Origin of the sequence: Loktanella sp. PT4BL, assembly GCF_003201935.1 — a bacterium.
GTDB lineage: Bacteria > Pseudomonadota > Alphaproteobacteria > Rhodobacterales > Rhodobacteraceae > Yoonia.
The window spans coordinates 56,541-113,347 of sequence record NZ_QJJL01000006.1; the positions used below are offsets into that span (position 1 = coordinate 56,541).

56 protein-coding genes (2 of these 56 cut by a window edge) are annotated in these 56,807 nt (G+C 59.2%); 21 read left to right on the forward strand and 35 right to left on the reverse strand.

Going from position 1 to position 56,807, the window contains the following annotated elements; all coding sequences use genetic code 11:
- The 5 genes from C7964_RS15880 to C7964_RS15900 all read left to right on the forward strand — a co-directional run.
- On the forward strand, positions 1-248 hold the end of the coding sequence (locus tag C7964_RS15880) for a geranylgeranyl diphosphate reductase (RefSeq protein ID WP_110280645.1). Its footprint begins 934 nt before the window's first position; only the last 248 of its 1,182 coding nucleotides appear in the window; its start codon lies beyond the left edge, outside the window; it ends in the stop codon at positions 246-248.
- Positions 245-778, forward strand: a complete 534-nt coding sequence (gene idi / locus C7964_RS15885; RefSeq protein ID WP_110280646.1) for an isopentenyl-diphosphate Delta-isomerase — start codon at positions 245-247, stop codon at positions 776-778. The genes C7964_RS15880 and idi overlap by 4 nt, the downstream gene beginning before the upstream one ends.
- 54 nt (positions 779-832) lie before the next feature.
- Positions 833-1,366 (forward strand): gamma-glutamylcyclotransferase, encoded by a 534-nt coding sequence (locus tag C7964_RS15890; protein WP_110280647.1) that lies wholly within the window; start codon positions 833-835, stop codon positions 1,364-1,366.
- Positions 1,367-1,517: 151 nt separating this feature from the next.
- A complete protein-coding gene (locus tag C7964_RS15895) occupies positions 1,518-2,603 on the forward strand; it encodes a biopolymer transporter ExbB (protein ID WP_110280735.1) in 1,086 nt (361 codons plus the stop codon).
- Between the two features lie 3 nt (positions 2,604-2,606).
- Positions 2,607-4,271, forward strand: a complete 1,665-nt coding sequence (locus C7964_RS15900; RefSeq protein WP_110280648.1) for a peptidoglycan -binding protein — start codon at positions 2,607-2,609, stop codon at positions 4,269-4,271.
- Here the strand turns inward: C7964_RS15900 and C7964_RS15905 are convergent.
- Together C7964_RS15905 and C7964_RS15910 are read right to left on the reverse strand one after the other, a co-directional pair.
- Positions 4,258-5,595, reverse strand: a complete 1,338-nt coding sequence (locus tag C7964_RS15905) for an ABC1 kinase family protein (RefSeq protein WP_110280649.1) — start codon at positions 5,593-5,595, stop codon at positions 4,258-4,260. The two genes, C7964_RS15900 and C7964_RS15905, sit on opposite strands and share 14 nt — an antisense overlap.
- A 35-nt stretch (positions 5,596-5,630) precedes the next feature.
- Positions 5,631-5,846, reverse strand: coding sequence for a DUF2805 domain-containing protein (locus C7964_RS15910; protein WP_110280736.1), 216 nt, complete (start codon positions 5,844-5,846; stop codon positions 5,631-5,633).
- 93 nt (positions 5,847-5,939) lie between these two features.
- On the opposite strand from C7964_RS15910, the gene C7964_RS15915 reads away from it, so the two are divergent.
- Positions 5,940-6,767: an isoprenylcysteine carboxylmethyltransferase family protein gene (locus C7964_RS15915; protein WP_110280737.1), complete on the forward strand. Its 828-nt coding sequence runs from the start codon at positions 5,940-5,942 to the stop codon at positions 6,765-6,767.
- Positions 6,768-6,819: 52 nt separating this feature from the next.
- On the opposite strand, the gene clpA is transcribed toward C7964_RS15915, so the two are convergent.
- Together clpA and gloB are read right to left on the reverse strand one after the other, a co-directional pair.
- Complete coding sequence (gene clpA / locus C7964_RS15920; protein WP_110280650.1) at positions 6,820-9,144, reverse strand: ATP-dependent Clp protease ATP-binding subunit ClpA; 2,325 nt, start codon at positions 9,142-9,144, stop codon at positions 6,820-6,822.
- 169 nt (positions 9,145-9,313) lie between these two features.
- Positions 9,314-10,087, reverse strand: a complete 774-nt coding sequence (gloB, locus tag C7964_RS15925) for a hydroxyacylglutathione hydrolase (protein ID WP_110280651.1) — start codon at positions 10,085-10,087, stop codon at positions 9,314-9,316.
- A 63-nt stretch (positions 10,088-10,150) separates the two neighbouring features.
- On the opposite strand from gloB, the gene C7964_RS15930 reads away from it, so the two are divergent.
- Complete coding sequence (locus tag C7964_RS15930) at positions 10,151-10,924, forward strand: class I SAM-dependent methyltransferase (RefSeq protein WP_110280652.1); 774 nt, start codon at positions 10,151-10,153, stop codon at positions 10,922-10,924.
- A gap of 11 nt (positions 10,925-10,935) precedes the next feature.
- On the opposite strand, the gene C7964_RS15935 is transcribed toward C7964_RS15930, so the two are convergent.
- Positions 10,936-11,463 (reverse strand): CAP domain-containing protein, encoded by a 528-nt coding sequence (locus C7964_RS15935; RefSeq protein ID WP_110280653.1) that lies wholly within the window; start codon positions 11,461-11,463, stop codon positions 10,936-10,938.
- 273 nt (positions 11,464-11,736) lie between these two features.
- Here C7964_RS15935 and C7964_RS15940 point away from each other — a divergent pair, with 273 nt between their 5' ends.
- Positions 11,737-13,101: a hypothetical protein gene (locus C7964_RS15940; RefSeq protein ID WP_110280654.1), complete on the forward strand. Its 1,365-nt coding sequence runs from the start codon at positions 11,737-11,739 to the stop codon at positions 13,099-13,101.
- Between the two features lie 55 nt (positions 13,102-13,156).
- Positions 13,157-14,257 (forward strand): THUMP domain-containing class I SAM-dependent RNA methyltransferase, encoded by a 1,101-nt coding sequence (locus C7964_RS15945; RefSeq protein WP_110280738.1) that lies wholly within the window; start codon positions 13,157-13,159, stop codon positions 14,255-14,257.
- A 50-nt stretch (positions 14,258-14,307) separates the two neighbouring features.
- On the opposite strand, the gene dxs is transcribed toward C7964_RS15945, so the two are convergent.
- The 14 genes from dxs to C7964_RS16010 all read right to left on the reverse strand — a co-directional run bounded on the left by dxs (position 14,308) and on the right by C7964_RS16010 (position 26,512).
- Positions 14,308-16,230, reverse strand: coding sequence for a 1-deoxy-D-xylulose-5-phosphate synthase (gene dxs, locus C7964_RS15950; RefSeq protein ID WP_110280739.1), 1,923 nt, complete (start codon positions 16,228-16,230; stop codon positions 14,308-14,310).
- 181 nt (positions 16,231-16,411) lie between these two features.
- Positions 16,412-16,648 carry an RC-LH1 core complex protein PufX gene (pufX, locus tag C7964_RS15955; protein ID WP_286164001.1) on the reverse strand — a complete coding sequence of 79 codons (237 nt, stop codon included), beginning with the start codon at positions 16,646-16,648 and terminating at the stop codon, positions 16,412-16,414.
- An 11-nt stretch (positions 16,649-16,659) separates the two neighbouring features.
- Positions 16,660-17,586, reverse strand: a complete 927-nt coding sequence (gene pufM, locus C7964_RS15960) for a photosynthetic reaction center subunit M (RefSeq protein WP_110280656.1) — start codon at positions 17,584-17,586, stop codon at positions 16,660-16,662.
- A gap of 12 nt (positions 17,587-17,598) precedes the next feature.
- The gene (gene pufL, locus C7964_RS15965) at positions 17,599-18,429 is read right to left on the reverse strand and encodes a photosynthetic reaction center subunit L (protein WP_110280657.1); all 831 of its coding nucleotides are present in this window, start codon (positions 18,427-18,429) and stop codon (positions 17,599-17,601) included.
- 124 nt (positions 18,430-18,553) lie between these two features.
- Positions 18,554-18,709, reverse strand: a complete 156-nt coding sequence (pufA, locus tag C7964_RS15970) for a light-harvesting antenna LH1, alpha subunit (RefSeq protein WP_019954421.1) — start codon at positions 18,707-18,709, stop codon at positions 18,554-18,556.
- Positions 18,710-18,721: 12 nt separating this feature from the next.
- Positions 18,722-18,877 carry a light-harvesting antenna LH1, beta subunit gene (pufB, locus tag C7964_RS15975; RefSeq protein WP_008231906.1) on the reverse strand — a complete coding sequence of 52 codons (156 nt, stop codon included), beginning with the start codon at positions 18,875-18,877 and terminating at the stop codon, positions 18,722-18,724.
- A gap of 147 nt (positions 18,878-19,024) precedes the next feature.
- A complete protein-coding gene (pufQ, locus tag C7964_RS15980; RefSeq protein WP_110280658.1) occupies positions 19,025-19,249 on the reverse strand; it encodes a cytochrome PufQ in 225 nt (74 codons plus the stop codon).
- Entirely contained in the window at positions 19,246-20,706 is a 1,461-nt protein-coding gene (bchZ, locus tag C7964_RS15985; RefSeq protein ID WP_110280659.1) for a chlorophyllide a reductase subunit Z, read from the reverse strand. The genes pufQ and bchZ overlap by 4 nt, the downstream gene beginning before the upstream one ends.
- A complete protein-coding gene (bchY, locus tag C7964_RS15990; protein ID WP_110280660.1) occupies positions 20,706-22,310 on the reverse strand; it encodes a chlorophyllide a reductase subunit Y in 1,605 nt (534 codons plus the stop codon). The genes bchZ and bchY overlap by 1 nt, the downstream gene beginning before the upstream one ends.
- Positions 22,300-22,446 carry a hypothetical protein gene (locus tag C7964_RS20020; RefSeq protein WP_181417212.1) on the reverse strand — a complete coding sequence of 49 codons (147 nt, stop codon included), beginning with the start codon at positions 22,444-22,446 and terminating at the stop codon, positions 22,300-22,302. The genes bchY and C7964_RS20020 overlap by 11 nt, the downstream gene beginning before the upstream one ends.
- Entirely contained in the window at positions 22,433-23,437 is a 1,005-nt protein-coding gene (locus C7964_RS15995) for a chlorophyllide a reductase iron protein subunit X (RefSeq protein WP_110280661.1), read from the reverse strand. The genes C7964_RS20020 and C7964_RS15995 overlap by 14 nt, the downstream gene beginning before the upstream one ends.
- The gene (gene bchC, locus C7964_RS16000; protein ID WP_110280740.1) at positions 23,434-24,372 is read right to left on the reverse strand and encodes a chlorophyll synthesis pathway protein BchC; all 939 of its coding nucleotides are present in this window, start codon (positions 24,370-24,372) and stop codon (positions 23,434-23,436) included. Before bchC ends, C7964_RS15995 begins: the two co-directional genes overlap by 4 nt.
- Before the next feature lie 110 nt (positions 24,373-24,482).
- On the reverse strand, positions 24,483-25,631 hold the full coding sequence (locus C7964_RS16005) for a methyltransferase (protein ID WP_110280662.1): 1,149 nt from the start codon (positions 25,629-25,631) through the stop codon (positions 24,483-24,485).
- Positions 25,631-26,512, reverse strand: a complete 882-nt coding sequence (locus tag C7964_RS16010; protein WP_110280663.1) for a polyprenyl synthetase family protein — start codon at positions 26,510-26,512, stop codon at positions 25,631-25,633. The genes C7964_RS16005 and C7964_RS16010 overlap by 1 nt, the downstream gene beginning before the upstream one ends.
- A gap of 84 nt (positions 26,513-26,596) precedes the next feature.
- Here C7964_RS16010 and crtD point away from each other — a divergent pair, with 84 nt between their 5' ends.
- A complete protein-coding gene (gene crtD / locus C7964_RS16015; RefSeq protein ID WP_110280664.1) occupies positions 26,597-28,150 on the forward strand; it encodes a 1-hydroxycarotenoid 3,4-desaturase CrtD in 1,554 nt (517 codons plus the stop codon).
- Between the two features lie 14 nt (positions 28,151-28,164).
- Positions 28,165-28,983, forward strand: a complete 819-nt coding sequence (crtC, locus tag C7964_RS16020) for a carotenoid 1,2-hydratase (protein ID WP_110280665.1) — start codon at positions 28,165-28,167, stop codon at positions 28,981-28,983.
- A gap of 70 nt (positions 28,984-29,053) precedes the next feature.
- Here crtC and C7964_RS16025 read toward each other — a convergent pair whose 3' ends face one another.
- Positions 29,054-30,235 carry a phytanoyl-CoA dioxygenase family protein gene (locus C7964_RS16025; protein WP_110280666.1) on the reverse strand — a complete coding sequence of 394 codons (1,182 nt, stop codon included), beginning with the start codon at positions 30,233-30,235 and terminating at the stop codon, positions 29,054-29,056.
- Between the two features lie 80 nt (positions 30,236-30,315).
- On the opposite strand from C7964_RS16025, the gene C7964_RS16030 reads away from it, so the two are divergent.
- On the forward strand, positions 30,316-31,350 hold the full coding sequence (locus C7964_RS16030) for a LacI family DNA-binding transcriptional regulator (protein ID WP_110280667.1): 1,035 nt from the start codon (positions 30,316-30,318) through the stop codon (positions 31,348-31,350).
- 55 nt (positions 31,351-31,405) lie between these two features.
- On the opposite strand, the gene C7964_RS16035 is transcribed toward C7964_RS16030, so the two are convergent.
- The 8 genes from C7964_RS16035 to C7964_RS16070 form a co-directional block, all read right to left on the reverse strand.
- Complete coding sequence (locus C7964_RS16035; RefSeq protein ID WP_110280668.1) at positions 31,406-32,041, reverse strand: ATP-binding cassette domain-containing protein; 636 nt, start codon at positions 32,039-32,041, stop codon at positions 31,406-31,408.
- On the reverse strand, positions 32,034-33,728 hold the full coding sequence (locus C7964_RS16040; RefSeq protein ID WP_110280669.1) for an ABC transporter permease: 1,695 nt from the start codon (positions 33,726-33,728) through the stop codon (positions 32,034-32,036). Before C7964_RS16040 ends, C7964_RS16035 begins: the two co-directional genes overlap by 8 nt.
- A 101-nt stretch (positions 33,729-33,829) precedes the next feature.
- Positions 33,830-35,029, reverse strand: coding sequence for an ABC transporter substrate-binding protein (locus tag C7964_RS16045; protein ID WP_110280670.1), 1,200 nt, complete (start codon positions 35,027-35,029; stop codon positions 33,830-33,832).
- 12 nt (positions 35,030-35,041) lie between these two features.
- The gene (locus C7964_RS16050) at positions 35,042-35,650 is read right to left on the reverse strand and encodes a CDP-alcohol phosphatidyltransferase family protein (RefSeq protein WP_110280671.1); all 609 of its coding nucleotides are present in this window, start codon (positions 35,648-35,650) and stop codon (positions 35,042-35,044) included.
- Positions 35,651-35,751: 101 nt separating this feature from the next.
- Positions 35,752-37,755, reverse strand: a complete 2,004-nt coding sequence (locus tag C7964_RS16055; protein WP_110280672.1) for a hydantoinase/oxoprolinase N-terminal domain-containing protein — start codon at positions 37,753-37,755, stop codon at positions 35,752-35,754.
- Between the two features lie 104 nt (positions 37,756-37,859).
- The gene (locus C7964_RS16060) at positions 37,860-39,644 is read right to left on the reverse strand and encodes a hypothetical protein (RefSeq protein WP_146214877.1); all 1,785 of its coding nucleotides are present in this window, start codon (positions 39,642-39,644) and stop codon (positions 37,860-37,862) included.
- Positions 39,645-39,758: 114 nt separating this feature from the next.
- Entirely contained in the window at positions 39,759-40,154 is a 396-nt protein-coding gene (locus C7964_RS16065) for a GtrA family protein (RefSeq protein WP_110280674.1), read from the reverse strand.
- Positions 40,155-40,159: 5 nt separating this feature from the next.
- Positions 40,160-41,116, reverse strand: coding sequence for a glycosyltransferase family 2 protein (locus C7964_RS16070; RefSeq protein WP_220000184.1), 957 nt, complete (start codon positions 41,114-41,116; stop codon positions 40,160-40,162).
- 126 nt (positions 41,117-41,242) lie between these two features.
- Between C7964_RS16070 and C7964_RS16075 the strand changes: the two genes are divergently transcribed.
- From C7964_RS16075 to C7964_RS16110, 8 genes are all read left to right on the forward strand, one after another.
- A complete protein-coding gene (locus C7964_RS16075; RefSeq protein ID WP_110280675.1) occupies positions 41,243-42,532 on the forward strand; it encodes an acetylornithine deacetylase/succinyl-diaminopimelate desuccinylase family protein in 1,290 nt (429 codons plus the stop codon).
- 95 nt (positions 42,533-42,627) lie between these two features.
- Positions 42,628-44,103 carry an ABC transporter substrate-binding protein gene (locus C7964_RS16080; RefSeq protein ID WP_110280676.1) on the forward strand — a complete coding sequence of 492 codons (1,476 nt, stop codon included), beginning with the start codon at positions 42,628-42,630 and terminating at the stop codon, positions 44,101-44,103.
- Positions 44,104-44,192: 89 nt separating this feature from the next.
- Positions 44,193-44,705 carry a GNAT family N-acetyltransferase gene (locus tag C7964_RS16085; RefSeq protein WP_110280677.1) on the forward strand — a complete coding sequence of 171 codons (513 nt, stop codon included), beginning with the start codon at positions 44,193-44,195 and terminating at the stop codon, positions 44,703-44,705.
- Positions 44,702-45,646, forward strand: coding sequence for an ABC transporter permease (locus C7964_RS16090; RefSeq protein WP_110280678.1), 945 nt, complete (start codon positions 44,702-44,704; stop codon positions 45,644-45,646). The genes C7964_RS16085 and C7964_RS16090 overlap by 4 nt, the downstream gene beginning before the upstream one ends.
- Positions 45,643-46,458, forward strand: coding sequence for an ABC transporter permease (locus C7964_RS16095; protein ID WP_110280679.1), 816 nt, complete (start codon positions 45,643-45,645; stop codon positions 46,456-46,458). Before C7964_RS16090 ends, C7964_RS16095 begins: the two co-directional genes overlap by 4 nt.
- Positions 46,455-48,041 carry an ABC transporter ATP-binding protein gene (locus tag C7964_RS16100; RefSeq protein ID WP_110280680.1) on the forward strand — a complete coding sequence of 529 codons (1,587 nt, stop codon included), beginning with the start codon at positions 46,455-46,457 and terminating at the stop codon, positions 48,039-48,041. The genes C7964_RS16095 and C7964_RS16100 overlap by 4 nt, the downstream gene beginning before the upstream one ends.
- 58 nt (positions 48,042-48,099) lie before the next feature.
- Positions 48,100-48,837, forward strand: a complete 738-nt coding sequence (locus C7964_RS16105; RefSeq protein ID WP_110280742.1) for an SDR family oxidoreductase — start codon at positions 48,100-48,102, stop codon at positions 48,835-48,837.
- The gene (locus C7964_RS16110; RefSeq protein WP_110280681.1) at positions 48,821-49,840 is read left to right on the forward strand and encodes a P1 family peptidase; all 1,020 of its coding nucleotides are present in this window, start codon (positions 48,821-48,823) and stop codon (positions 49,838-49,840) included. The genes C7964_RS16105 and C7964_RS16110 overlap by 17 nt, the downstream gene beginning before the upstream one ends.
- Here C7964_RS16110 and C7964_RS16115 read toward each other — a convergent pair.
- From C7964_RS16115 to C7964_RS16125, 3 genes are read right to left on the reverse strand one after another with little or no spacing between them, the layout of a single operon-like run.
- Positions 49,837-51,015, reverse strand: coding sequence for an NAD(P)/FAD-dependent oxidoreductase (locus C7964_RS16115; RefSeq protein WP_110280682.1), 1,179 nt, complete (start codon positions 51,013-51,015; stop codon positions 49,837-49,839). The genes C7964_RS16110 and C7964_RS16115 overlap by 4 nt on opposite strands.
- A gap of 60 nt (positions 51,016-51,075) precedes the next feature.
- Complete coding sequence (locus C7964_RS16120; RefSeq protein ID WP_286164004.1) at positions 51,076-51,678, reverse strand: ferric reductase; 603 nt, start codon at positions 51,676-51,678, stop codon at positions 51,076-51,078.
- 1 nt (position 51,679) lies between these two features.
- Entirely contained in the window at positions 51,680-52,168 is a 489-nt protein-coding gene (locus C7964_RS16125) for a peptidase associated/transthyretin-like domain-containing protein (protein ID WP_110280684.1), read from the reverse strand.
- Positions 52,169-52,470: 302 nt separating this feature from the next.
- On the opposite strand from C7964_RS16125, the gene C7964_RS16130 reads away from it, so the two are divergent.
- Positions 52,471-53,220, forward strand: a complete 750-nt coding sequence (locus C7964_RS16130) for a lysophospholipid acyltransferase family protein (RefSeq protein ID WP_110280685.1) — start codon at positions 52,471-52,473, stop codon at positions 53,218-53,220.
- Between the two features lie 265 nt (positions 53,221-53,485).
- Here C7964_RS16130 and C7964_RS16135 read toward each other — a convergent pair whose 3' ends face one another.
- The 4 genes in view from C7964_RS16135 to C7964_RS16150 are tightly spaced (at most 48 nt apart) and all read right to left on the reverse strand, a layout consistent with a single transcriptional unit that may run on beyond the window.
- On the reverse strand, positions 53,486-54,478 hold the full coding sequence (locus C7964_RS16135) for an ABC transporter substrate-binding protein (RefSeq protein ID WP_110280686.1): 993 nt from the start codon (positions 54,476-54,478) through the stop codon (positions 53,486-53,488).
- Between the two features lie 48 nt (positions 54,479-54,526).
- Entirely contained in the window at positions 54,527-55,378 is an 852-nt protein-coding gene (locus tag C7964_RS16140) for an ABC transporter permease (protein ID WP_110280687.1), read from the reverse strand.
- Entirely contained in the window at positions 55,375-56,295 is a 921-nt protein-coding gene (locus C7964_RS16145; protein ID WP_110280688.1) for an ABC transporter permease, read from the reverse strand. Before C7964_RS16145 ends, C7964_RS16140 begins: the two co-directional genes overlap by 4 nt.
- A 45-nt stretch (positions 56,296-56,340) precedes the next feature.
- Positions 56,341-56,807 carry the 3' portion of an ABC transporter ATP-binding protein gene (locus C7964_RS16150; RefSeq protein ID WP_502693573.1) on the reverse strand. 310 nt of this gene lie beyond the right edge of the window, so the window shows 467 of its 777 coding nt (coding positions 311-777); the start codon falls outside the window, past its right edge; the stop codon is at positions 56,341-56,343.

Here is a 56,807-nt window from a genome sequence, read left to right on the forward strand (position 1 = left end):
GCAAACTCTTCATGCGCGAACACAAACAGGTTTTCCGGGTTTTGGGCGCAATGCAAAACGCCTATTACCGCAGCGACGAACGGCGCGAGCGGTTTGTGTCCCTGTGTCATGATGTCGACGTGCAAAAGCTGACGTTTGAGGCTTATATGAACAAGAAACTGGTAAAGGCACGGCCCATGGCTCACTTGAAGATCGGCATCAAGAACCTCGCGCATCTGACGCGCCTTGTCTCTCCGCTGCGCACATGACGATCATGATCCCGGCCTGGGAAAACGGCAAACTGAAACCGGTCGAGAAACTGGATGCGCATGTGCGCGGGCTCAAACACAAGGCGGTCAGTGTCTTTGTGATCAACCGTGGCCGCGTCTTGATCCAGCAGCGCGCGATGGGCAAATACCACACCCCCGGCCTCTGGGCGAACACCTGCTGCACCCACCCCGAATGGGACGAAGACCCGACCGATTGCGCGATGCGGCGTCTGGACGAAGAATTGGGGATCAAGGGGCTTTATCCATCCCACCGCGACCAGATCGAGTATCGGGCCGATGTGGGTGGCGGGCTGATCGAACACGAGGTTGTCGAGGTCTTCGTCGCTGACGCCCCCAATAATCTGGTGGTCAAGCCCAACCCCGACGAGGTGATGGATACCCGCTGGGTCGATTTTTACGAACTCTCTGCCGATGTGGCGCGGCACCCTGCGCAATACACACCATGGCTGCGGATTTACCTGCAAGATCACACCGCTGCGATCTTTGGTGACCTGCTCCGCGCGGTCTAGTTCCGTTTCCTTCAAACCGGTGTTATGGGCGTATTCAAGGAAGGGACACGCACCATGGCACTTTGGGTTTTCGGATATGGTTCACTTTTGTGGAACCCCGGTTTTACACCGGTGCGTCAGGTCAAGGCGCGGCTGCCTGACTATCACCGCAGTTTTTGCATGCTCAGCATCCATCACCGCGGCACAGAAGACGACCCCGGTCTTGTGCTCGCGCTTGATGCGCAGACAGGCGGGCAATGTACCGGCGTGGCCTTTCAGGTGGCCGAGAACGAGACAGATACGGTTCTGGCGCAACTGCGTGAACGCGAATTAATCTCGTCCGCCTATTACGAAGAAACCGTCACCCTGATCGACGATCAAGGCGCACCATTGCAGGCGCTGACCTATGTGGTTGACCGCGATCATGTGCAGTACTGCCAGTTCGACCTTGAGAAACAGGCGCAGATGATTGCAGGTGCGGTCGGCGGACGCGGGCCGAACACGGAGTATCTGTTCAATACGGCCGACCACCTCGCGGAGCTCGGCATAAAGGACACCGACATGGACTGGTTGGTTGCGCGTGTGCGTGCTTTGACGGCAACAGACTGAAGGCCCGAATTTGTTTGGGTTTGTGTAAGTTCAGCCATATGGTGTTATGCGAGCGAAGCAGTCACACAATATGAGGCCCCCATCCGTGTCGGACAAACGGGAACCCAAATCGCAACCGCAGTTCACACTGCCCATTCGTCAGCTGCTTTTCATGCTGACTGTGATCGGGCTGGTCGGCGCGGGCTTTTACCTTGGGCTGGAGCAGATCACAGCGATCTACCAGTCAAACCCTTACCTGAACGGGGTCATTCTTGGCGTGTTTGTGCTGGGAATGCTGTCCTGCTTTAATCAGGTCTTTGTGTTGATGAATTCGGTCCGCTGGATCGAACGGTTTGCACGCGAACAAGGCGGGCATTCCTATAGCGCGGCACCCTCGCTTCTTGCGCCGCTTGCCACACTCTTGCGCTCACGCGGGGCGCGCACGCAGGTGTCCTCAACCTCTGGCCGGTCTATCCTTGATTCCGTCGCGCAGCGCATCGACGAAGATCGCGAAATCACACGTTATATTGGCAACGTACTGATTTTTCTTGGCCTTTTGGGCACATTCTATGGTCTGGCCACGACCGTGCCTGCACTTGTTGAAACCATCCGGTCGCTGAACCCCGGCGAAGGGGAAAGTGGTGCCGATATTTTTGCCCGCCTGCAATCAGGGCTTGAAGCACAACTGGGCGGCATGGGCACGGCTTTCTCAAGCTCGCTGCTCGGGCTTGCCGGATCTCTGATCGTGGGGCTTTTGGAGCTTTTTGCCGGCCATGGCCAAAACCGCTTCTACCGCGAACTCGAAGAGTGGCTGTCCACAATCACCCGCGTCGGGATTGATGGTGAAGAGGGGGCCCTTGGTGCCGACCTCAGTGCGATGGGTCCCTTTGTGGAACAATTGGGCGAGCTGATGGACACCATCCAGATGATGATGGGACAGACAGACGCCGACCGCGAAGAGAACGACAAGAAGTTCAACACGCTGGCAACCGCGATCGAAAAGATGGCGCAAAGCACCGCAGCCAATGCGACATCGGAAATGCTCGAACGTGTTGCCATTGGCCAAGAAGCGCTGATCCAGAAACTGGACGACAGCGGGATGGAAGGCATTGATGCCGAAAGCCGGATGCGCCTGCGGTCCATTGACGTGCAACTGCTCCGCATCCTCGAAGAGATGTCGGCGGGCCGGCAGGAAAGCGTCGGCGACCTGCGCAGCGAGATTGCTAATCTGGCAAGTGCGATCAGGGACAGAGGCTGATCCATGGCGTTGAGCCGCAGATCATCGAACCGCTTTCAGAACGCGATCTGGCCGGGTTTCGTGGATGCGATGACCGGGCTGTTGCTGGTCCTGATGTTCGTGTTGACGATCTTTATGGTGATCCAGTTCGTGCTGCGCCAACAGATCACCGGCCAGGAAACCGAGCTGGACGCGCTGAACAACGAGGTCGCGGCGCTGACAGCCACGCTGGGGCTTGCGCGCGATACCAACGCGTCGCTGACCGCTGATCTTGATGCCGCCAATGCCGAAGCCACGCGGCAGGCAGGGCGGATTGCCGCCCTGATCGCAGAACGGGACGCGCAGGATCAGGCACTGGCGCAGGCGCAAACCCAAATCACCCAATTCGAGGCACAGGTCGCGGGACTACTTAGCGAACGCCGCGACGCGCTTGCCAATATTGCAGGGCTGGAAGCCGAGCAGGCGCGATTGCTGACACAGCAAGAAGCGCTCAACCTCGCCCTTGCGCAGGCCCGCACTGAAATCGACGAGGGTGCAGAGGCCGCACGCCTTGCCGCCGCCCGCCGCGAAGCGTTGGAAGCGCTGATCGCCGATCTGGAAAGCGAGAATGACGCCAATACCGCGCGGATCACGGCGCTGGAGGCCGATCAACTGACCAGCGCCGCCGCCGCCGAAGCGCTGCGTGAGCGACTGGCAAATGCAGACAGCGAACTGACGGCGATGACCCTCAATCTTGAGCGGCAGCGTCAGGAAGCAGAGAACACGCTGACCCTGCTGGCCGCCGCACGCGCAGCACAGGCCGAACTTGATGCGCGGAACGCAACGCTGACCAGTGAGCTGGAAGAACTGCAGGGAGATCTTGGCGAAGAGGCAAGCGAAGCAGAACGGCAGGCGGCCCTTCTTGCCCTTGCCAATGAGGAACTTGCCGCGCAAGAGGCGCTGTCTGCCGAAAGCCAGCGTCAGGTGGCTTTGCTGAATGAACAGATCACCGAATTACGCACACAGGTGGGCAACCTGCAATCGCTGCTCAACCTCGCAGAAGAGGCCGACCGCGAGGCGCAAGTCCAGATCGAAACCTTGGGCGCACAGCTGAACACCGCGCTTGCCCGCGTTGTCTCAGAAGAACGGCGCAGACGCGCCCTGGAAGAGGCGGAACGCATCAGGCTCGAGGCCGAGGCCGCGCGCCTCGAGGAAGAGGCCGAAAGGTTGGCCGCCGAGGCCGAAAACCTGTCACGCTTCAAATCCGACTTCTTTGGCGAACTACGCCAGATCCTTGAGGGGCAGGACCGGATCCGTATCGAGGGTGATCGCTTTATCTTTGCGTCCGAGGTGCTTTTTGAGCCAGGCAGTGCCGATCTCTCGCCGGCAGGCGAAGCGGAAATTGCCAATATCGCGGATATTCTACGCAGCATCGCAGACGATATTCCCGAAGGCCTTGACTGGGTCATCCGTGTGGATGGCCATACCGACAATATCCCGCTGAACCCCGGCGCGCGCTTTGCCGATAACTGGGAGCTTAGTCAGGCGCGTGCGCTGTCGGTTGTGCGCTTTATGAGCAGCGATCTTGACATTGACCCGCGCCGTCTGGCCGCGAACGGGTTTGGCGAATATCAACCGCTGAACCCTGCCGACACACCAGAGGCCCGCGCCCAGAACCGCCGGATCGAGCTGAAGCTTACCGAGCGCTAGACGCGACGTAGCGTGCGAAATATCCCGACAGGTCCAACTGTGCGCCCAACTGGCTGGCCAATAGGAACATGCCCCCGAACTTGCGTTGCAACAACAAGACATCAATCGGCAAAGGCGGCGGGACAAACCCGTCTTCGGCCAGTGCTATCCCCGCGTTCTGCATCGCGCGCGGCAGGGTCTTGTCGGTGAAATCAAACGGTCTATCCACGCGTAAGGCGCTAAAAGCCATCTGCATCATGTCCATAATTGCCTTGCGGTGACGGTCGGCTGTATCGGACGCGATGAACCCGATCTCTTGTGCAATCCGCGCGAGCGCTACGTGATCGTCAATCAGGCCTGCGGCCAGCAACGCACGATATTGCGTCACGACCGTCGGGTTCAATTCACAGGTCGCGCCAAAATCCAGCAGGATGATCCGACCCGTCTGTGGATCGTAGCGATAATTGGCGAAATTCGGATCTGACTGCATCAGCCTTTCGTCAAACAACTCGCGCAAGGTCAGCCCGATCAGCGCATCCGCAATCCGGTGTCTTTCCGCCTCGGGCTGGGTGAAGGCCGCTTCAATCGGCACACTCTCCACATAGGACATCGCCAGGATCTGCGGCGTGCTCCATTCAGGAATAAACGCAGGCACGTCAAATGCCGGTGCGTCCGCCAGAAGCGCGCCAAACCGTGCCAGATACTGTCCTTCGCGGGTATAATCCGTTTCCTGATGAAGCTGCTTGCGCGCCTCTTCCAGATATGGCGCAAGCGCGAACCCCTTGGGGATCAACCCCGACATGCGCAGCAGCGCGCCGACATTTGCCACATCGCTGTCAATACTGTCCGCCACGCCGGGGTATTGCACCTTGATGGCAAGATCCCTGCCGTCTTTCAGCCGCGCGCGATGCACCTGTCCGATCGAGGCTGCCGCAATGGGCCGCACATCGAACTTTGCGAATTGGCTCAACCAGTTCTTGGGCCACTGCGTATCCAGAACCCGCCGCAACTGCGCGGGGGGCATGGTATGGGCATTGTCCCGCAGCCGCGCCATGATCTGCGCCATTTCCGGCGGCAGGAATTCGCCCGTATCCATCGACATAAGTTGCCCGATCTTCATTGCCGCACCGCGCATCTGGGCAAGCTTTTCGGTGATCCGCGTGATGTTCTGCGGGGTGATCAGCAAATCGCGCATTGCGGGCCGCTGGCCCTGCGCCAATTGCGCGATTCCGTTGAAAGCCATGTTACCGGCAACGCCGGCTGTCATCGCGCTCAAACGGCCAAACCGCGATACGCGGCTGGCTGGCACGGCAAGCGCGCGCACGTTGGGGTGTTTGTCACTCATCACGTGGAGGTAGGCGGGTCGCGCCACATTGCCAGCTATTTATAATGCGCCCGCCTGTCCGAAAAGTCGCGGACGCGTTTACGCCATGCGCGGTAACTGCCGGTTTTCAGGGTGTCGCGCATCAGGGTTTTGACGTCATTCTCGCCAATCCCGTATTCGCGGTGGATATCCGCAAAGCTGACGTGATCCGAAAGCGCCATCTGGATCACTTCGCTGACATGTTCGGGGGCAAGTTCAGGTTTCTTCGTCATGCCCTGCCACGTAGCGGGGCCGCGCATGAAAGCAAGCTGCGACCAATGACCCTCTACAGTCGCCTTCCATCGCGCCCGTCCTATCTGGGGAACATGGATCAGAACACCCCCTCTCCCTTCAAGCGGCTGCTCACCCTTTGTCTCGGTGTCTTGCGCCCGCCTGCAGGCCGCAAACGGATCGCGGTGGCGTTTCTATATGGCGTCGTCTGTCACGCGATTTTTGCAGCCGCGGTGATCGCGATGATCACGGCCATGTTTTTCGGGATGAGCGAAAGTCTGGGCCGTGTACCAGGCACTTGGGCGATTTTGGCCAACGCACTTTTGATCCTGCAGTTTCCACTGATGCATTCCCTGCTCCTCAGCGCGCGGGGGCGGCGGTTGCTTGGCTATCTCGCCCCCGCGGCCTACAGCGGCACGCTCTCAACCACGACTTATGCGATTGTGGCCTCCGTTCAGCTTCTGGCGCTCTTTGCGCTTTGGACACCCAGCGGCATTGTCTGGTGGCGCGCCGAAGGGACCGCATTCTATGTCATCTGCACCTTCTATGTGATCGCTTGGCTGCTGCTGATCAAAGCCAGCTATGACGCCGGGGCCGAGGTGCAATCAGGTGCCTTGGGGTGGATGTCCTTGGCGCAAAACATCAAACCCGTCTTCCCCGACATGCCTGTTACGGGTCTGTTCCGGATCATCCGACAGCCAATCTATGTGGCTTTTGCCCTGACGCTTTGGACTGTCCCTGTCTGGACACCCGACCAGTTGGCCCTTGCGATCAGTCTGACCGCATACTGCCTTGCCGCACCCCTCCTGAAAGAGCGGCGATTTGCCCAGCGCTACGGGGAAAGGTTCGCACGCTACCAAGCCACAGTGCCTTATGCGGTGCCAGCCCTGCGCAAGTTGCCAAAGCATACAGACCAGCCATGAAAAAACCCGCCGCGCAGTTTGCGCGGCGGGTGATTATCAATGCACCTGATGGTTAGTCTGCCGTCAGAAGCGGCGGCTTTTTGCTGCCACCTGTGATCCGGCCCGGCGACGGTTCTTCAAACGTCAGATCCAGCGCGCCTTTCTTGACACCAACCTTGACGACACCACCCTTGACCAGCTTGCCAAAGAGCAGCTCTTCGGCCAGCGGCTTTTTGATGTGTTCCTGAATGACACGGCCCAGCGGGCGCGCACCCATCTTTTCATCATAGCCCTTGTCGGCCAGCCATTCGGCGGCGGCCTTGGTCAGTTCGATGTGCACATTACGGTCGATCAGTTGTGCCTCAAGCTGCAGCACGAATTTCTCGACAACCTGCATGATCACCTCTTTCGGCAGTGCACCGAAGCTGATGATCGCATCCAGACGGTTGCGGAATTCCGGCGTAAATGTCCGCTCGATCGCGGCGGTATCCTCACCGGTCCGCGCTTCACGGCCAAAGCCCAGAGCATTCTTCGACATCTCGGCCGCACCTGCGTTCGAAGTCATGATGATGATAACGTTGCGGAAATCGGTTGTCCGGCCGTTGTGGTCGGTCAATTTCCCGTGGTCCATCACCTGCAACAGGATGTTGTAGACGTCAGGATGTGCCTTTTCCATCTCGTCGAGCAACAAGACACAATGCGGGTTCTGATCGACACCGTCAGTCAGCATACCACCCTGATCAAAACCGACGTAACCGGGAGGCGCACCGATCAAGCGTGAAACCGCGTGCTTCTCCATGTACTCGGACATGTCAAAGCGCAACAGTTCAACACCCAGTGTATCGGCCAGTTGCTTGGCCACTTCGGTTTTACCAACACCGGTTGGGCCGGCGAACAGGTAGTTACCAATCGGTTTCTCCGGTTCACGCAGACCTGCTCGTGCCAGTTTGATGGCGGAAGACAGGGCCTCGATCGCCTGATCCTGACCAAAGACAACGCGCTTGAGGGACTTTTCAAGATCCTTAAGCACCTCTGCATCGTCTTTCGAGACGTTCTTAGGCGGAATACGGGCAATCTTAGCCACGACTTCCTCGATCTCTTTGGCGCCAATCATCTTGCGACGCTTGGATTCCGCGACCAGATGCTGTGCGGCACCCGCTTCGTCGATCACGTCAATCGCCTTATCGGGCAATTTTCGGTCGTTGATATAACGCGCAGAAAGCTCCACCGCGGTTTTGATCGCGTCGGCGGTGTATTTGATGTGGTGGTGCTCTTCGAAGTAAGGCTTCAGACCCTGCAAAATCTTGATCGCGTCAGGAACCGAAGGCTCTGTCACGTCAATCTTCTGGAACCGGCGCGACAAGGCACGGTCCTTTTCAAAGTGCTGGCGGAATTCCTTATAGGTCGTGGACCCCATGCAGCGCAGCTTGCCCCCCTGCAAGGCAGGTTTCAGCAAGTTGGACGCATCCATAGCGCCGCCGGATGTGGCACCGGCACCGATCACTGTGTGGATTTCATCAATGAACAGCACCGCATCTTTATGCTCTTCCATCTCTGTCATCACAGCTTTCAGGCGTTCCTCGAAGTCACCGCGATAGCGTGTACCGGCCAACAACGCCCCCATATCGAGCGAATAGATGGTCGCCTTCGACAGCACTTCAGGCGTTTCGCCGTTCACGATCTTGAACGCGAGACCTTCGGCAATAGCGGTTTTACCCACGCCTGGATCACCCACCAGAAGCGGGTTGTTCTTGCGGCGGCGGCACAGCACCTGAATGCAGCGTTCAACCTCATGCGCGCGACCGATCAGCGGATCAACATCGCCTTTGGTCGCTTTGGCGTTCAGATCGACGCAGTACTTGGACAGCGCGCTTTCTTTTTCGTCGCCTTCGCCCGGCGCGATTGTTTCGCTTTCGTCGGTAGATCCTGTGACAGGGCGCGATTCACCGAAAGCGGGGTCTTTGGCCACGCCATGGGCGATAAAGTTCACCGCGTCATAGCGCGTCATATCCTGTTCCTGCAGGAAGTAGGCGGCATTGCTTTCACGCTCGGCAAAGATCGCGACCAGCACGTTAGCGCCGGTCACTTCGCTGCGGCCGGATGATTGCACATGGATTGCCGCACGTTGAATAACCCGCTGGAACGCAGCAGTCGGCACCGCCTCGGACCCTTCAACATCCGTGATCAAGGTTGAAAGATCATCCTCGATAAATCCTTCCAGATCCTTGCGCAGCTCATCAAGGTTAACCGAGCACGCACGCATCACGCGCGCCGCGTCAGGTTCGTCAATCAACGCAAGAAGCAGGTGTTCCAGCGTGGCAAGTTCATGCTTGTGTTCATTGGCCAGCGCAAGTGCGCCATGAATGGACTGCTCGAGTGTGGTCGAAAATGATGGCACGGCTTGTGCTCCTTCATATCGGGGGTTGGCGCGAACCAACCGTGGCCTCTTACCCTTAAGGTTTGGTTTTATTTGCCAACCTTCAAGGACTTTTTTCGCTTTTGGCATCACAATTCGTGTGATGCTTGGTTTTTGACCTGCTTTTCACCACGCGCTTGCAGCAGGATGGTTAAAACTTGTCTTTTTGCGCCCGTGCAAAGGTAAACACATCCAGATCAGACGCGTCGTTCATGCCAAGGGCGGCTTTGAATTCGGGAACATCAGCGCGCAAAAACGGGTTCGTGCGCTTCTCTTCGGTCAGCGTTGACGGGACAGTTGGTTTGCCAGCGGCGCGCGCCGCTTCGATCTCCTTGATACGAAAGATAAGGTCGGAATTCTCCGGGTCAAGGGACATCGCAAAACGCGCATTGGCGCTCGTGTACTCATGGCCGGAACAGACCAACGTATCATCAGGCAGCGCGCGCAGTTTTTGCATGCTGTCCCACATCTGCGCAGGCGTTCCTTCAAACAGGCGCCCACAGCCCAGCGCCATGAGGCTATCGGCGGTAAAGACCAGCCCCGCATCCGGCATATGAAAGGCAATATGGCCGATGGTATGGCCCGAGACATCCATAATGTGGGTCGGTTGCCCGCAGACCGTCACGGTGTCGCCATCCTCAACAGCCAGATCAAGGTCCGGCAAACGATGGGCATCAGCCTTGGCCCCGATCACGCGCGCACCTTCACGCAGTGCGGCAACGCCATCAATATGATCATTGTGGTGATGGGTGATCAAAATATCATTCAGGCGCCATCCCTGCGCGGCAAGTGCGGCCGCAATCGGCGCTGCCTCTGGCGCATCGACCAACGCGGTTTCGCCTGTGTCGTGGTTATGCACCAAAAAAGCATAATTATCCGTCCGGCATGGCACCACGACCAATTCAACCTCTGATCTCTTTGTCATGGCAATGTGCCTTTCTCTTGATATGCTACCCCCATAGCTTTGCCCAAGGAGTTGCAAACCGCAATGCATCTCGACGTTCTGGATCTGCGCAACTTTTATTACCGCAGCGCATTGGGGCGTGCGGCGCAAAAAGTGATCCGCGACGAACTCTGCGCGCTCTGGCCCGAGGCCAAGGGGCAGATGGTTGTGGGGTTCGGTTTCGCGGTGCCCTTGCTAAGGCCCTTCCTGAAAGATGCGCGGCGGGTGATCGGACTGATGCCGGGGCCACAAGGTGTGATGCCATGGCCACCCGATGGCAACAATGTCAGCGTGCTCTGTGAAGATACATCCTGGCCGATCGAGACAGGCCATGTCGACAAACTCGTCATGCTGCACGGGCTGGAAACCACCGAACAGCCCTCATTGCTGCTGGATGAGGCATGGCGCGTCCTTGGCCCGGGCGGGCGGGCCGTCTTTATTGTACCGAACCGCGCGGGGCTTTGGTCGCGCTCGGATGCCACACCCTTTGGCTATGGGCGCCCCTATTCCCTCAGCCAGCTGGAGGCCCAGCTCCGGCGGCACCAATTTGTGACCGAACGCACCATGTCCGCGCTCTACCAGCCGCCCTCGGCAAGCAAGCTCTGGCGCAAATCAGCCGGTTTTCTTGAAAAAGTAGGGCATAACCTACCGGTTGTGGCCGCAGGTGGCGTGTTGATCGTCGAGGTCAGCAAACAAATGGCCGCCCCCACACGGCCGGGATTGACCGAAGCGGTGCGCAAACCCTTCAGGGCCCTTGAAGGCATCACAAAACCCAAGCCGAAGCCGGAACCGTCAGCGTCACGGGTCATCGTCAGATAGCAAGGGAAAGATTACCGCTCACGCGCGAGCACGAGCACCCAATAAGGCCCCCGCGCGCTGTCTGCCTTCGCAAGTGCGAAGTCCTCGAACCGTGGATCGAGATTATTTGCCCTATGCCCGGAAGAATTCATCCATGCATCCAGCACGGCCTGCTCATCAACCTGACCGCGCGCGATATTCTCGCCGACACGGTTCCACTGATAGCCTGCATCGGTGACGCGTTGTCCAACGGTTGATCCGTCACTCCCCGTGTGGGAGAAAAAATTATTCGCAGCCATGTCATTTGCATGCCGGTTCGCCGCCACACCAAGGCGGCTATCATAGGTCAGCGCCCCTGCACCTGCCCCTGACCGCACACCATTGAGCATACTTGAAAATGTCTGGCTGGGGGCTGCGGACACGGCAACTTGCGGCAAATCCGCAATCGGGATAGGCGCCGCACCGCTGCTAGAACTTGTACTCAGGCTCGTCGTGCTGCCACCGGCACCGCCACATGCTGTAGCAAGGCATAACGCGGCTATCGCAAAAGTTCTTTTCATGAATCTTGTCCAAATCTTGTTTCAGAAAACAGCTATGGCACCATCCACTTTTCACTCAATCGAAACCTGCAAAGCACTGCTGGGTAAGCACAAATATGCCCGCGACAGCAAAAACTAGAGAGGAAGTCCGCCGAAAATGGGATGGAATTGTGGCAAAAATAAAGCGACGCGATAAGAGGCGGCGAAACAGGCTGACTTTCTGACTGTGATAGCGCATGAGAAAAGACATGGTGGAAGTCACGTTTGCCGACCAGCCGAAAGGGGGCGACCAGAATGCGGATCATAGCACGCCTCTGCGCCATAGCAGTTGCGACAACCCCAGCCTACGCCCAGTCAGCAAATAGTCTTCAAGAGCAGGCCGAAGCCGCCCTTGTCGCAGGCGCGCCCGCCACAACCCTGCGCCTTGCCCAAGAGATGCTATGCGCGCAACCGGACGATTTTGTTGCGCTCTACCTGCTGGCACTTGCCCAGTCGGACCTGAATGACCCGCAAAGCGCCGCAGCCTCTGGTGCAAGGGCCTATGCCGCCGCGACAAGCCAGGACACCCGCTTTGAAACTGCGCGCTTTGTGGCCGGCGCACATTTTCAGGCCGGTCACTATACCCGATCTGCATTCTGGTTGCGACGCGCGGCCAATCACGCATCCACCGAAGCCGATTTGCAATTCATCGCAGAGGCCTATGCCAATACGGTTGACACCAACCCGCTCTCGATCGCGGTCACCGCCGCAATTGCGCCCACCGATAATATCAACAACGGGTCAGAAGACGGTGTCCTGCGGCTGGAAGGGATCGACCTGACCTTCGTGCTGCCCGAAGACCGCCGCGCGCTTTCCGGTATCGGCTTTTCTGCCAGCACCGAGCTGCACTACAGGATTTCAGAGACCGCGAACCAGGTCACCACACTTAACGCAACGCTTGCGGGCGATACCTATCTGTTGTCAGACGACGCAAAGGCACTGCTTGCTGACTCTCCCGATCCCGAAGTGCAGGCAATTGATGGTCGCGATTTTGCGACAGTGACGGCCAGTGTGGGCATCGCGCGACAGCAAAACAACATCAGCCCCCTCGGTCCAGTCATCCTCGGGGCGGCCTTCGGGACCTATTGGGAGGGCAGCGAAAGGCTGCTCGACTTTCACGACCTCAGCCTCGAACAGACCGTTCCCCTTGGCAACACGAGCCGCCTTCGGCTTCGCGCGCTCCGGCGATGGCAGGCCGCTCGCACCCCGACGCTATACGATGCAAACATCTACGACCTGACCATCGCCTATGACCGGATGCTGGCAAACCGCGACCAGTTGCAACTTAGCCTGATATCACAGCGCAATGAGGCAGGACCGGAAAATTCTTTCGACGAATACCAGATCGGCATCGGCTATCTGCTGGCCGAGCCCGTTTTTGGTGCAAAATTCTCTACGTCTTTCAACATCGGGTTTCGCACATTCGAGGAATTCACAACCACACTCGACGGCCGGGAAGACCGCTTTTACCTCGCTTCGGCAACTGCGGTGTTCGAGGAGTACAGCTACTTTGGCTTCTCCCCCAGCGTCACGATCTCGGGCTCCCGTATAGACTCAACCGCCGAGGAAAACACGACATCAGCAGCACAGATCCTTTTCGGGGTCGCATCGCGGTTCTAGGGACAGGACCGATTGGCGTTTGCATCACCACAGCAAAGCCCAGTATGCACAGACCATGACAACACCCTTTGAAATCTTCATGGTCTGCACCCCCGGCTTTGAACAGACCCTCCTCGCCGAAGCGCTGGAGAACGGCTTTGCCAACGCGCAGATCACCGCAGGCGGGGTCACGATCACCGGCACATGGGAGGACGTCTGGCGCGCCAACCTTGTCATGCGCGGGGCCACGCGGATCTTGGCGCGCGTGGGAAGCTTTATGGCATTCCATCTTGCCCAACTCGACAAACGGGCGCGCAAATATCCATGGGGTGACGTGTTGCGTCAGGACGTCCCTGTACGGGTTGAGGTCAGCACTTCGAAGAAGTCGAAGATTTACCATGCAGGTGCCGCAACCCAGCGGATCGAGACCGCGCTGAAAGAGAGCCACGGCATGACAATCGCGGCAGACGCGCAGGTGGCAATCAAAGTCCGCATCGACGACAACCGCGTCACCATCAGCGTCGATACCTCTGGCGAGAGCCTCCACAAGCGCGGCCATAAAGAGGCGGTTGGGAAAGCCCCGATGCGCGAGACACTGGCCGCACTGATGCTGCGCGACTGCGGCTATGACGGCCGCGAACCGGTGCTCGACCCGATGTGCGGCTCGGGCACCTTCGTGATCGAAGCCGCCGAAATCGCCTGTGGCCTCTTCCCCGGCCGGACCCGCGACTTTGCCTTCCAGCAACTTGCAACCTACAAGGACGACAGCTGGCGTAAGGTGGGTGAAACCCGCGCGCCCACCCAGCATTTCCACGGCAGCGACCGTGACGCAGGCGCCATCCGCATGGCCACCGCCAATGCCGAAAGGGCCGGCGTGGCCGACCACATCACCTTCCAGAACCTCTCCGCCACCGACATCAAACGCCCCGAAGGCCCACCGGGTCTGATTATCTGCAACCCGCCCTATGGCGGACGGATCGGCAACCAGAACATGCTCTATGGTGTCTATGCAGGTCTCGGCGAGGCGATTAAACGCGAATTCACGGGCTGGCGGGTTGGCATGGTCACCAGCGAAGCAGGCCTCGCCAAAGCATCAGGCCTGCCTTTCAAACCCAAAGGGCCCGCCATTCCACACGGCGGCCTCAAGGTCTGGCTCTTCCAGACAGACGCACTCTAGCCCCTGTTATTACTGGCCCAAAAATATCCCCGCCGGAGGCACCTGCCCTCTCAGACAGTCACACCCTGACGTTTGACCTCAATCCCTGCTGCCTGCATCGCTGTCGCGGCAATATCCACCGCCGTCAGCCCTGCATCCGCATACATCGCATCAGGGGCCGCGTGATCAATATAGCGGTCAGGCAATGTCATCGTGCGCACCTGACAGCGCCCGTCCAGCAGGCCGTCATTGGCCAGATCATGCAGGACCATGGCACCAAAGCCACCCTTTGCGCCCTGTTCGACCGTGATCAGCGCCTTGTGATTGCGCAAGAGTTGCCGGATCAGCGCGCGGTCCAGCGGCTTGGCAAAACGCGCATCGGCAATCGTGGCCGTCGCACCTTGTGCAGCCAGCTTCTCGGCGGCCTTCTGACATTCGGCCAGATGCGCGCCAAAGCACAGGATCGCCACGTCAGATCCTTCCTGCACGATACGTCCCTTGCCGATCTCGATGATCTCACCGCGCTCTGGCAGCTCAAGCCCGGCACCTTCGCCCCGCGGATAGCGGAACGCAATCGGACCCTCATCATAGGCGGCGGCAGTGCGCACCATATGCATCAGTTCCAATTCGTCCCCTGCCGCCATCACAACCATATTGGGCAAAGCGGACATAAATCCGATATCGAAGGCCCCCGCATGGGTTGGCCCGTCAGCACCCACCAGTCCTGCACGGTCAATCGCAAAGCGGACCGGCAGGTTCTGCAGGGCCACATCATGCACCACCTGATCATAGCCACGCTGGAGGAATGTCGAATAGATCGCACAGAACGGTTTGAGCCCGCTTGCCGCCATGCCAGCTGCAAAGGTCACGCCGTGTTGTTCTGCGATCCCCACATCAAACACGCGGTTCTTAAACCGCGCACCCATGATATCGACGCCTGTCCCCGAGGGCATCGCGGCCGTCACCGCGACAATGCTCGGGTCCATCTGTGCTTCGGTCGCCAGCGCCGTGCCGAAAACCTTGGTATAGCTTGGCGCGTTGGGGCGCGATTTCGCCTGCGCGCCACTGACAACATCGAATTTCGACACACCATGCCCGCGATCCGCACTGGTTTCGGCGGGGGCATAGCCTTTGCCTTTCTTGGTGCAGACATGGATCAGAACAGGCCCAGTTGCACGGGTGCGCGCAGCGCGCAGCACCGGCAAAAGCTGGCGCATATCATGGCCGTCAATCGGGCCGACGTAGGAAAACCCCAGTTCTTCGAACAAGGTGCCGGACCCACCGGTCTGCATCCCTGTGACCAGATGGCGGGCACGGCGGGCGTGGTCGCGCAAGGGGCCGGGCAAGGCGGCCTCGAACCCTTCGGCCATCTTGTGCAGTTCTCCCATGGGCGAGGCATAAAGGCCGGACAGATATTTCGACATGGCACCCACAGGCGGGGCAATCGACATCTCGTTATCGTTGAGGATCACAAACAAACGGCGGCCTTCGGCGCCCGCGTTGTTCATCGCCTCATAGGCCATGCCCGCACTGATCGACCCGTCACCGATCACGGCAATTGCGTCACCTGTCGGCATCCCCATGTCACGGCCAACGGTGAAACCAAGGGCGGCAGAGATCGAGGTGCTGGAATGTGCCGCACCAAAAGGGTCATAGTCGCTCTCGGCGCGTTTGGTGAAACCCGACAGCCCGCCCTCTTGGCGCAGGGTGCGGATCCGGTCGCGGCGACCAGTGATCACTTTATGCGGGTAACACTGGTGTCCGACATCAAAGATCAGCTTGTCGCGCGGGGTGTCAAAGACAGCGTGGATCGCCACGGTCAATTCGACAACACCCAGCGAAGACCCAAGGTGCCCGCCCGTTTCCGACACGGCCGAAATGACCTCTGCGCGGACATCGTCGGCCAAATTGGCGAGAGCGGTATCATTCATGCGGCGCATGTCGGCAGGGCCGGAAACGCTATCGAGGAAGGGTGTTTGAGGACGGATGGTCATGACGGCACCTTTGTGGTAAATAAAAAAGCGCCGCAAAAGGGTTTCCCCGATTGCGACGCTAGTCTCCTGTAGCCAACAGGAAGGGAACTGGGGTCGAAACCCCAATATCGGGCCAGCCAGGGAGGGTAGCCCGATGGCGCTGGAACAGGCGGGGCGTCGCGCGCCGCCTGCTCCGATCTCGCTAGACTTGTGCGACCTCAGGGGCCGCTTCGATCACCAGAGATGACCGGTTGATGGGATCAGGCGTGTCGCGGCTTTCTTCGGGAAGGATGCGGCCAATAAAGGCCATCGCTGCAATCACAAACCAGATCGCGAGAACAAAGATCGCGGCGTAACCCGCCCCCTTGAGCATCAAGAGCGTAATATCGGCGGTCAGCCTGCTCTTTTCGCTCATTTCGAGGATGTTATCGTTTTTCATCATCTCTCTCCTTAGTTTACTGGCGCATAGCCGTGGACTTGCGCCCAGACGAACCAGTTATCAACAACCGTACCGGTCAACAGGATCCCGATACCGCCGGTCAGCGTTGTCAGGACTGCGAACCACCAAGCCCAGCGGTGGATACCTTCCATGGTGGCGTTAAAGCCCATGGTCCAGCGCCAGAAGAGGGCGGCACGCTCGGTCGCGGTACCGCGGTCCACGATCTGTTCGATCTCGCGCTCACCGCCAAAGCGGCTTACAGCAAGGATCGTCGCACCGTGCATGGCAAACAGCAGGGCAGACCCATAGAGGAACGCAATGCTCAGAGCGTGGAACGGATTGTAGAACAGGTTGCCATATGTGATCGAAAACAGGTTCGTCCAGTCCAGGTGCGAGAACACGCCGTAAGGCACCATCTCGGACCAGTCGCCCATCAGGATCGGACGGAACAGACCCAGCACCAGGAACAACCAGATCGCAGAGGCGAAGGCCCATGCCACATGCTTGCCCATGCCCAGAGCTTCGGCGCGCAGGTAGGTGCGTACCCACCATGTCAGCACCGAGATCAGCAGGAAGAAGGACGCGATCATGAAGTAACCGCCGTCATCCATTGGCGGCATGCCCAGCCCGTACCCCGGCGAGGGTGGATCAAGCGACAGCCAGAACAGATCCCGCAGGAAGATCGCAGGGTTGTAGTCAGCCTGCGCCCAGAACGACATGCCCACCATCAGGAACCAGATCAAACCGGTCGCCAGTGAGATGACCCCGAAGGACCCCAGATAGATCGGGCCCAACTGTGCATTGCCAAAGATGCCGGCAAGCTTGGAGAACCCCGTTGTGGTTCCGCGATCAATCGCGGTTCCGTCAGGTCCGGGGAGGCCCATTTCGGGCGGCCCCTGTACTTGAACCTGTGTGAAGATGTTTTGATATTCAGCCATTTTCATATCCTCCTACAGATCGACCCACCAAGGGAGCTCATAGTACCAGTCCCACCAGACGATCCATTCCTCGAACCAGATGGTGCCGGAAATCACGATACAAATCGCAGACCAGAAACCCGCATTCAGCGCCAGGAACAGACCGAGGCGGTGAATCCCCAATGGCCCGATCGAATAGCCGATCAGATCGCGGAAATACGTATCTTCATGATCAGGTGACTTGATCTCTTGGCCCTTGCCCGGGTTCACGGCCGACAACACCAGTGATCCGTGCAACGCAAGTGCGAGACAGGTGGTGAAGAAGAACGTGATCGCGATCATATGGACCGGATTGTAGTGGAAGTTCCCGTAGGTGTAGCCCACGTTGTTCACCCAATCGAGGTGGCTGAAGATGCCATATGGGAACGCATGCCCCCAAGCACCCAGCAGAACCGGACGGATCACAACAAGCGTAACATAGGCAAAGATCGCCACACCGAATGCAAAGGGCACGTGATAGCCAATGCCCAATTTGCGGCAGATCTCGACCTCACGCATCATCCAGCTGACAAAGGCACCAATGGCACAGATCGTGATGATCTGCCAAAGACCGCCATCAAGCAGTGGTGCGGCACCCAAACCGTATTCAAGCGGCGGTGGGTTGATCGAAATCAGCCACGGGTTCCATGTGGGGCCCTGGCTGGCCCCGTAAAATATCAGTATTGTCCCAAGGACGGCGAAAAAGAACGTCGTGACCCCGAAGAAGCCAACATAAAATGGCCCCACCCAAAAGTCGAACAGATCACCGCCTACCAATGTCCCGCCACGGACCCGGTATTTTCTCTCGAAGCTGAGCTGTGCCATCTTCCAATCTCCATTCTAGACAGGCCCTGCATCCGCGTTCCGGTGCGCCCTATCTTCATCAATGTCGGTGTTTGCTACGGGCGGAACCGGCCCGCCCGTAACGTGATTTAGTCAGCAAAGCTGATTACATTCCGCCGAAGGCGAGCTGGAACCAGTTTGTGCTTTCATTGCTCAACAGAACGAGGTGAATCATTGCTGCAAGCAGGAACAGGAATACGCCCTGGGCCACGAAAACGCGGCGTGGGTCGAATACCAACCAGATCTTATAGAACTGTGCCATTTGCTAATTCTCCTACCAGCTGAACCAAGGAAGCTTGATGTACGTCAGTACGTGAGCAACCACGGCAACGATCGTGAAGATCGTGAACCCGCTCATGTAAACTGCGTGCAGCTCCTGGGCCTGCTCGTCAGTGAGACCTGTGAAAGAAAGGTCAGATTTGTCAGCCATGTTTTGTCTCCAAAATTAAGTACTGACGCCGCGCACCCCCCGCGGCCGGGTTACGACAAAGGCTCATCCTTTGCCCCAATCCATCATCCCGGGGGGGAATGATGAACATCGGATGCCCGTTTTCGGACAAATGTCGTGCCATCAGGTTCATGCGCTGAAGATCTGTGGCGTAATAATGCGGGCCTGTGTCCAGGCCTTTGCGAAGGGGCCTTTCTCCGGGAGCTCCATCCGGCGCGCGGCAGACAACACCCATGTCAGGATGCAAAGCGGCAGCGTGGCCAGAAAGATCAGCCCGAAATAGGCATAGTATTCGCGCTTTGGCGGCGCTGACCGGGCCCGTGTGTGGGGCATGTCTGTTGTAAAATCGGTCATTTGCGTCCTCCAGTATTGGATTGAAGTGTTTCGACGGTCTCAAGAACGACCCGGTCATTGCCGGCGTCGAGGGCTGCGCGCTCGGCTGCGTCACGCAGCGTTTTGGCGGCAGAAATTCGTGTCAGGATCGGGTGGGTCGCCACGATCTCGTCGAGCTTGGCCTGTGCGTCGGCATCCCAGGGGAAATCGCGGCGCAGCGGTGTCAGCGTGGCATCGGTGGCATCCATGTCGCTGCCCAGCGGCAGGATATGGAACAGCGCGTCAAACAGACCGTTGCAGACCTCTTGCAGCAGATAGGTTGCGCCCGCGTACCCCATGAACGGCGTGCCGGTGGCACGGCGGATCGCAGCACCGGGGAAGCTGGCAGGGATAAACACCGGCGATGGGCCATGCCCCGCCTTCATCTCGGCCATATACATCTTCTCGTTGATTGATCCCAAAACGATCAGCGGGCGCTTGGTGTGGATCAGGTTGCGCACTTCTTCGTTGTTGGTTTTCTTGCCACGGCAACGGGCCACGGCAAAGGCACAGGGAAAGCCCAGATCACCTTCAAGGAAATGGCGCACGCCGCGGGCATAGGTTTCATTCGCAACAATTGCGAATTCGGCAGTGGCAAAGAAATCCTGCGTGACCGAACGCCACAAATCCCACACCGGTTTGATGGTCGAATGTTTCTCTTGCTCGATGAACGGCTCTGGGTCGAGGCCCGTCAATTCACCCAGCTTGCGCAGGAATTTCGTGGTGGAATCAATGCCGAACGGCGCTTGCAGGTATGGCTTGCCCAGCACCTCACAAAGGCCGCGCCCGAATTCGCGGTACATGGTGACGTTCACATCGGCGTTCACCAGATTGCGCATCTCGGCCACATGGGCACCGAGGGGCATCACCATATTGATCTCGGCACCAATGCCTTCGACCAGACGCCGGATTTCGGCCAGATCAGAGGGCATATTGAACGCGCCATACATCGGCCCAAGGATATTCACGCGCGGCCTCACACCTTCTTCGCGTTTTTTCTCAGGCGGCATCCGGCCTTTGGTCATGCCGAATTCCGTGAAAATCCACGTCATCGCACGGTCGGCACATTCCCATTGGTCTTCATCAATGGTGCGCGGCAAAAAGCGTTGAATGTTGGTGCCCTGCGGCGTCACACCGCCACCGATCATCTCGGCAATGGACCCGGTCACAACAACCGCAGGCAGTGCGGGGTCAAGCGTCTTCCAGGCCCGCTTCATCGCGTCCTCGGTGCCCTCACCCATCTCGCTTTCGCCCAGACCGGTGACGACAATCGGCAATTCATGCGGCGGCAGGCCATCGGTGTAATGCAACACGGATGTCACTGGCAGGTTCTCACAACCCACTGGCCCGTCGATAACTACCTGCAAACCTTTGACGGCACAGAAGGCGTAGACGGCACCCCAGTAACCACCCGCACGATCATGATCGGTGACTAGCATCAAATCATCTCCTGCGCTTTGGCGGCACGCGCCATCTTATCGAGCTTCTTCTGATGCTGCGCACGGAAGTCAGGCCGCAAATTCGGCGCACCCTCCCAGACACCGGCGGTGTCGCCACTGCCCACGCCCTCGAAGAAGTCGCGCATCTTGTCCATTTTCTGTTTGCCCGCGATGGCCGCATTGACGACCTGCGCCAGGGAACCGGCCCCCGCAGGGCCCATCAGCGGACGGGCTGAAATCAGGTTGGTAAAGTAAAGCGACGGGATACCCGCCTCTTTGGCGTGCTGGACCACCGGTGTGGTGCCAATCGCCAGATCAGGTTTGATGGCATCGACAGCGGCCAGATCATCCTCAAGCGAAGCGCGATATTTGATTTTCACGCCTTTGGCAGCCAGCCATTCCGCATCGGGGCGCGACCATTCCGTCTTGGGGCAAGCCGTGCCGACGTATGGCACATCCGCGCCGCTTTCGATCAGCAAACGCGCCACCAGAAGCTCGGAGCCTTCATAACCCGACAGCGTCACCGTGCCATTGATCTGCGCGCCAGCCAGCGCACCCTTAATGGCGGGCAGGAACGCGTTCTGCGCCGCTGCAATCTGATCCGGGGCGACATTGTAAGCATCACCAATCGCCGCCAGCCAGGCGGCTGTGCCATCGTGACCCACAGGGGCCGAACCCACGATCTTGCGACCAGCCGCCTGAAATTCACGGATGGATGCCGTGTAGAACGGGTGGATCGCCGCCGCGACACCGCAATCAAGGGCGGCGTAAAGCTCGCGCCATTCACGGGTCGGAACCACAGGACCGGCGGCAAGGCCCATAGGGGCCAGCATCGCGCCAATCATCATGGGATCAGCGGGGAACATCTCGCCCAGCAAGGCCACATTCGGACGGTCGGATTTACCACCCACAGGGCGGGCAACAGGGCCTGCCTTAATCTCTTCGCGGGCATATTGCAGCATCGCACCGGCCAGCACATCCTTGGCCTCGGCGTGGGTCGGGATACCGAAACCGGGCACATCAATTCCCACGATCCGCACGCCATTAATCTCTTTGGGCAGCAACCGCAGCGGCACACCGGATGCGGTGGGCACGCAGAGGTTGGTTACCACGATGGCGTCATAGCGATCAGGATCAGCCATATCGTGGACACTCTCGCGGATGTCCTCGAACAGTTTACCCGTCACCAATGTCTCGGAATTGAACGGAACATAGCCGACAGACCGGCGCGCCCCGTAAAAATGCGAAACAAACGTGAGACCGTATACACAACAAGCCGAACCGGACAGAACCGTGGCCACACGCTTCATCCGAAGGCCTACACGCAAAGACCCGAACGCAGGGCACATGCTCTGCGGTTGATCGTGGGGTCCTTGCGGATAATCCTTCGCATATTGATCAAGGATCTCGGATTTGCCAGCGGCACGCGCGGCAGCTTCCATTGATCCGGCACTGGCGGTGCAACCGCCCTCAAGCGCTGTCGCCTGCTGGGACACATCCAGCGCTTCGGGCGAATCCGCACGTGCAACACCCTCGATGATCTGGACCTGTCCAGCCTCATCATAGCCAACTTCATAGCCTTGGGTGTTAGTGTCATGCGTCATATTTGACAGGCTCCTTGGCGGCAGGTGCGGTCGCCATGATATCGCGCAGAAGGCGTTTCATCTGTGCGGGGGTGGCGCGGGCAAGCATTTCTTGCACTTCGCGTTCAACGTTCTTGCGGGCGTCAGGCGTCGTCATAGATCACCTCCAGGCTCTCTTTCGGCTGGGCGTTCTTGCCGCGCATGTCCACATCGGTGGCGGGTACAAGTTGATAGTCGCCGCCGGTGTCCTTGGCGTCGAACAGTCCCAGCAGTCCATCTTGATCAAGCGGGTTGGGGCGCACAGGCGGGGCAATGCCCACAGCCTCGGCCAGACCTTCAAACATCGGACCCCATTCGCTTTGATGGGTGCCAACGATCTGATAGTTCGCGCTTTTCTTTCTCAGGTCATCGTTTTGCGGGATTGCAGCAAGGACAGGTATGCTAACAGCTTCGGCGAAAGCCTGCGCTTCTCCTGTGCCGTCATCTTTGTTGATGACAAGTCCAGCGACCCCAACGTTGCCACCCAGTTTTCGGAAGTATTCGACTGCCGAGCAGACATTGTTAGCAACATAAAGCGATTGGAGGTCATTTGAGGCAACCAAGATAACTTTCTGCGCCATATCGCGCGCGATGGGCAGGCCGAAGCCGCCGCAGACAACGTCGCCCAGGAAATCCAGCAGGACATAGTCAAAGTCCCAATCATGGAAGCCCAGCTTTTCAAGCAATTCAAACCCGTGAATAATCCCGCGCCCACCACAGCCACGGCCCACTTCCGGTCCGCCAAGCTCCATCGCGAAAACACCGCCGCGCTTGAAGCAGACATCACCAATGGCAACCTCTTCGCCAGCAAGCTTTTTCTTTGCGGAAGTCTCGATAATTGTGGGGCAGGCTTTGCCGCCAAACAGCAGGCTGGTGGTGTCTGATTTCGGATCACAGCCAATCAGAAGCACGCGCTTGCCCATCTCGGCCATCATATGGCTGAGGTTGGCCAACGTGAAAGATTTGCCGATCCCGCCTTTGCCATAGATCGCGATGATCTGGGTCTTTGATGTGGGTTCGCCCTGCGGGACCTCCAGCGTGGGTTCCTCATGCGCTTCATCGCGCAGGCGCTGGTCGAAATCCTTCAGGTTCGGAATTTCATCTTTCATGCGGTTCCCCAGTTCAAAATCATTTTCAGGCAGGCCGGATCAGTGAACGCCGTTTCATAGGCGGTGCCTGCGGCTTCTGCGGGCTGTTGGTGTGTGATCAGATCGGCCAGCTCCAACGTGCCCGCCTCGACCAAGGCTTTGGTAGCGGTCATATCGTCCGCCGCCCATTCGGCGCTGATGCGGAAACGGGCTTCCTTCATAAAGGCAGGCGGAAATGCGAATTGCAGAGGCGCGGTATAGAACCCTGCCAAGACGATTTCACCGCCTTTGGCGATGCGGCCGATCCAGTCGTTCAGCAGATCGCCGCGACCTGATGCATCGTAGACAGATTTGTAATCTCGGCGCGCGTCGGCTTCGGGCGTTGTCACCTCATACCCGCTGGCACCACCCATGCGGATCGGATCAACTTCCCAAACGGTTGGCGCAGGCGCACCGGACGCAATGGTCAATCGCGCCAGAAGACGGCCCAACACACCGTGACCGATAATCAGGTCTGGCACAGCCTTGTTTGGTCCCGCCATCGCATGGCGCGCCGTCGCAGCCAAAGCCAGCAACGCACCCGCAGCACCGAGACCCCGATCAATACGGGTCACGCGAGATGCTTTGGTGACCAGCGTTTGCGCCGCCGCACCGAACAGACCGAAGGCACCTTCATAGCAACTCGCGCCGGGCACGAAGACATGCTCACCCACGCGGTAGCCACTGTCAGCACCCGCCTCGATCACTTCGCCAGCGGCTTCATATCCGGGGATCAAAGGGTATCCCATGCCGGGGAACGGGGGCATCTCACCGGTCCAAAACAGTTTTTCCGTACCTGTCGAGATGCCGGAATGCCTGATCGCGACCACAATATCATCCGCCGCAGGAGGTACGATTCCCACCTGATCAAGCGCGAGCTTTCCCGGCGCTGATAGAATGACGGCCTTTGTTTCCAACGCTTTTCTCCCCAGTGTACAGCTTTGGAACATTCCAAATCACAACACTCTGTCCTGTCCTAGTTTAGCCTTACAGATCAAAGTGTCAATTTATTTAGACATGCAAAGTGTCAACTTTTCCTTACACCGGTCACAATGGATGTGATAAATGCGCGGCGCGGCTTTGGCGTTTGCACGTCGGCAAAGCCCGCCTGCTTCAACAGGGCCGCAATCTCCACCTGAGACCGCGCGCGTCCGGTGCGCATCGCCATGCAATAAACGGCAAAATAGGCATCCCCGGCGCGTTGGGGGCTATCTCCGCCGGTCATCGGTTCCGACACCAGTATTCGGCCACCTTCTGGCAGCGCATCATGGACCGCTTTCAGCAAGGCGATGACGGTTGCATCGGCGTGGTCATAAAGAACGCGGATCAGGCTGATGATATCGGCGCCCTGCGGCAAAGGATCATCACGAAAAGAGCCGGAAACGATCGTGGCGCGGTCACGCAGACCCGCCGCGTCAAAGCGCTCTGCCGCAGCAGGGGCCACGGCGGGAAGATCAAACAGCGTCAGGTGCAGATGCGGATGCGCCACACCAACAGCGGCCAGAAATGCCCCCGTACCACCACCCACATCGAGGATGCGCTTACCTTCGGAGAACCCGAACATTGCAAGCGTATCTTCGGCAACAAGCGCCTGACTATCCGCCATCAGTCGGGAATAGACTGCCGTTGTTTGAGGATCAGTCGCACCGCCAGCGCCGAACACATAGGGCCAGAAATCCGCCAGTTCGGTCGCGACCTCACCGCGGAAAAAGGCAACAGGATCAGCCAGATCGCGGTAGAGTACATCATGGTGGTCAATCATCCCGCGCAAGCCAGGCACGCCCGCCAGAGCCGCACCCCGCGTCGTCAGCGCATAGCGCCCGGAACGACGGCGCCTCAGAAGGCCAATGGCGACAGACGCGGAAAGCAGAACCGCAAGCCGGTCTTTTGGAACCGCCAGTTCATAGGCCAAAGCCTCGGCGCTCATCTCGTTGGCCAACAAAAGCCCGGCCATATCAAACCGCACAAAGGCCTGCAAAATCTGGCTATGGCAAAATCCCGCGACCAGATCGAACATCGCCTCACCTTCGGTTCGTACGATACGACGGGTCAGGGGAAAGCGGGCTGCCCACTTTTGAAATCCACGCGATGCAACCAAACGGGTCAATCGCCCCGCAGGCCGCAACGCCCCACGCGGCAACGCAGGCTTTTGCAGGGGTGCATCAACGTCTTTCATTATTCGCCGGGGACGGTAGATCTGCCACGCGCGCCAGCAGGCACCAGTTTATCGGCATAAGCGCGCACCATCTGCGCGAGGGCCGCTTCGCCGGGACAGGCAGGAATAGAGGAAATTGCGCCGCCCAGAATGTCGTCGAAACGCTTTACAGCACCCGCAACACCGTAAGCGGCCACCGCATTGGGCCGACCGTGCAGATCATCCTGACCGGCCGGTTTGCCCAGCGTATCCTCATCGCACAGCGCATCGCGCAAATCATCCGCGACCTGAAACGCCTCGCCGATGCGCGCACCCAGTTCTTCCCAAGGTTCGGCCTCTTGCCCCGCAGCCACAGCCCCCATCTGCGTCGCGGCAATGAACAAGGCACCGGTTTTGGCCTGATGGTAAGCGGACAAATCAATGTTATCTTCGCTTTCCCAGCCCTGGCCTGCGCAAATGCCAAAGGGCATCCCCGTGCGGGTGCCCAGAATATCAATCAACCGCAGAGCGCGCGCTGGCATATCGCCCGCAGCACGGGCCAGCACCTGAAACCCCATGATGATCAGGCTGTCACCCGCAAGCACCGCCAAAGGTTCGGAATAGGCACGATGCAGCGCCGGTTTGCCGCGCCGCATATCGGCATCGTCAAAGCAAGGCAGATCATCATGCACAAGGCTCGCGCAATGGATCACCTCAAGGGCCACCGCCGCCGCATTGGTCAACTCAGGGCGATCATCGCCGCAGGCCATCGCCACAGAGGTCAGGATTGTCGGCCTGATCCGCGCACCGCCGGGGGTGACCGCATATTCGAGCGCCGCCGCCAGTTTCGCCGGCGCAACACCACCCTGGCCTGCCTTGATGGCCGCTGCCATGGTCGCGTCAATCCGTTCCGAGATTCTCATGGACGTCTCCTTTGCAATCTATAGTGTCTATTTTAGTTTACATATGTCAATGTAAATCAAACGTAACAAAAGACTCAGGGCCGGATGAAAGCGGATTCCCCCAAAATTGTTGTTGTTGGCGCTGGAATCGGCGGATTGGCCGCTGCACTGCGGCTGGCCCATCAGGGTTGCGATGTCACTGTGCTGGATATGCACAGCGCGCCGGGCGGCAAAATGCGCACGGTGGCATCAGATGCAGGGCCGGTCGATGCAGGCCCGACTGTCCTGACAATGCGGCCCGTGTTCGAGGAGTTGTTCGCCGATGTCGGCGAAACGCTCGGCGATCACCTCACGCTTGAACCGCTGACCACACTCGCGCGTCATTATTGGGATGACGGCGCAATGCTCGATCTTGACGCCGATCCTGCGCAAAGCCTTGCCAATGTCACCGCCTCCTTCGGCGCCAAAGCAGGACAGGAATTTGCGACTTTCTCGGCGCGCGCCAAACGCCTGTTTGATGCTTTTGATGCGCCGATGATGCGCACGCCCGAACCCGACCAATGGGCGATCACGAAAACCGTGCTGCGCCAGCCCGGCCTGATCCCCGCCATGGCCCCCCACCGCACCTTGGCCGGATTGCTGCGGACTTCTTTCAGCGATCCCCGCCTTGCACAGCTTTTCGGCCGCTACGCCACCTATGTTGGCGGCTCACCCGATGCCTCACCGGCTATTCTGGCACTGATCTGGCAGGCCGAGGCACAAGGCGTCTGGTCCGTGAAGGGCGGGATGCATCAACTGGCGCAAACCATTGCCGGACTGGCGCAAGCACGCGGTGCCACCTTCCACTATAACACGCCCGCCACGCGGATCACGCGGCAGAACGGGCGGATCAATGGTGTGCAAACAGCCACAGGGCACTTTCCCGCAGATATGGTGCTGTTCAACGGCGATCCGCGCGCACTGGAAACCGGTCTTCTTGGCGACGGCGCGAAAGACGCGGTGCAGACACAACACACAACACCCCGCAGCCTCTCGGCCTTTGTCCACGCCTTTGCCGCAGTCCCCGAAGGTGTCGCGCTCAAACATCACACTGTGTTTTTCGGGCACGATCCCAAAGCCGAATTCAAGGCGCTCGCCAAAGGCGAAATGCCGACCGACGCCACACTCTATCTTTGCGCACAGGATCACGGGGCAGTCGCACCCGACGCCCTGCAACGGTTCGAGATCATCATGAACGGCCCGCCTGTGCCACGCGACCCTGAAAAGGAAAAACCCCCATGTCAGACACAGATTTTCAAGCGTTTCCGCGACTTCGGCCTGACGTTCAGCCCGACGCCGGGACCAGAGGCACTCACGACACCGCAGGGGTTCGACGCGCTGTTTCCAGCGAGCCTCGGTTCCCTTTACGGGCGGAGCCCGCACGGCATGATGGCGGCCTTCAAACGCCCGACAGCACGCACACCGGTGCCGGGGCTGTACCTTTGCGGGGGCGGGGCGCACCCGGGGGCGGGGGTGCCAATGGCGACACTCTCCGGAGCGCACGCGGCCGCGGCGATCATGGCGGACCATGCTTCCACCTTGATGTCCCCCCAAACGGCTACGCGTGGTGGTACATTGACGGGATCAGCACGGACGGGACAAAAGCGGTCTCTGTCATAGGATTTATCGGCTCGGTGTTTTCACCGTGGTACGCATGGTCGGGGCGCCGCGACCCAGCCAATCACTGCTGCATCAACGTTGCAACCTACGGGCCGGGCGGGCGGTTCACCATGACGGACCGCGGGCGCGCAGCCCTGCACACAACACCCGACACCTTTCAGGTAGGGCCTTCGTCGATGCATTGGACCGGCCGCGATCTGGTGATCGACATCAATGAGATCAGCAGCCCGCCCCTGATCAGCCGCGTGCGGGGGCAAATCACGATCACGCCCCATGCGATCACCCACGTCGAACTCCCCCTGACACCGGACGGCGCGCATATCTGGCGGCCCTTCGCGCCCTCGTCGGACATCAAGGTTGAGCTGGAAGCAAAAGGCTGGCAGTGGTCAGGCCACGGCTATTTCGACAGCAATTTCGGCACGCGGTCGCTGGAAGAGGATTTCAGTTTCTGGACATGGGGCCGCTATCCCACCAAAGCAGGCGCGACTTGCATCTACGACGCCGTACGCCGCGATGGCTCGACGCTCGACACCGCGATTGCCTTTGACAGTGACGGGCGCGCGAAAATCGTCGATGCGCCACCTAGGACACGCTTCAAACGCTCTCTCTGGCAGGTCATGCGCGAAACCCGCGCTGATCCCGGCGTTGTTCCAAAACAAGTGCTGCCCATGCTGGACGCGCCATTCTATTCACGATCCGCGGTGCAAACGCAGCTGAACGGCGAAGTGGTGACCGGCGTGCATGAGGCGCTGGACCTGAACCGGTACCGTTCACCACTCATCAAACCCATGCTGGCCGTGAGGGTCCCACGGCGGGCGGGGTGGCGCAGTTGAATGGCGAATGGCAGCTTTGCAGATCCGGCTTCGCGCCACGGTTGCGCACTTTTGCGTTGAATGCTTGAAGCTATGCTGATTGTTTGACGCGGCTTTCATCCAAAATCGCTTCAAATTCATGTACATCAAGACCCGCTGCAAGAGCACGCAAGAACAGTGCTTGCTGGGTTTCAGGCGCAAGCCCGCTTTTGGGCGGATCACGGTCCAAGTTGGTCGGAAAAGAATAGCCTTCTGCAGCCGCAGCAATTGCAGCCTTTAAGTTTGAAACGCCCAATGTCCCATTCTGATGCGCGGCCATTGCATGAGGATAGAGCAATTTGCACATCTTAACGCGATCGACCGTTTCCATCGCACGTCCGAATGCAGACGAAACCTGCAACAAGTTGGCCATGCGGTGAACGTCGCTGCTCCTGTTCGCGCCGGCCGCATGGAAAAGCGCTGGGTTGAAGAATAGGGCGTCCCCTTTCGTCAACGGCAACTGAATGTGTCGCTCTTCAAACACCGCCCTGAAATCATCCCGTCGCCATGCGGCATAACCTGCACGGAAGAGTTGTGAGAATGGCAAAAGCTTTGTTGGGCCACTTTCAACAGGCATGTCACAATGTGCGACGGCACCTTGCAGCGTCAGAGCAGGCGAAAGGTCATGCACATGCGCGGGATATTCCGCGCTAGTTTCAGCCGTTTGAAAACCGAGGTGATAGTCTCTGTGGGCTTGCTGTGCCACACCACCGGGATGAACCAGATTGATCTGAGCTGTCATTTGATAATTCGGACCAAGCCATGCCTCGCACGCCGCAGCAATGGATGTATTGGCGAAATATCGCAAGAATACTTCCGGAGCCTCTTCGCACAGTTTCTGCAAGGAGTTCCATATCCTGTCATTGGACCCTGACGCGGCAAAATGATCACCTCCACTGCCGGTAGCAAGTTTCTCCGTCGCAATGATCCGTTCGTAGATCCCGGTGGCCTCGTCAAGGACCACGGTGTCCTCGTAGGCCCCCCGCAGAACCAGAACACCCGCGTCCGACAGAAGGACATGCGCCCATTCGGCCATAATCGCCCGGCGCCGCTCTTTGTTCTCAAGCGATGGACGCAATCTGGACATGTCATAAATGGGGACATTCTTTTGGATATCGTCCGCATTCGGAACAGTTGATGGGTTTGCAGTTTGATCAATAAGCGCGGTGAATGCGCTCAGATCACATGCCGCGCTGTCAAAATATCCTGTATCAGTTTCGATCTCGTGTTTCATAGAATATCTCCTTCTGTCGCGCTCATCTTGCAGCAAAGAAGCCTTGATCGGTTCCGAAAAAGACATCAGAAACACATCAAATGACACATCGGTTTCCGATTAAAGAAGTTGCCAGACAGTCGGGGCTCAGCACCGCGACAGTTGACCGTGCGCTCAACAGACGTGCAAATGTCAGTCCGCAAACCAAGGCACGCGTTGCGGCCGCCATTCTGGAGCTCGAAGGACAAGAGGCGCAACTGGCCGCCCGTGGGCGACGTCTGTTTTTCGATTTTGTGATAGAGGCACCAACGCGCTTTAGCCGTGAAGTGCAAAAAGCCGCCGAACAGGTCTTGCCACATATCGGGAGTGCCGTGTGCCGTCCAAGGTTCCAAGCGCAAGAGGTTATGGGCGAAGACGAGGTCACCACGGCTTTGTCGCGCATCGCCAAACGCGGGAGCCATGGTGTGTGCATCAAAGCGCGTGATCTGCCGGCAATTAGAGCGGCAGTCGATCAATTGACCGCATCAGGCATTCCGGTGGTCACGTTGGTCACTGACCTGACCAACACAAAGCGCATTGCCTATGTCGGAGTTGATAATCGAAGCGCAGGTCGCACCGCAGCCTATTTGATTGCGCAAACAGTCGGGGACAGCGCAGGAACAGTCCTCACCTCGAGAAGTAATGATCGTTTTTTGGGAGAGGAAGAGCGAGAAGAAGCGTTCAAGGCGGCCCTTTCCCGCCTGCGTCCAAACCTGCACATCATAGAAGCAAGTGGGGGCAGTGGCGTGCATTTTGAAACATCACGCATTGTAAGAAGGACTGTCGCAGGTCTGGACCAAATACGTGCCGTATATTCGATGGGCGGTGGCAACATGGCGATTTTGAATGCCCTCGAACAGAACAGGTCACTGCCCGATGTTTATGTGGCACACGATCTGGATAACGACAATCGACGGCTGATCGAAGATGGACGTCTCAGTTTTGTACTGCACCATGATCTTCGCGTTGATTTGCAAAACGTGTTCCACGCCTTCCTACATCATCACAAGCTCATGCCCGCTCCGCTTTGTACAACGATATCTCATATTCAGGTTGTTACTCCCGAGAATATTCCACCGTACAGCAAGCGCTTCTGAAATCGACAATTACGCAAAAGCAGCGGAAACCCACTTTGTCCCGCAACGCAGACACTCATCCACCCAAGGTCACGATCACGCCGCCCGCCGCCTCGGCATCTTCTGCGTCATGCGTCACCATCAGCACAGGCAGCGCGCGGGCGCGGGCACGGTCAAATACCATCTCGCGTACTTGGGCCCGCAGGGCGGCATCCAGCCGCGAAAACGGCTCGTCCAGCAGCAACGCGCAGGGTTCTGACAAGAGCATCCGCATCAATGCGACCCGCGCCTTCTGCCCGCCTGACAGCGTGGCGGGATCGCGGTCTGCAAAGCCACTCAGGCCGACCTCATCCAGAGCCTCTTCGATCTTTGCCTTGCGCGTTGCAGGGCAACCACCGGGTTGCAGGCCAAAGGCCAGATTGGCCCCAACCGACAAATGCGGAAACAGCAGATCATCCTGAAACAGGATCCCGACCCTGCGTTGATGCGGCGCCGCATGGGTGATGTTCTGGCCATCCAGCCAGACCTCGCCTGTCGCGGCAAAATCACTGGCCAAGGTGCCCGTGATAAAGGCCAGCAGGGTCGATTTGCCGACACCAGAGGGGCCCATGATCGTCAGCACCTCGCCCGGCGCGATTTCTTGCGCAACCGACAAGAGCGGCACACCGCCCTTGGTGATCTTCACGTCTTTCAGCACCAAACCCTTATCCATGCCGCAATCCCCTTCTGTTGCGCCAGATCAGCGCCGGCAGCAGCAGCGCAAGCGCAAATGGCACCAGCGCCGCCCCTGTCTGCATCAACCCATAAACCCCGATCGCCCGCCGGTCGCCCCCTGAGGCCAGCGCCACAGCCTCGGTTGTCAGGGTTGCCACGCGACCCCCGCCAATCAGCAAGGTCGGCAGATACTGCCCCACCGACACCGCCAGACCCACCGCCAATGCGGTCAGGATCGGACGTAAAAGCATCGGCAGGCGCACGCGCCACAGCACGCCGTCAGGACTGGCCCGCAAAGCTGCAGCAATCGTACCCATCCGCGTATCCCACGCACGAAACGGATCAGCGAGGGACAGGAAAACATAAGGCAGCACAAACACCAGATGCGCCAGCATCACCGGCAATCGCCCGACATCAGCCCCCATATTCAACATCAAGGTCTGCAACCCCGGCAGGAATGCCGTTTGGGGAATAAGCAGCGGCAGATACAACAACCAGACCGCCCGTTGGCTGAACGACAGACCATAGCGGTACTCGGCCTCAAGACATCCGATTGTCAGGATCAGCGCGACAAGGGCCACTGTACAGGCGATCAGGGCCGTTTCACCAAGAGCCTCTAACGTGCCCGGACCAAAGCGCATCCAGTTGCGCAGGGTCCAGCCATCAGGAAAGGCATCCGGAAACCCCCAGAACCCCGCAAAAGACCAGATCACCAAGACAACCAGTCCCAAAAGGACAGTCACCGCCGAAATCCCGCCCGCGACCAGCGCAGCCTGCGCCACAACCGGATCAAGCCGCCCGCGGCTGCCTTTGGCGATCCAGCGTCGCCCCAGAGAGGCCACGACGACTTCGCCAAGCCGCCAGAAGATCAACGCACCGACCACAAGGCCCAGCTGCAACAGCGCACCCGCCGCCGCCTCAAGCCGCATCGCCAGATCAGGATCAGACATCCATTTGACAATCTGCACCGATAAGGGCGGCGGCGTATTCGGGCCAAGGATCACGGCGACATCCACCACCGACATCGAATAGGCCAGAACCACGTAAACCGGCGGTCTGATCTGCGCATAGACACGTGGAAACACGGTCTTCAGCCAGCCTGTGACCCGCCCATAGCCCAGCGCCTGCGCAATCGTCGTGCTGCGTTGCGCATCGGCCTGCCCGAGGGCTGCCAGCGTAATCAAGAGCAAGAACGGCACTTCCTTGATAATCAGGCCCGCTGTCATCGTCAGGCCCCAGCTATCCTGCACAATCAGGATATCCGGCGGACGCTCCCAGCCTGTCAGGCCGGGCGATACCAGCCGCGACAACCACCCCGACGGCGCTATCAGAAAAGCCAGCCCAAAGGCGGCGGCCGCATGTGGCACCGACAACAGCGGCGAGAGCAACCGCTCAAGCGCGCGAAAGGGCCGCGTACCGGACCAGCCGGCGGTGACCAGAACCACAATTGCCAATGAAATGCCTGTCGCCAGCACCCCCGTCGAGAGCGATAGCATCACCGCCCTTGGCAGGCCCGCCCAGTCAAGCAGATCGCGAAACGGATCAAGTGACGGCCCTGCCAGTCCCGCCGCGGGCAAATGCCCGAAGGCCGGCAGCACCGTCCCCCACAGACCGGCCGCCACCGGCCCCAGCATGGCAAGCAAGGTCAGGATCGGCAGGACAGGAAGGAAACGACGGCGGTTCATATCTGGTGCGACGCAGTCCCGGACATGATCCGGGACCTCCCACTGCAACGGCGAGGCCCCGGATCATGTCCGGGGCTGCGTTCACTTACTTTCGACACGGGCTACTGCGAAACACCGTAGCGTGTGACCCAATCATCCGCGATCCGTGTAGCCCAGCTTGGGTGCGGTTCGTCCTGCACTGTGCCCAACTCGGCAGGTGTCAGTGTCGCAACACCCAGCTCAAGCGCGTCAAACAACGCGCGGTCATCTTCGGACAAAGCATCCATGTTCAACACGGTCCCATAGCCGAGGATCGCAGGATCCTGCGCGCGCGCCTGCGCCTCTGGCGACATCAGGAAATTGGCAACCACCATCGCACCGGCCTTGGACCCCGAATTGTAAGGCACCGCCACGAAAGACGCGTTCCCGATGGTACCTTTGTCCAACACGAAGGTCCGCACGCTCGGTGGCAGTTCGTTGTTCGCAATCGCCGTCGAAGCCGCACCGGGGCTGAAGGAAATCGACAAATCCAGCTCGCCGTCCGCGATCAGCGGGAACATGGCGGTTCCGGTCGGCGGATAGGCCTTGCCCTCACGCCACAGGTTCGGTGTCAGTTCGTCCATATAGGCCCAAAGTGGGGCCGTGATATCTTCATAGTTCTCGTCCGTGGCTGGTGCGGCCAACACAGACGGATCAGGCAGAATGTCGACCAGAACCTGCTTGAGGAATGTCGTACCAAGGAAATCAGGCGGCTGTGGATAGCTGAACCGCCCGGGGTTGGCTTGGGTCCATTCCAGCAGGGCCTGCATGGACCCCAGACGCTCTGGCATATCATCGGTATCATGCACAAAGACAACCTGCGCCATGGCCCATGGGCTCTCAAAGCCTTCTGTCGGTACAGTAAAATCGGTTTGCACGGTCTTGCCTTCGACATCGACCAAAGCCCAGTTCGGCAAGGCCTCTGCATAAGGGCCAAACAAGAGATCGGCCTCTTTCATCGCTGCAAAATTCGCACCGTTGATCCAGATCATGTCGATTGCGCCGTCATCATCCTCGCCCGCCTGCTTTTCGGACAGCACACGTGTGACCGCATCTGCGGTATCTGTCAGCTTCACATGCTCAAGCGTGACACCATACTCTTCCATCACGCGCTCACCGACCCACGCGATGAAGTCATTGGTTGTCGTGGATCCGCCCCATGCGTTCCAGAACACCGTTTGGCCTTCGGCCTCGGCGGTGACAGCGTCCCAATTGCTAACGTCGATATCTGCAAGCGCGGGAACCGGGGCCAGCAAAGCTGCCAGAATGGCAAGATGTTTCATAAGTTACGTCCTTCAGTCAGTATAGATTCGTTTGGCGGCGAGTATGCGCAGGATCGCCGTTGCGAAGCACAGGCTTCCAAAGAGCCACGCAAGTGGCGCGAAGAAAGTTTCAAAGAGGCAAAGCAGGAGGAAGAAGACAATCGTTTCCGTCCCTTCCAGAAGCCCGTTGGAATAGTAGAGCGTCTTCTGCCCCTGCAGATCGGTCTTGTGACCATGCTTTTCGGCAAGGATCGCGTAGCCCAGAAAGCTCGTCCCATTGAAATAGAAAGAAGCGAGAAGGAAAGCCCCGGCCGCCCCGTTTGCAGCGGGATCGTAAAGCACAAAGGCCATCGGAATGGCCCCGTAGAACAGGAAATCCGCTGCAATATCCAGATATCCGCCGAAATCCGTTTTCTGCGTTGCCCGCGCCACGGCACCATCAAGGCCATCGGCCAAACGGCTGGCCAAGAGCGGCACCAAAGCCCAACCAAACTGGCCCAAGGCGATCAAAAGCGCTGCAAACAACCCAAGCGCAAGCCCGACCAGTGTAACACCGTCCGCACTAAAACCACGCGCCGCCAACCCGCGACCCATCAGGTTCAACGGCGGGTCAATCAACTGACGTGCGTAACGGTCGAGCATCTGGCCTCCTCACAAGATGATTTGTTGTGACCGATGCAATCCGTTCGCGCAATCAGCCTGACAACAATGTGAAAGATCAGCAGAAGTCTGACACAAATGGACTAGCTGCTGGCGATCCGCGGGCGGCCGCTGGCCTCGACCCGTAGGGTGGCCTCGATAAACATGGCCCTGTTTTCAACTGTGATTTCAGAAATATCGCGGGACACGGAAAAGCGGATTTCCTCCACCCCTGACGCGCGCACCAATCCTTCGGCTTCGTCCCGCAGAGCCGCCTCAAGAACGCCCAGCGCTTCATCACGATCCGCAAAGATCTTCGGTCCGTCCGTCAGGTGCACAGCAAAAGACCCTTCACCCGCACTTGTGACGGTTCCTGTGGCCTGCATCCGCACCTGCCCCACAACTGCGCCAATGGCATTGGCCACACCGCCATGTTCAGGCAACACCATCCGCGTGCCAAGCCGGTCACCTACAGCGCCATAGTAGGCCGCAGCAGAGGCGCCGAGACCAATCACCGGCACACCCAAAGACAACTGCATCCGCACCACGCCACTGTGCCGGTCCAGCCCCGCCATGCTCAGCGGATGCTTGGCGAGCGCTGCCGGATCGGGCCATGCCAGATCATCCTCGGCAAAGGCCGCCTGCAACAGGCAATCCACCGTCTGCGCGGTCAGTTGATCTATAATCTGCTGTGCCAGCACCTGTCCGTTTTCGGCCACCCGCGTTCCCGCACCGGTGCGCCTGCGGGCAAAAAGCGCCAGCGCCTTTTCGGCAGCCTGCGCATCCCATGCGTCCACCATCCCCAGAACATGCGACGCATCAGAGGGCGTGACCCCGGCAAGAATAGCCAGACCACGCTCTACCAGCCGCCCCAATGCGGGGCTTTCCATCCGTGACTGCACCGCATGGCCAAGGCGCAAGGGCCCCTCGGCCAGACGCGCCGCCACAACCTGTTCGCGTTTATCCAAACCCGCTGGCATCTCCTGCCAGAGCGGGATCACAAACTGCCCGCCGTCCGCCGCCGGAATATCCTGCGCCAAGGCGCGATCCAGAACCGCATGGACCAAATCAGGATAGTGCTGCGCGGCCAAAGAGACCGGCATCAACCGGCGCGGCCCCAACCGCAGTCCGCCGTCCAGCCCCTCAACTACATGCACCTCGCTGTCACCACCAAGGCCCGTCGTGCGCATCGCAACCGCCTCGACCATCGTGCGGAACGGGCCAACACGCGCCCCCTGCGGGTCGATCTTTGGGCGGCCATCGCGCAGCAGGCAAACATCCGTTGTCGTACCGCCGATGTCGCTGACCAGAGCATCGGTTTCGCCTGTCAGCCAACTGGCACCGGCAATGGATGCGGCAGGCCCGCTCAGGATTGTCTCAATCGGTTTTTCGCGCGCCAGATCAGCAGAGACCAAAGCCCCGTCCCCGCGCACGACCATCAAGCGCGCCGTGATACCCACGGCGGTCAAATGCGCCTCGCAGGCTGTGATCAGACGGTCCAGCATCCCGATCAGGCGCGCGTTCAGAACAGCCGTCAACGCCCGTTTCGGCCCGCCAAGTGCCTGGCTCAGGTCATGCGAACAACTGACAGGTCGGCCTGTGGTATCGCGCAACACATCGCGCACGGCGATTTCATGGGCAGGGTTGCGCGTCGCGAAACTGGCAGCAACGGCAAACCCTGTAATGCCGTCCCCAAGATCAGCTATGGCCGCGTGCAATGTTGCAAGATCAAGCGGTGCCACCTCGCCGCCTGCATGGTTATGACCGCCCGCAAGCCGGATCACCGGATCGCCGCGCAGCGCCTCGGTCAAACCGGCGCGCGCAAGATCGGCGTCATCAAAACCGATAGCGATCAACGCGATCCGGCCGCCCTGACCCTCGACAAGCGCATTCGTCGCAAGGGTAGTGGAAAGCGATACCATCGCAATATCGGCGGGTTTGACCGCAGCCTGTGCAATTGCCGCATCAATGGCCGCTCCGACACCGACAGCCAGATCAGGCCGCGAGGTCAGCGCCTTGGCGGACCCAAGAACCCTGTCCTGTGCTTCAGCAATAATCACCGCATCGGTATATGTGCCGCCAGTGTCGACACCCAACAAATATGTCATGCAATCCCGCCTTACGTCTGGCGCACATCTAAACGACCGACGCGCGCCAAGCGCAACGCTATTTCACGCAGTTCTTCGCGAAAAACGACAGGATAAAGCGCAGTCTAGTCCTGCAACGCAAAAAGCAGCTGTTCGTCATTGCGCAGGGGGACAGGGAGCAACCACGCAACAGAAACCTCACCCGCCGCCAGTCCGGTCAGAAATTCGCTCACGTAAGTCTGACCCGCACAAAGCAGGACATGTGTCGCCCCCTGTTCTCTGGCAAGCTTCTCAAACGCTGTTTCTTCGAGATCGAACCCCAAGGCACCATTCATAAAGGCGTCAGGGCTGCGATGATAGGGCGCCGCCAGCGTGCTGTGATGTGTCACCCAAAGCAAAGGCGCACCCATGTTCGTGCTGTTCATGATTACCGCAGGCGGGATGTCATTCAATGCCAGCAGCGTTTCATAGTTGCGGCAGGTAGCTCCTTCTCTTTGCGTCACAGACCCTTGGAGAAAGGGCTGTAGAGGGTTCAATAGAATCTGCGGCGCAGCGATCCCGATCGCCACGATGAATATCAATGCGGCCGTGGCAAGACTGCGGGTTTGTAGATAGGCCTTTAGCAAGACGGCAAGGCAAATCCCTCCGATCGCTGGCACGACTGAAGCCACCAAAATGACCGTCCGCATCTGAAGAAAGATCAAACCGATCCCAAAAAACCCGAGCAGCAACAACTGCCCGAGAACCGCGTTTTGCGTTTGACCTGTCCCCGACCCACCGCGCCGTGACCACCACAGAACAGACCCTGAAACCAACGCGACAACAACAGGGATCATAAATGCCAGCGCCGCGAAAAGTTGCGTTTGCACATAGATCAGGAATGGTTTTGCCTCTGTAACACGCGTGGCAATCATCTCTTGCAGCTCTGGCGGCAAATCGCCGTAGGGTCCACGGATGCAAGGCCCCAGAAGTGGCCATGCAATCGCAAGGCCGATCCCCGTCAGAGCGAACGTCGCGCCAACCTGAAACACCGCACTCGGGAAACGGCCGCGCAAAGCCAAAGGCGCAAGTGCCGCGACAACGGCGACGGCGATGACGCTCAGCATCGGGGTGCCCAGCTGGTCACAGACAGGGCGTGTGCGCAAAGCAGGCGCAGTCAAGCCCAGCCAGAACAGCAGGCTGCCTGCGGCCAAAGCGAGGCAGAACGCCACAAGAAGCCGCTGCGTTTCGATGCGTTGATCAAATACGCAACGGCCAAAGACCAAAATACCCGCGCCAACAATAAACAGCAGGCTTTCAAGGCCCGTTGACAGAGCAAAAGCCGCAGCCAGCCCCCCGATGATGCCAGCCGCCACCGGACGATCCGGCCAGACCACCGCATAGACAAGGATCACCATCATCAGGATCTGGACGTTGTGGTGGTCCAGATTTCCGGCCCGCATATGCAGATCACCCAACAAGGGCCACAAGACCGTACACAGAACCGCAAAACATGCCGAGATTGGCCCGAAGATCCGCTTGGTCCCAAACCCCACGACAAGAAGTGTCAGGATCAGGATGACCGTCGGCCAAATTGCCGCGCCGACCAGTTCCGCCTTTTCCATTGGCATAAAATACGAAAACGGCACGATGAACGCGGCAATCCCCGCATCAATGTAGCGGGACCAATGGATCAACATCCCCTCGGGCGGCATCAGCCGGTATTGTGTCGTATCAAACCAGCTTTGCCCCGCCAGCCAGTCGCGCACCATGACCAATCGCATGATGTCGTCATTGCCCATGGAGATAAAGTTGTCCTCCATCCCGGCACCCTGAACGACGGCTTTGAAAACCACGATCAAGATCGCCCCGAGCAACACCACAAACAATGGCCTATGCTGGCAGAATCTGATCAGTGGGACGTCTTTCATCTGTATCAATCACTCAACAAGCCGCGTCACCGCAGAGTCTTTCACATTCTGGAGACAAAACAATGGGAATTATCTGCACGCAAAGCTCCATTCTGCATGCGACGGACAGCAGGATCAGGCGCGAAAAGCCAGGTGCCGCGCCCCGAAAAAGTTTAAAAGCGATCCGAAGAAAGAACCGAGCGCAAATCCCGCGAAGATGGTCAACGACGCAGTCCCGAACAGACCGATAACCGCAGAATAAATCAGATAGTTGGTCAGGCTCCCGACGATCTGAACCCCGAAGTACCGCCCGAACTGACCCTGCCTGCTGGCATCACGTGTCGCGCGAAATGTCCAATTGCGGTTCAAAGCCCATGTCACCACGACAGCAACAGGGAAAGACAGTGCGCGCGCCAGATATGGATTGAGATCAAACCCGATCAACAGCCACAACAACCCGCCATCGACGACGAAACCAACACCCCCAACTGCACCAAAGCGCAGCATCTGCGCGATAAGCTCGGAACGCATCGGTCCTAGCGCCGCGATGGTGCGGGCAAAGCCAGATAGGCCATCCGCTTCATTTCGCGGCGCCCCAGCGTGACCGTGTCAAGGATCAGACCGGTCACCAAAGACAACACGCCGATCACCATGATCGCCGAGGCCAAAATCGCCGTAGGAAACCGTGGCACGAGTCCTGTTTCCACAAACTCGACAACAACAGGCCCGCCAAGTACCAGCGAAAGCAGCCCCAACAGGACGCCAACGCCGCAGAAAAGCGCAAAGGGACGCTCCTCCTTCACCAGCAAGACAATCATTTTCAGAATGCGGAACCCGTCCCGGATCGTATTCAGTTTACTGTCAGAGCCCGGCAGCCGGTCTACGTACACCGTATCCACGTCTGCAATGGGCATGCGCAGTTCCAGCGCGTGAACGGTCAACTCGGTCTCAATCTCGAACCCGCGCGACAGCGCCGGAAAGCATTTGACAAAGCGGCGCGAAAACACGCGGTATCCGGTCAACATATCCTTGGTGCGCTTGCCAAAAATACCGGCGACAAGACCGGTCAGCATCCGGTTCCCGAAACGGTGGCCCGGCCGGTACGCCTCTTGAATTTCGGTCACACGACACCCGCTGACCATATCAAGCGTTTCATCCAGCAGCTTGTCGACAAGCGCGGGGGCCGCCTTGGCCTCATAGGTGTTGTCGCCGTCCACCATGACGTAAACATCGGCATCAATATCGGCAAACATCCGTCGCACGACGTTGCCCTTACCCTGCTGGGTTTCGACCCGCACAATGGCACCCGCCGCGCGGGCGGCTTCGGCGGTACCGTCGGTGGAATTATTGTCATAAACATAGATGTCGGCTGCGGGCAGCGCTGCGCGAAAATCGGCCACAACAGTGCCAATCGGCTTGGCCTCGTTATAGCACGGGATCAGAACCGCGACCTTCACATCTGACGTCAATTCCACGCTTCTGCGCTCCATCATCTTACGACCTTTGGCATATCAGGCGGGATGCAACATGGCGATACACTGCGGTTCTTTTGTGGCCGCACTGTGTAATTTCAAAATCACACCATTGTCTGTGCGCTCCGAAACACGAATACTCGGACTATGACACAGACCCAACACCACGATGACCTCGCGCGCGCCCTTACCGACAGACGCGATGACCTGATCGCACTGACCCAGGACCTGATCCGCATTCCCACGCTCAACCCGCCGGGACGCGACTATCGCGCGATCTGCGAATATCTGGACCGGCGCTTGCGGGGATCGGGGTTTGAAACGGAACTGATCCGCGCCCACGGCACTCCCGGCGATAGCGACAAATACCCCCGCTGGAACATCGTCGCACGGCGCGAGGGCGGTCAGCCCGGCGATTGCGTCCACTTCAACAGCCACACGGATGTGGTCGAGGTCGGCCATGGCTGGACCAAAGACCCCTTTGGCGGTGAACTGGTTGACGGCAAAATCTACGGGCGCGGGGCTTGCGATATGAAAGGCGGGCTTGCCGCGTCAATCATCGCCGCCGAGGCGTTCCTCGCAACCCACCCCACCTTCTCAGGTGCGATCGAGATTTCCGGCACAGCGGATGAAGAATCCGGCGGTTACGGTGGCGTCGCCTATCTGGCCGAAAAGGGCTATTTCGAGCCCGCCCGCGTGCAACATGTAATCATCCCCGAACCCCTGAACAAAGACCGCGTCTGCCTTGGCCATCGCGGCGGCTGGTGGGCGGAAATCGAAACATTCGGCGAAATCGCGCACGGGTCCATGCCCTTTCTGGGCGATTGCGCGGTGCGGCACATGGGGGCGGTGCTGACTGAGTTCGAAGACAAACTCTATCCCGCCATGGCCGCGCGGCACACCGACATGCCTGTCGTGCCTGAAGGCGCGCGGTCATCGACCATGAACATCAATTCGATCCACGGCGGGCAACCCGAACAGGATGACGACTATACCGGCCTGCCAGCCCATTGCGTGCCCGACAGTTGCCGCATCGTGATCGACCGCCGCTTTCTGGCCGAAGAAAACATCGACGACGTGCGCGGCGAGGTGAAGGCGCTACTTGAAGGACTGAAAGCCAGCCGTAACCGCTTTGACTATGATCTGCGCGAAATGAATGTGGTCCTGCCCAGCATGACCGACCGCGACGCCCCTGTCGTGCAAGTCATCGCCGCCGAGATCGAAAAAACCTTGGGCAAACCCGCCGAATTCGTAGCCTCACCCGGGACCTACGACCAAAAGCACATCGACCGGATCGGCAAACTGAAAAACTGCATCGCCTACGGGCCGGGGATATTGGAGCTGGCACATAAGCCCGATGAATACATCAGGGTGGACGACATGATGGACAGCGCACTGGTGATGGCGGGGGCGCTGGTCAAGATTTTGGCACCGTAGGGCGGGGCCCGCCCCGACATCACGTCACCCGCAAGCAGCACTTGAATTGCCCCCCCGTTTTGTAAACACTCGTCCCCAACAACAGGGGGAGCATCATGCACCATTTCAAAACACTCGCGGCATCCACCGCCATCGTTCTTTGCGCCTCGGGCGCGCTTGCCCAAGACAGCATTACCGTTGCCATCCAGCTGGAACCGCCGAACCTTGACCCCACAGGCGGGGCCGCGCAGGCGATTGATAGCGTGCTCTACGCCAATGTGTTCGAGGGCCTCACACGGTTTGACGCGGATGGCGCCATCATCCGTGGCCTTGCCCAAAGCTGGGATATCTCGGATGACGGTCTGGTCTATACCTTTAACCTTGCCGCTGGCGTCACCTTTCATGACGGCACCACAATGGACGCCGAGGATGTGAAATTCAGCCTTGATCGCGCCCGCGCCGAGGACAGCACCAATGCGCAAAAGGGCCTGTTCGCAGGCATCACCGATGTCACCGTGATTGATCCGCTGACCGTGCAGGTCACACTGGACCAACCCAACGGCAACTTCCTGTTCAACATGGCGTGGGGGGATGCGGTAATCGTAGCCCCTGAAAGCATCGAAAACATCGCTTCAAACCCCATCGGCACCGGCCCCTTCACCTTCACGGACTGGGTGCAGGGCGACCGGCTCGAGCTGACACGCAACCCTGATTACTGGGGTCCGGCCCCTGCGCTGGAAAGTGCAACCTTCCGCTTCATCTCGGACCCGACGGCCGCCTTTGCTGCGGTGATGGCTGAGGATGTGGACGCCTTTGTCGGTTTCCCTGCCCCTGAAAACCTGCCCCAGTTCGAGGCCGATCCGCGTTTTCAGGTCCTCGTCGGCAATACCGAGGGCGAAACGATCCTGTCGACCAACAACAAAATGCCGCCCTTCGACGATGTCCGCGTGCGCAAAGCATTGGCCCATGCCATCGATCGCCAAGCGATCATCGACGGTGCGATGTTCGGATATGGCACACCCATTGGCACGCATTTTGCCCCGCATAACCCCGACTACGTCGATCTGCTGGCCAATTCGCAATACGACCCCGAGCTTGCACGCAGTCTCTTGGCCGAGGCAGGCTTTGCGGACGGATTCACCACCACATTGAAACTGCCTCCCCCATCTTACGCCCGCCGCGGCGGCGAGATTATCGCCAGCCAGTTGCGTGCGGTCGGGATCGAGACGGAAATCACCAACCTTGAATGGGCCCAGTGGATCGAAGAGGTCTTTACCAACAAGGACTTTGGCCTGTCCATCGTCAGCCACACCGAGCCCATGGATATCGGCATCTACGCCAATCCTGATTACTATTTCCAATACGACAACCCCGAGTTCCAGGAGCTGATGGAAACGCTCAACGCCACCACAGACCCTGCGATGCGCAGCAACCTGCTGGCGCAGGCGCAAGCGATCATCTCGGAGGACTACGTGAACGGATATCTCTTTGAACTGGCCGTGGCGACCGTCGCCAAGGCAGGGCTGCAAGGGCTGTGGGTGAACCAGCCGACAGCGGCCGTTGACCTGACCGGCGTCAGCTGGAGCAACTAGGACAATGCCCCCCGTAAATATCTTGCGGGGGGCGTCCATGCAGGGCGTGGCATTTTGCCGACCCGATGCCGTACCTAGAACGCCATCGCATGACGCATGAGCCGATCATCAGAGCGGAGACACCGCAGGACCGGCAGGCGATCTATGATCTGACGCGCGATGCCTTTGCGCCCATGGCTTTCAGCGATGGCAGTGAACCCGACATAATCAACCAACTCCGCGCAGACGGTGAACTCACGCTGTCATTGGTGGCCGACGCGGACGGTATCATCGGCCATGTCGCCTTCTCTCCGGCGAAAATCAGTCAGGCGCAGGGGGCATGGTACGGGCTCGGCCCTATTTCGGTCCGCGCCGATAAGCAAAGGCAAGGGATCGGCACAAAGCTCGTGCACACCGGCTTGGAGATGTTACGCAACATGGGGGCGGCAGGCTGCGTTCTGACGGGCAACCCCGATGTGTATCAGCCGATGGGCTTTAAGAATGATCACGCACTGACCTACAGCGGCCTGAATCCAAGATTTATCTTGTACTACACATTTGACGGCAGCATCCCGAAAGGCGAAATCAACTTCGCCGAAGCTCTGGAAGAGGAGCACCCATGATCCGCTATGTGCTTGGGCGCCTCACCTCGCTGATTATCAGCCTGATTGTGGCATCCATCGTCATCTTTGCGGTGATCGAGGTAATCCCGGGTGATCCCGCAGCCTTTATGCTGGGCATCAACGCACGCCCCGATACGATTGCGGCCTTGCGCGCGGAAATGGGCCTCGACCAATCCGTGGTGGCGCGATATTTCGATTGGGTCACGGGGTTGCTGCGCGGTGATTTCGGGCAGTCCTGGACCTATAAAACCCCTGTCGCGGAGCTGATCGCGGACCGGATCTGGGTTTCACTTCCGCTGGCCATCTATGCGCTGGCGCTCTCGACCATCATTGCCTTTCCCGCAGGGATTTACGCGGCAAGCCGCCGTGGCGGTGCAGGCGATGTGACAATCATGGGGGCCACGCAACTGGGCGTGGCGATCCCGAATTTCTGGTTCGCGATGATCCTTGTGCTGATCTTTGCAATCAACCTGCGCTGGTTCTCGGCAGGCGGATTTCCCGGCTGGGACAACCCGTTGCAAGCGATCAAAGCTCTAACCCTGCCTGCCATTGCGCTCGCCCTGCCGCAAGCGGCAATCCTCGCGCGGGTCATGCGCTCGTCGCTCCTGGATATGCTGGGCGAGGATTTCATCCGGACCGCCCGCGCGAAGGGCCTTTCGGCCCGCCAAGCGCTTTGGAAACACGCCGTGCGCAATGCGCTGATCCCGGTGCTCACCATCATCGGTCTGCAATTCTCGTTCCTGCTCGCAGGGGGGATCATTATTGAACAGGTCTTCTTCCTGCCCGGTCTGGGCCGCCTGATTTTCCAGTCGATCAGCGCGCGCGACCTGATCGTGGTTGAAAGCGTGGTGATGCTTCTGGTCTTCACCGTCATCATGGTGAACTTCCTTGTCGATCTGGCCTATGCCGCCGTCGACCCGCGGCTGAGGACCAAATCATGAGCCGCAATCTGATCATCGGCGCGGCGCTGACGGTCCTGTTCATCGCACTGGCGGTGGTGTCCTTTGTCTGGACCCCCGCCGATATCGAAACACTGGATATCCCCAACAGATTGCAAACGCCCAGCGCCACCAACTGGCTCGGCACCGATCACTTCGGCCGCGATATCCTGTCGATGATCATGATGGGGGCGCGCACCTCGATTGCCGTTGCCCTACTCGCGGTGGGCATCGGTATGGCGCTCGGCATCCCTTTGGGATTACTCGCGGCGGCGCGACACGGATCATTCCTTGACGAGCTCATCATGCGCGGCAACGACCTTGTCTTTGCCTTCCCGTCGCTGGTCATCGCCATTCTGATTACCGCTGTTTTCGGCGCATCCGCCGTCAATGCCATTATCGCCATTGGTATCTTCAACATCCCCGTCTTTGCCCGCCTGACCCGCGGTGCCGCCCTGCCGCTCTGGGAGCGTGATTTCATCCTCGCTGCCCGCGTTTGTGGAAAATCCGCCACGCACATCTCGATTGAACATATCCTGCCCAACATCACCAATCTGATGATCGTCCAGGGCACGATCCAGTTCAGCCTTGGCATCCTGGCCGAGGCCGCGCTGTCCTACATCGGCCTTGGCGCACAACCACCGACTGCCAGCTGGGGCCGGATGCTGGCCGACGCGCAAACACTCGTCAGCATTGCCCCCCATGTGGCCCTTGTGCCGGGCTTTGCGATCTTGTTGATGGTGCTGGGCCTCAACCTGATGGGTGACGGGCTGCGCGACTGGCTTGATCCCCGCATCAGGGTGGCCCGCACATGAGCCTGCTTGCCATCAAAGACTTGTCGCTTTCCATCGGTGATACCGAAATCCTCCACAATATCGACCTGACCATCGCGGCCGGCGAAATCGTTGCGATCACCGGCGAAAGTGGTTCTGGCAAATCCATGACAGCCCTCGCCGTCATGGGCTTGTTGCCACGCGGATCGGTGGCCGAAGGCGCGATCATGTTGGACGGCACAGATATCCTGCAAACGTCTGAAACCGACCTGTGCAAGATGCGCGGCAACACCATGGGCATGGTGTTTCAGGAACCCATGACCGCACTCAACCCTGTGCAAACCATCGGCGCACAGGTCGCCGAAACAATCCTGATCCACGAAAAAACCACCAAGTCCGAAGCCCACAAACGCGCTGCCGCCATGCTGGAACGCGTGGGGCTGAAAGTGCCCCCCTCGCGCTACCCGCATGAACTCTCGGGCGGGCAGCGCCAGCGTGTCGTCATCGCCATGGCCATCGCCCTGCGTCCCAAACTGCTGATCGCGGATGAACCGACCACGGCACTTGATGTCACGACGCAGGCCCGCATCCTTGATCTGCTGCGCGATCTCGTCCGCGAATTCGACATGGGGCTGTTGCTGATCACCCATGATCTGGCAGTCGTGGCCGATGTTGCCGACAAGATCGCCGTCATGCAGAACGGGCGCATCGTGGAGTCCGGCGCAACCAGGCATCTCTTTGCCCACATGCAGCATCCCTACACCAAGGCGCTCTTCGCGGCCTCGGCCCATACCGTGTCACTTCCCGAAACGCCCCCTTCATCCCCGATCCTGCAAGTCAGGAACGTCGCCCGCGATTATCCGATGTCGCGCACCGCTCTGCTGGGTCCGCGCCCCATGTTCCGCGCCCTGCACGACATCAGCTTTCAGATCAACGCAGGCGAACGTGTCGGCCTTGTCGGCGAAAGCGGCTGCGGAAAATCGACACTAACAAGGGCGATTTTGGGGCTGGAAGATGTGCAAGAGGGCCAGATCACGCTTGACGGCGATCCTGTCTTCAGCGGCAAACGCCCCAACCTTGCGGTCCGGCGTAAGATGCAGGTCGTGTTTCAGGACCCCTACAGCAGCTTCAACCCCCGCCACCGCGTTGACCGTTTGATCACCGAACCCTTCCACCTTTTGCCACATCCGCCCACAGGACCGGCGCGCGCCGATGCCATTGCCAAAGCGCTCACTGACGTGGGCCTGTCACCCGCAGATGCAGGCAAGTACATCCACGAATTCTCGGGCGGCCAGCGCCAGCGCATCGCCATCGCCCGCGCGCTGATTATCGAACCTGAACTGATCATCTTCGACGAAGCGGTGTCCGCGCTTGATGTTTCGGTCCGCGCCCAGGTGCTCGACCTGATCGCGGACCTCTGCCGCAAGCGCCCCTTGGCCTATCTGTTCATCAGCCATGATCTGTCCGTTGTGCGCACAGTCACCGACCGTGTCATGGTCATGCAGGCGGGAAAAATCGTCGAACAGGGCGAAACAGAGACTGTTTTTGCACATCCGCAGCATCCCTACACCCGCACTTTGATCGCAGCAGCGCCGAAGCTGCCGGATATTGGGCAGACGGGATAAGAAAGAGATTGCAGCGCGGCTTGCGTCCATTACGCTGCCGGAAAATGAGGGGGATATCATGCGACTGGCTGGCAAGACGGCGATTGTAACAGGCGGCGGCTCCGGTTTCGGGGCAGGTATCGCGCGCAAATTCGCGGCCGAAGGGTGCCATGTCATCGTGGCTGACCTCAATATCGACGGTGCCCAGCACATCGCGGATGAAATCGGCGGGCGTGCGTTGACATGCGATGTCTCGGACGGTGCCTCGGTCAACTACATGGCAAAGTCGGTGCTGGGGGCGGGACCGCTGGACATCCTTGTGAACAACGCAGGCATCACCCATCTGCCCAGTGCGATGGAGGACGTGAGCGAGGAGGATTTTGACCGCGTTTTTGCCGTGAACATGAAATCGGTCTACCTGACCGCCCGCGCCTTTGTGCCCCACTTCAAGGAGCGCAAGCGCGGTGCAATCCTCAACGTGGCCTCGACCGCTGGGGTATCTCCCCGCCCGCGCCTGAACTGGTACAACGCATCCAAGGGCTGGATGATAACGGCGACAAAGACCATGGCCGTTGAACTGGCCCCTGACGGTATCCGCGTGAACGCGATCAACCCCGTCGCAGGCGAAACGCCCTTGCTGAAATCCTTCATGGGCGAGGACACGCCGGAAATCCGCGCGAAATTCCTCTCGACCATCCCGCTGGGCCGCTTTTCCACGCCCGAGGACATGGGCAACGCCGCCTGTTTTCTCTGCTCGGACGAGGCCAGCATGATCACCGGTGTCGCAATGGAGGTGGACGGTGGCCGCTGTATCTAAAGGACCCCGCAACCTGATCACCGATGTGGCGGGCCTGCGCGTGGGCAATGCACAGGACGACCATATCAAGACCGGCACCACGGTGCTGGTCTCCGACAAACCGTTCACCGCCAGCGTCCACGTCATGGGCGGCGCACCGGGGACCAAGGAAACCGATCTGCTGGCCCCCGACAAAACCGTGGAACAGGTTGATGCGCTGGTGCTCTCGGGCGGCTCGGCCTTCGGGCTTGATGCCTGTTCGGGTATCATGGACGGGCTGCGCGCGATGGGGCGGGGGTTCGCCATCGGTGACATCCGCATTCCCATCGTGCCCGGTGCGATTATCTTTGATCTGATCAACGGCGGCGCAAAGGACTGGGACGAAAACCCCTACCGCGCCTTGGGGCGAGAAGCGCTGCAAAGCGCGTCCGAGCAGTTCTCCCTTGGCACCATAGGCGCAGGCACAGGGGCTATGGCCGCCATGCAAAAGGGCGGGCTCGGCTCTGCCTCTCTGACGCTGGCTGATGGTACGACCGTGGGCGCATTGGTGGTGGTGAACGCGCTTGGCAGCGTCACAACAAAAGGCGACAGACATTTCTGGGCCGCCCCTTTCGAGATGGACGGCGAATTTGGCGGCGCTGGGCCGGATCCAAACGCAGGACATGTGACATCAGAGCCAAGCCGCAAGGAACAGGCGATGATGCAGCAGGCCACACAGGGAGCAAATACCACCATCGCGATCGTCGCCACAGATGCGCCTCTCAGCAAGGTCCAATGCCACAGGCTCGCGGTGACTGCCCATGACGGCATGGCTCGGGCGATTGTGCCATCCCACACACCGCTCGACGGTGATCTGGTCTTTGGCGTCTCGACGGGTGCAGGCACCCCTGTGGACCAGACCCGCTTCCGCGAGATCGCAGCCGCAGCGGCCACCTGTCTGGCCCGCGCCATCGCGCGCGGAGCCTATGAGGCGACAAGCGCGCCCGGCGACATCATCCCGACCTATCGCGAGATGAACGGCTAGGGCGCAAACGCGCCGTCATAATAATCAGGGATCGCACCACCCATGGCCACGATTGCTCCCAGTCTTCCGATCTCATCCGCGCATTTCGCCGCGGCCCCGTTCCCGGCGGTCAGGGCGATGATATGATCAGTCTGGGGGTAAATGAACGGGTTGCCGTTGGGCGAGAAGCTTGTCGCGCAGCTATCAAAATGAATAGAGCGATACTTCAGCCCTGGCATCAGCCCGATCAAGATCTCCGAGATCGCTGCACCCGCCACAGGATCACCGCCACTGCGGAACCACGCGATCATATCATCGACGCTGTGCAATTCGGTATCCACCGCATCGCCACCGATTTTGATATAGGTCTTGCCATCAGGATAAAGCACAGGCGGCAGGATATAGGGATCCTCTGACCGGCCCGGCGGGACGTAGATCACCGAAGGCATCCCTGACAGACGCGCAGCCTCCCCTTCATCCAGTTCGAAAAACGCGATGGTGCGGGCATAGACCCGCATCGGGATCGGATCGGGCAACAGCCCCTCGGCTTTGGAAAACGCACCACAGGCAACAATCACCTTTTCGGCGGTCAACACGGTACCGCCCGCGCAATGCACCTGCGCCGCGCCACCTGTTTCATCAATGCGAACCACCGTATCACGATGCAACATCGCACCCGCCTTGGTCGCTGCCGTGATTTCCGCCTTCACATGCAGACGCGGATTGATCCAACCTGCATCCGTCTCTTCATGCAGCGCAAGGATCCCTTCGGGAAAGGCAAACTCGGGGAACCGCGCAGCCAGTTCCGCCCCGCGCAACGGCGTGTGTGCGACACCATTCGCCTGCGCATGGCGTTGTGCGTTCAGAATATAGTCGCGCTCTGCGCCCACTTCGGTCCCCGCCACAATCGTACCCGCAGGCGTGTAGAACGGCTGCGTGCCCTTTGCGGCAATCTCGGGATATCGGGCAATCGCCTCTTGCGCGAAACGGGCCCAGTTCTTGCGGGTGTCGATCTTGCGCGTGATCCGTGCCTGATCATAGTGGCTTGCGAAAACCCCTGTATGCGTTGCCTTTTCCACCGGTTCATCCGGCCCCACAAGGGCCGTTTTCACGCCCATTTCCGCAAGATGACGCGCCGCCGCGCTGCCCATCAGCCCTGCACCAATAACAATCACATCATAGCTCTGGTCAGTCATGACAGCCCCCGTTTTCTGGCGATCATGGCAAGCGTTTGGGGAAAAGAAAATAGGCGTCTTTCAGGTCCTGCGCGGGCGCAGACCCATGGACCAGACCCTGCGCCGCGCAATCGCCCACGCAAGCGCAGCAAGCACCAGTGCTGACAGGGCGGTTTTGCTGATCATCTCCATCGTTCCGACAATCTGCAAGGCATGTACCACTGTGCCAAGGGCGGCCAAACTGACGGCAGCCGTATGCCCCCAGCGCCAAGCCCGTAGCGGCAAGCGCGGGCGCAAAACCGCCAACAGGCCCGCAGCGAAAACAGCCCACATCGCCAAAGCACCCCAGATCGCAAATGGCGCGGGCGAGCGGAACAGTAGAACATCAATCACATCAGGCGGGCTGGTGATCCAAAGACCCACAACATGGCCCGCGACAGCCAGCAGCAGCAGCGCACCTGTCGCGCGGTGCAGTTTGCGCGCGTTTGCCTGCGACAACCCCGGCAGTGCGCCTGCGATTAATAAGGGCTGCATCAATAGCAGCGCCATACCGACCACACCGGCAAGACCTGCAAAGATGTAAATCGGGTCCCGCCACTGCAAAAGCGGGCTGGATGCGGCAGCAATGACAGGGACACAGACGGCGGCCGCCAGAACGCCCCACATCAGCACCGCGCGCAGCACCCTAGGCAGGCTCCAACACGAAATCGACGTGAAGGGAGGTATCATTCGGACTGGCCATCACAGGACGCAGGAACACTGTCTTGAAATGCCCGCTGTCATAGGCCAGATGCCCATGCGCCTGACCAAACGCAGGCACGATCTGTGGCATGTTCATGCGAAACACACCATCCGCATCGGTCAGTGTAGCCCCGTGGCTATGGGCGTCACGCTCATGGCCTTCGGTTGTATGGGCCCATACCTGGATACGCTGCCCTTCCAGAGGAGCACCATCGCCAGCGCGCCGGACGGTGCCTGTCATCCAGAAACCACCCCCGCCAATGCGCTCTACAATCGGCGCATCAGGGCGATAGTTATTGGCCCCACCGCGCATGGTGGGTGTGGGCGCCAGACCAGCGGCAGCAGCAGGTGACAACAGCCCTGCCGCGGGGGTGACAAGCGCTGCGGCACCAAGTGCCATGGTATGGCGGCGTGTGATCAATCCTTTGGTCATCAATGATCTCCGATCAGCAAAACATAAGGAAGACATAGCACACGACGCGCACAATCCGAACGCGCCGCTTTGCCCCAAGCTTCAAGATAGTGTGAAAAGGCACCGTGCAACACAGGGGGTCTTTGTTGTAAATGGTGCACGCGAGATGCAGAGCAGCTTCAAGCCCAACGAGTGATGACACAGCGCGCGCTTGGTTAGCAGGTGCAAGGTTTGCGCAAGACAAGCGCCATGCAGCCGGATGTTTCGAATTGAATTTTTGACCCAAGGGAAGTACGACCACTTTACCAAGAGCCATAGGTCATATGACGCACGCCCTGAAATCGATCCAAGAAAATTGGCGTGGTGGAAAAGCATCGCTTCGGTTTTTATTGGGCACACCAGCAGCAATGGGCAGGATAGCGCTCGGAGCGCAAGTCGGCAGGCCAGCACGGACACCACTTGAAAGCCTGTTCGCAAAGTATCTAGAAGACTGTCGATTTGAAGTTATTGTCGAAGGAGAAATTCCTGCGGCAGGCACAGGCTGCATTCTTTCTCACAACGAGACATCGTTCGCGGACCTCGCAGCATATTTCGTTGCGATCTGGCCGCATGTGGATCGGCTCGCCGGTGCCGATGTATACCGGCATATCCCCTTCGCCCGTAAAGCCTGTGCGAAAATCGATATTGAATTGGTCGCGCGGGGCAACCGAAGGTCCACCGACCCCCTTGTCGACCGCATGGTGGCCGCGGCGAAGGCAGGCAAAAGAGTTGGTTGGGGAGGCGAAGGCAGGCTTTCGGGTCGAGACGGCGTCGGTCGTTTCAAGGTGGGCGGCAGCATCATTGCGATCAGGGCAAAAGCACCCGTCATTCCGGTGGTCATACATGGTGGCCATCATGCCATGCAGCTTGGAACCGTCCGGGCACGACCGAGCACGATACACGTCCGTTTCTGCAAGCCCGTTTCGACCGAACACTACGAAGAAGCCGACGCGCGGGACCTTGCCAATAAACTGCAACAGGTCGTTTCTGAAAACTACACCGCGCTTTCCGAGCGTCAGGCGGATGTAAGATAATCACTCTTTGGGTCTCACATTGCTTTTGCAGCGAACCGAGCGCATGCCCCAGCAGCTCTATTCCGCATTTGGCTCGCGGAAGCATCCCTCGCATAACGGCAGCGTCATCCTGTGTGGCTGACGTCCATCGCAGACGTCGCAATATGGCATCGCGCCAACAAGGCCAAGGGTTCCAAGCTGCACCATGTAAATCAAAGGCCCCGTGCAACGCACGGGGCCTTTCGTTATCGCAAGGTCCTTGATCAAGCCCGGGACAGCGTTGCACCTAGTTCAAAGCAGCATCCGTAATCACGCTTGTCCATGCGCCTTCCGGCTGCGCGGAGATCACCGGGTCAGAGCCACCCGCCAAGAGCGTATCAACGGTGCGCTGGAAATCCGCCGGATCAAGCGCGCCATTGGACCCTGCGGTCAGCTTGGCAATCTCGCCCATCATCCGGATCTGCGCAGCCTCGGACTGTGCACCGGTCTCGTCATTGTCCAGAACGATGCCAGCGGCCTCAACCGGGTTTTCTTCGGCCCATTTCCAGCCCTTCATCGAAGCGCGCACAAAACGCACCATCTTGTCGACAAAGACCGGATCTTCGAGGTTCTCTTCCAGCGCATAGATGCCATCTTCAAGCGTGGCGACCCCCTGGTCCTCATACATGAAGGTCACCAGCTCATCCTCGGACACACCCGCATCCAAAACCTGACCATATTCGTTATAGGTCATGGTCGAGATACAATCGGCCTCTCGGTTCAAGAGCGGATCAACGTTGAAACCCTGCCGCAGCACGGTCACACCCTCTTCACCACCATCGGTGGGAATGCCGGCCTGGCTCATCCAGCTCAGGAACGGGTATTCATTACCAAAGAACCACACGCCAATTGTCTTGCCGCGGAAATCCTCGACCGTTTCAATGCCGGTGTCTTTCCAGCATGTCAGCATCAGACCGGATGTCTTGAACGGCTGCGCGATATTGACAACAGGCAGACCGCGTTCGCGGGCCGCCAGCGCGGATGGCATCCAGTTCAGCATTACATCGGCACCACCGCCGGCCAGCACCTGTGGCGGCGCGATATCCGGACCACCGGGCAGAATCGTGACATTCAGCCCTTCTTCCTCATAGAAGCCCTGATCCAGCGCCACATAGTATCCCGCAAACTGTGCCTGCGTGACCCACTGCAACTGTAGTGTCACATCATTGGCGTGGGCATCCGCATGGGCCATGCCACCCAGTCCAGCGGCCATCGCCGCTGCCATCATCATCTTTTTCATTTTGACCTCCTAGTCAGTTGTTACACCCTCTTTGCGGGGCTCAATTCTTTATTTGCGTTGCGATGGGTGCCAAAAGGTCACCCGCCCCTCAATCCATGCCATCAATCCGTAAAAAGCACTTCCGGCCAATGCGGCAACGACAATCTCGGCCCAGACCATATCAAGCGCAAGACGCCCCACCGAAGTCGAGATGCGAAAACCCATGCCCACGGTGGGAGAGCCGAAAAATTCAGCAACAATCGCCCCGATCAGCGCCAGAGTCGTCGCAATTTTAAGCCCGTTGAAGATAAACGGCATCGCCGCAGGCAGGCGCAATTTGAACAGCGTCGGCCAATAGCCCGCGCCATAGGTGCGCATCAGATCGCGCTGCATCGCTGTCGTGTCGCGCAAACCGGCCACGGTGTTCACAAGGATCGGGAAGAACACCATCACCGCAACCACAGCCGCCTTGGACTGCCAGTCACTCCCCAGCCAACGGACGAAAATCGGTGCAATCCCCACAATCGGCAAGGCCGCCATAAAGCCACCCACCGGCAGAATGCCGCGCGTCAGAAAATCCGACCGGTCGGCAAGAATAGCCACACCAAAGGCCGCCAGCATCCCGATGAGATAACCGGTCATGGCCCCTTTGATGATCGTCTGGACAAAATCCGCCCAAAGCGTCGGAATTTCATTGGCAAACCGCTCGGCAATCATCGTGGGGGGCGGCAGGATAATCGGGCTGATCTCCAACAGGCGCACCAGAAGCTCCCACATGATCAGCAGTGTCAGACCGAAAATCGCAGGCACCAATAACCTGACCAGACGGGTATTTGCCGCGGCACTATTCGCCAACCGCGCGTTGACAAACCAGCCCGCCGCCCAGATCGCCAAAGCGCTGATAATCGCTGTCCCCGTCATACCGCCTGCATCCCCATCCGGCGCAGAGTCCAGCGTTCAACCAGGCTAAAAAACCCCACGAGGGCCGCCGCCGTCAGGGCCGCTGCAAAAAGGGCGGCCCATGTGACCAAAGGCTGGCCGTATTGATCGCCCACCAGCATCCGCGCACCGAAACCCGCACGCGCACCCGTCGGCAATTCGGCGACAATCGCGCCGACCAATGACGCCGAAATCCCGATCTTAAGCGAGGCAAAAAGATAGGGCACCGAGGCCGGCAACCGCAGCTTCCAGAACCCCTGTGCGGGGCTCGCATAATAGGTGCGCAGCAAATCAAGCTGCATACCGTCAGGGCTGCGCAGCCCCTTCACCATGCCCACGACGACAGGAAAGAAACTCAGATAGGCGCTGATCACCGCCTTCGGAAACAGTCCCTGAATGCCGATCGCGCCCATCATCACAATAATCATCGGCGCAAGGGCCAGAATAGGAATGGTCTGGCTGGCAATCGCCCAGGGCATCACGCTCATATCCATGGCGCGGTTATACACGATCCCCACCGCCAACACGATACCAAGGCCTGTCCCGATCACAAAACCCACCAGCGTGGCCGACAAGGTCACCCAGCCATGAAAGACCAGTGACCGCCGCGATGTGATGCTCTGCAAGGCAATCGTATTCCACATCTCCACCACAACCTGATGCGGCGAGGGCAAACGCGGCCGCTCCAGCGTATAGGTCATGCCGAACAATTGCGGGTTACGCAGTGCAAGCCCGACACCCGAAAGCTCTTGGCGCGCCACAGGCGTATCCGGCGTCACCGCAATATCCTGCCGCTGTGCCAGATCCGCCGTCAGATGCATATTCATCGGCACAACAGACACGATCCAGAACAAGAGGATCGCCCCTATAACGGTCAGAACCGGCAGAACAGACTTCACCTGCCCACCTCATCATCTTGCCAACAATACTCCCCCCGGAGGGTCCTACACATCGTCATGGCCTGCCCTCAGCCCGTCACGCACCCTGTGCGCAATCTCGATAAACTCGGGTGTATCGCGAATATCCAAAGGCCGCTCTTTGGGCAGCGGGCTTTCGATCACATCGGTAATCCGCCCTGGACGCGGCGACATGACCACAATCTTGGTCGACAGATACACCGCCTCGGGGATCGAGTGGGTCACAAAGCCAATGGTCTTTTCGGTGCGCGCCCACAGCTGCAACAACTGCTCGTTCAGGTGATCACGCACGATCTCATCCAGCGCACCAAAGGGTTCGTCCATCAACAGGATATCCGCATCAAAGGCCAAGGCCCGCGCAATCGAGGCACGTTGCTGCATCCCGCCGGACAACTGCCACGGAAATTTCTTCTCGAACCCCGCCAGATCAACAAGGTCCAGCACCCGCGCCACCCGTTCGGCCTGTTCCGCCTTGGAGAACCCCATGATCTCAA

What these genes read in the sequence shown, in the direction of transcription:
- C7964_RS16060 (WP_146214877.1), bottom strand. Translation starts at nt 39,644, where the DNA reads ATGAAAGACGTCCCACTGATCAGATTCTGCCAGCATAGGCCATTGTTT.
- C7964_RS16010 (WP_110280663.1), bottom strand. Translation starts at nt 26,512, where the DNA reads ATGAGAATCTCGGAACGGATTGACGCGACCATGGCAGCGGCCATCAAG.
- C7964_RS16115 (WP_110280682.1), bottom strand. Translation starts at nt 51,015, where the DNA reads ATGACTGACCAGAGCTATGATGTGATTGTTATTGGTGCAGGGCTGATG.
- C7964_RS16050 (WP_110280671.1), bottom strand. Translation starts at nt 35,650, where the DNA reads ATGCTCGACCGTTACGCACGTCAGTTGATTGACCCGCCGTTGAACCTG.
- C7964_RS16090 (WP_110280678.1), top strand. Translation starts at nt 44,702, where the DNA reads ATGATCCGCTATGTGCTTGGGCGCCTCACCTCGCTGATTATCAGCCTG.
- C7964_RS16070 (WP_220000184.1), bottom strand. Translation starts at nt 41,116, where the DNA reads ATGATGGAGCGCAGAAGCGTGGAATTGACGTCAGATGTGAAGGTCGCG.
- C7964_RS15935 (WP_110280653.1), bottom strand. Translation starts at nt 11,463, where the DNA reads ATGAAAAGAACTTTTGCGATAGCCGCGTTATGCCTTGCTACAGCATGT.
- C7964_RS16100 (WP_110280680.1), top strand. Translation starts at nt 46,455, where the DNA reads ATGAGCCTGCTTGCCATCAAAGACTTGTCGCTTTCCATCGGTGATACC.
- pufL (WP_110280657.1), bottom strand. Translation starts at nt 18,429, where the DNA reads ATGGCACAGCTCAGCTTCGAGAGAAAATACCGGGTCCGTGGCGGGACA.
- pufQ (WP_110280658.1), bottom strand. Translation starts at nt 19,249, where the DNA reads ATGACCGATTTTACAACAGACATGCCCCACACACGGGCCCGGTCAGCG.
- C7964_RS15890 (WP_110280647.1), top strand. Translation starts at nt 833, where the DNA reads ATGGCACTTTGGGTTTTCGGATATGGTTCACTTTTGTGGAACCCCGGT.
- C7964_RS15930 (WP_110280652.1), top strand. Translation starts at nt 10,151, where the DNA reads ATGCATCTCGACGTTCTGGATCTGCGCAACTTTTATTACCGCAGCGCA.
- bchZ (WP_110280659.1), bottom strand. Translation starts at nt 20,706, where the DNA reads ATGCTAGTCACCGATCATGATCGTGCGGGTGGTTACTGGGGTGCCGTC.
- C7964_RS20020 (WP_181417212.1), bottom strand. Translation starts at nt 22,446, where the DNA reads ATGACGACGCCTGACGCCCGCAAGAACGTTGAACGCGAAGTGCAAGAA.
- C7964_RS16030 (WP_110280667.1), top strand. Translation starts at nt 30,316, where the DNA reads ATGACACATCGGTTTCCGATTAAAGAAGTTGCCAGACAGTCGGGGCTC.
- bchY (WP_110280660.1), bottom strand. Translation starts at nt 22,310, where the DNA reads ATGACGCATGACACTAACACCCAAGGCTATGAAGTTGGCTATGATGAG.
- pufM (WP_110280656.1), bottom strand. Translation starts at nt 17,586, where the DNA reads ATGGCTGAATATCAAAACATCTTCACACAGGTTCAAGTACAGGGGCCG.
- C7964_RS16130 (WP_110280685.1), top strand. Translation starts at nt 52,471, where the DNA reads ATGACGCACGCCCTGAAATCGATCCAAGAAAATTGGCGTGGTGGAAAA.
- C7964_RS16125 (WP_110280684.1), bottom strand. Translation starts at nt 52,168, where the DNA reads ATGACCAAAGGATTGATCACACGCCGCCATACCATGGCACTTGGTGCC.
- C7964_RS15895 (WP_110280735.1), top strand. Translation starts at nt 1,518, where the DNA reads ATGCTGACTGTGATCGGGCTGGTCGGCGCGGGCTTTTACCTTGGGCTG.
- pufX (WP_286164001.1), bottom strand. Translation starts at nt 16,648, where the DNA reads ATGAAAAACGATAACATCCTCGAAATGAGCGAAAAGAGCAGGCTGACC.
- C7964_RS16025 (WP_110280666.1), bottom strand. Translation starts at nt 30,235, where the DNA reads ATGAAACACGAGATCGAAACTGATACAGGATATTTTGACAGCGCGGCA.
- C7964_RS16040 (WP_110280669.1), bottom strand. Translation starts at nt 33,728, where the DNA reads ATGAACCGCCGTCGTTTCCTTCCTGTCCTGCCGATCCTGACCTTGCTT.
- gloB (WP_110280651.1), bottom strand. Translation starts at nt 10,087, where the DNA reads ATGACAAAGAGATCAGAGGTTGAATTGGTCGTGGTGCCATGCCGGACG.
- pufA (WP_019954421.1), bottom strand. Translation starts at nt 18,709, where the DNA reads ATGGCACAGTTCTATAAGATCTGGTTGGTATTCGACCCACGCCGCGTT.
- C7964_RS16065 (WP_110280674.1), bottom strand. Translation starts at nt 40,154, where the DNA reads ATGCGTTCCGAGCTTATCGCGCAGATGCTGCGCTTTGGTGCAGTTGGG.
- C7964_RS16055 (WP_110280672.1), bottom strand. Translation starts at nt 37,755, where the DNA reads ATGACATATTTGTTGGGTGTCGACACTGGCGGCACATATACCGATGCG.
- idi (WP_110280646.1), top strand. Translation starts at nt 245, where the DNA reads ATGACGATCATGATCCCGGCCTGGGAAAACGGCAAACTGAAACCGGTC.
- C7964_RS15905 (WP_110280649.1), bottom strand. Translation starts at nt 5,595, where the DNA reads ATGAGTGACAAACACCCCAACGTGCGCGCGCTTGCCGTGCCAGCCAGC.
- C7964_RS15945 (WP_110280738.1), top strand. Translation starts at nt 13,157, where the DNA reads ATGACAACACCCTTTGAAATCTTCATGGTCTGCACCCCCGGCTTTGAA.
- C7964_RS16045 (WP_110280670.1), bottom strand. Translation starts at nt 35,029, where the DNA reads ATGAAACATCTTGCCATTCTGGCAGCTTTGCTGGCCCCGGTTCCCGCG.
- C7964_RS16035 (WP_110280668.1), bottom strand. Translation starts at nt 32,041, where the DNA reads ATGGATAAGGGTTTGGTGCTGAAAGACGTGAAGATCACCAAGGGCGGT.
- C7964_RS16140 (WP_110280687.1), bottom strand. Translation starts at nt 55,378, where the DNA reads ATGACGGGGACAGCGATTATCAGCGCTTTGGCGATCTGGGCGGCGGGC.
- C7964_RS16075 (WP_110280675.1), top strand. Translation starts at nt 41,243, where the DNA reads ATGACACAGACCCAACACCACGATGACCTCGCGCGCGCCCTTACCGAC.
- C7964_RS16135 (WP_110280686.1), bottom strand. Translation starts at nt 54,478, where the DNA reads ATGAAAAAGATGATGATGGCAGCGGCGATGGCCGCTGGACTGGGTGGC.
- C7964_RS15915 (WP_110280737.1), top strand. Translation starts at nt 5,940, where the DNA reads ATGGATCAGAACACCCCCTCTCCCTTCAAGCGGCTGCTCACCCTTTGT.
- C7964_RS15900 (WP_110280648.1), top strand. Translation starts at nt 2,607, where the DNA reads ATGGCGTTGAGCCGCAGATCATCGAACCGCTTTCAGAACGCGATCTGG.
- C7964_RS15940 (WP_110280654.1), top strand. Translation starts at nt 11,737, where the DNA reads ATGCGGATCATAGCACGCCTCTGCGCCATAGCAGTTGCGACAACCCCA.
- C7964_RS16080 (WP_110280676.1), top strand. Translation starts at nt 42,628, where the DNA reads ATGCACCATTTCAAAACACTCGCGGCATCCACCGCCATCGTTCTTTGC.
- pufB (WP_008231906.1), bottom strand. Translation starts at nt 18,877, where the DNA reads ATGGCTGACAAATCTGACCTTTCTTTCACAGGTCTCACTGACGAGCAG.
- C7964_RS16085 (WP_110280677.1), top strand. Translation starts at nt 44,193, where the DNA reads ATGACGCATGAGCCGATCATCAGAGCGGAGACACCGCAGGACCGGCAG.
- dxs (WP_110280739.1), bottom strand. Translation starts at nt 16,230, where the DNA reads ATGACCATCCGTCCTCAAACACCCTTCCTCGATAGCGTTTCCGGCCCT.
- C7964_RS15995 (WP_110280661.1), bottom strand. Translation starts at nt 23,437, where the DNA reads ATGAAAGATGAAATTCCGAACCTGAAGGATTTCGACCAGCGCCTGCGC.
- C7964_RS16005 (WP_110280662.1), bottom strand. Translation starts at nt 25,631, where the DNA reads ATGAAAGACGTTGATGCACCCCTGCAAAAGCCTGCGTTGCCGCGTGGG.
- C7964_RS16095 (WP_110280679.1), top strand. Translation starts at nt 45,643, where the DNA reads ATGAGCCGCAATCTGATCATCGGCGCGGCGCTGACGGTCCTGTTCATC.
- crtD (WP_110280664.1), top strand. Translation starts at nt 26,597, where the DNA reads ATGAAAGCGGATTCCCCCAAAATTGTTGTTGTTGGCGCTGGAATCGGC.
- C7964_RS15910 (WP_110280736.1), bottom strand. Translation starts at nt 5,846, where the DNA reads ATGACGAAGAAACCTGAACTTGCCCCCGAACATGTCAGCGAAGTGATC.
- C7964_RS16105 (WP_110280742.1), top strand. Translation starts at nt 48,100, where the DNA reads ATGCGACTGGCTGGCAAGACGGCGATTGTAACAGGCGGCGGCTCCGGT.